This is a genomic window from Streptomyces sp. NPDC005820, from assembly GCF_040630255.1.
In the GTDB taxonomy this organism is placed as follows: domain Bacteria; phylum Actinomycetota; class Actinomycetes; order Streptomycetales; family Streptomycetaceae; genus Streptomyces.
Window position 1 is genome coordinate 115,344 of record NZ_JBEXXE010000003.1, and the last position, 54,978, is coordinate 170,321.

Here is a 54,978-nt window from a genome sequence, read left to right on the forward strand (position 1 = left end):
ATCGGTGTGGGAGACGGTTCCGCAGCCGACCTGCGACGCCTTCAAGTACGGCGGCACGAACGGGTATCTGGACCTGTTCACCGGCGACTCGTCCTACGCCAAGCAGTGGAAGTACACCGACGCTCCGGACGCCGACGCGCGGGCGGTGCAGGCAGCGTACTGGGCGGATGTGTGGGCGACGGCGCAGGGCAAGGGCAGTGACGTTTCGGCGACCGTCGGCAAGGCCGCGAAGATGGGCGACTATCTGCGGTATGCGATGTACGACAAGTACTTCAAGAAGATCGGCAACTGTGTCGGTCCGACCGCGTGCGCGGCCGGCACCGGCAAGGACGCCTCGCACTACCTGCTGTCCTGGTACTACGCCTGGGGCGGCGCCACGGACACCAGCGCCGGCTGGGCCTGGCGCATCGGCTCCAGCCACACCCACGGCGGCTACCAGAACCCCCTGGCCGCGTACGCGCTGAGCAGTTACGCCGACCTCAAGCCCAAGTCGGCGACTGGGCAGGCCGACTGGGCCAAGTCCCTCACCCGGCAGCTGGAGTTCTACCGCTGGCTGCAGTCGAGCGAGGGCGCCATCGCGGGCGGCGCGACCAACAGCTGGGCCGGCCGGTACGCCACTCCCCCGTCCGGCACGTCGACCTTCTACGGCATGTACTACGACCAGCAGCCCGTCTACCACGACCCGCCGTCCAACCAGTGGTTCGGGTTCCAGGCCTGGTCGATGGAGCGGGTCGCCGAGTACTACCAGCAGACGGGGAACGCCGCCGCCAAGACGGTCCTCGACAAGTGGGTCGACTGGGCGCTGTCCAAGACCACGATCAACCCGGACGGCACCTTCCTGATCCCCTCCACCCTCCAGTGGTCGGGCCAGCCCGACACCTGGAATGCCTCGAGTCCCGGTGCCAACACGGGACTTCACGTCACCGTCGCCGACTACACCAACGACGTGGGCGTGGCCGCCTCGTACGCCAAGACCCTGACGTACTACGCCGCCAGGTCCGGTGACACGGAGGCGAAGACGACCGCCAAGGCGCTCCTGGACGGCATGTGGACCAACTACCAGGACGCCCTCGGCATCGCGGTCCCCGAGACCCGCGCCGACTACAACCGCTTCGACGACGGCGTGTACGTCCCGAGCGGCTGGAGCGGGAAGATGCCGAACGGCGACACGATCAGCTCCTCCTCGACCTTCACCTCGCTGCGCTCCTTCTACAAGAACGACCCGGCCTGGTCGAAGATCGAGAGCTACCTCGCGGGCGGTGCCGCGCCCGTGTTCACGTACCACCGGTTCTGGGCCCAGGCGGACATCGCCCTGGCCATGGGCTCGTACGCGGAGCTTCTCGAATAAGTCCCCGCTAACGCTCCGCGTACCGCGCCGGGCGGCCCCTTCCCGCATGGGGGCCGCCCGGTAGTCGCACATCCCGCACCCGGCACGTCGTACTTCCCGCACCTCCCCCCGCACACATGGCTTCGCGAGGAAGGACCCCCACCGTGCGAAGAAAGCGCATTCCGACAGCTGTGCTGGCGCTCGCCGCCGGCCTGCTCGCCGGCGGCCCGCCCGCGCTGGCCGCCGACGCCGGCCCGACGGCGACGCCGGCCGCAGAGTCGTACACCTGGAAGAACGCCCGGATCGACGGCGGCGGCTTCGTCCCGGGCATCGTCTTCAACCGCAAGGAGAAGAACCTCGCCTACGCGCGCACCGACATCGGCGGCGCCTACCGCTGGCAGGAGTCGAGCAAGACCTGGACGCCGCTGCTGGACTCGGTCGGCTGGGCGGACTGGGGGCACACCGGCGTGGTGAGCCTGGCCTCCGACGCGGTCGATCCGAACAAGGTGTACGCGGCGGTCGGCACGTACACCAACAGCTGGGATCCGGGCAATGGCGCCGTCCTGCGGTCCGGCGACCGGGGCGCCAGCTGGCAGAAGACGGACCTGCCCTTCAAGCTGGGCGGGAACATGCCCGGCCGGGGCATGGGCGAGCGGCTCGCCGTCGACCCGAACAGGAACAGCGTCCTGTACCTCGGCGCGCCGAGCGGCAAGGGGCTGTGGCGGTCGACGGACTCGGGGGTCACCTGGTCGCAGGTGAGCAACTTCCCGAATGTCGGCAACTATGTACAGGATCCCAGCGACACCAGCGGGTATGCGAGCGACAACCAGGGGATCGTCTGGGTCACCTTCGACGAGTCGACGGGCACGTCCGGTACGGCGTCGAAGACGATCTACGTCGGGGTCGCGGACAAGGACAACGCGGTGTACCGGTCGACGGACGCCGGGGCGACCTGGTCGCGGCTGGCCGGGCAGCCGACGGGATATCTGGCGCACAAGGGTGTACTGGATACCGTCAACGGCTATCTGTACATCGCATACAGCGACAAGGGCGGTCCGTACGACGGTGGCAAGGGCCGGCTGATGCGGTACGCGACGGCGACCGGGACCTGGACGGACATCAGCCCCGTCGCGGAGGCCGACACCTACTACGGTTTCAGCGGGCTGACGGTCGACCGGCAGAAGCCCGGCACCGTGATGGCGACCGCATACAGTTCCTGGTGGCCCGATACCCAGATCTTCCGTTCCACGGACAGCGGCGGGACCTGGACGAAGGCGTGGGACTACACGTCGTATCCCAACCGTGCGAACCGCTTCACGATGGATGTCTCCTCCTCGCCCTGGCTGACCTGGGGCGCGAACCCGTCGCCGCCGGAGCAGACGCCCAAACTCGGCTGGATGACCGAGGCGTTGGAGATCGATCCGTTCAACTCCGCCCGCATGATGTACGGGACGGGCGCGACGGTCTACGGCACGGAGAACCTCACCAACTGGGACAGCGGCGGCCAGTTCACCGTCAAGCCGATGGTGCAGGGGCTGGAGGAAACGGCGGTCAACGACCTCGCCTCTCCCCCGACCGGTGCGCCGCTGCTCAGCGCGCTCGGTGATGTAGGCGGTTTCCGGCACACGGATCTGACGAAGGTCCCGCCGATGATGTTCACGTCCCCGAACTTCACGACCACGACCAGCCTGGACTACGCGGAGACCAACCCGAACACGGTGGTCCGGGTCGGCAATCTGGACTCGGGCCCGCATGTGGCGTTCTCGACGGACAACGGGGCCAACTGGTTCGCCGGGACGGACCCTTCGGGGGTGAGCGGCGGCGGGACGGTGGCCGCGGCGGCGGACGGCAGCCGGTTCGTGTGGAGTCCGGCGGGCGCCGGCGTGCAGTACACGACCGGTTTCGGTACGTCGTGGCAGGCGTCGAGCGGGATCCCCTCCGGTGCGATCGTCGAATCCGACCGGGTCGACCCCAAGACCTTCTACGGCTTCAAGTCCGGGAAGTTCTACGTCAGTTCGGACGGCGGGGCGAGCTTCACCGCGTCGTCGGCGACGGGGCTGCCCAGTGGTGACAGCGTGCGTTTCAAGGCGCTTCCCGGCACGAAGGGCGATGTGTGGCTGGCCGGCGGGGCGAGCGACGGGGCGTACGGGCTGTGGCACTCCACCGATGCCGGCGTGACGTTCACCAAGCTGTCGAGCGTCGAGCAGGCCGACACCATCGGCTTCGGGAAGGCGGCGACGGGTGCCTCGTACCAGACGCTCTACACCAGCGCGAAGATCGCCGGTGTGCGGGGCGTCTTCCGCTCGACCGACAAGGGCGCGACCTGGACGCGCATCAACGACGATGCGCACCAGTGGGGTTGGACGGGTGGCGCGATCACCGGTGACCCGCGCGTCTACGGACGGGTGTACGTGTCGACGAACGGCCGGGGCGTCATCTACGGCGACACCTCCGACACCAGCGGGGGCGGCAGCGGGGGCGGCGGCGGTACGGATCCCGCCCCGGCCGGGGCCTGCGCGGTGACGTACACGATCACCAACCAGTGGTCCGGCGGCTTCCAGGCGGACGTGAAACTCGCCAACACGGGCACGAGCGCCTGGTCCGGCTGGAGCCTCAACTGGTCCTTCCCCAACGGTCAGACGGTCTCCCAGCTCTGGAACGCCGACTACACCCAGTCCGGTGCGGCGGTCACCGCGAAGAACGTCACCTGGAACGCCAATGTGGCGGCCGGGTCCTCGGTGAGCTTCGGCTTCACGGGCAGCTGGACGGGCTCGAACGGCAAACCGACGGCGTTCAAGCTGGGTGATCAGAGCTGCACGGTGGTGTGAGCCGGGGAGGGGCCAACCGGATGATTTCGTTCTGCGCCACGGCCCGGGTTTCGCTCATACGATCGATCCCGCCTTCATTCCGGGGGCAGGAGAGTGGGGAGGGGAACATGGGAGTGTCCAGACGTGCCCTGCTGGTCTCATCGGGCTCGGCGGCGGCGGGCGCGGTCCTCGCGTCCGCCGGCTCGGCCCAGGCCGAGGAGACCGAAGCCGCCGAGCAGGCGGACGAGTCGACCCCGGCGTGGGGCTACAACGTCCCGTTCCACGGGGTCACCGAGCCGGGCCCGGAGGACGGTTACATCAGCATGAGCTTCACCATCGACTTGATGCCCGGGCCGCCGGAGAAGGACGTCACCGCGCTGGAGGTGGCCAACGCCATCAACGAGCTGCTCACCTCTCGTGGATGGCCCGCCATCCGGTTCTACGGGAACGTGCCCAAGGCCCTGAACTGAACCACCGCACGACCGCGAACGCACGACCGTGAAGAGGCCCCGTCCGACCTCGGGCGGGGCCTCTTCACGCGTCGGTCAGGGGGTGTACACCGTCGGCCGGGGGGCCGTCGCCATGCCGTTGCCGATGAAGAAGCTCGGGTGCGGCGGCTGATTGTATGCAGTGTTCTGCCAGGCCAGGCCCGTGCGGTACATCGTGTCGTGGAGGAGGGTCGTGATGCGGGTCGTCGTCTCGTACGGGGTCGAGTAGATCCTGAGGGCCGTGTTGTCGGTGGTGGGCCAGACGACCTCCTCGCGCCAGTCGCCGAGGATGTCCCCGGACAGGGACGGGGTCGCCTTGGTGCTGTTGTTGGAGTGGACGCCGGAACCGGTCAGCAGGCGGGTGTCGGAGGATGTGCCGTACTTGTCGATGTGGGTGCCGTCGAGGAGTTCTCGGGTGGTGTCGGCGTCCCACCATGACAGGAAGTTGACGGAGGACGGTTCGCGGCCCTTCGTCGCGCCCGCCTCGTCGCGGACGGAGGAGTCGGAGGCCGACCAGACCTCGGCGCCGTCGTTGCCGGCCCAGATGTCGCCGGCGACGCCGCGGCCGTTGTCGCAGCAGGCGGCCAACTGCCAGTTGACCGTGCCGTTGGCCGGGTTGATGTACAGCTCGGCGGGCTGGCTGCTCGACTCCGAGACCTTGAAGTACTCCAGGCCCGCGTGGGACGGGTCGAGGTCGCCGAGGTGCTGGGCGTCGCCGTGGCCCGTCTTCGTGGTCCACAGGCCGTTGCCGTTGTCGTCGACAGCCATCGCGCCGTAGACGATCTCGTCCCTGCCGTCGCCGTCGACGTCCCCGACGGAGAGACTGTGCGAGCCCTGGCCGTCGTACCCCTTGCCGCTGTTGGTGGAGGAGTTGGTGTCGAAGGTCCAGCGGCGGGTGAAGGCGCCGCCGCGCCAGTCCCAGGCGGCGATCACCGTGCGGGTGTAGTAGCCGCGCGCCATGATCAGGGAGGGGCGGGAGCCGTCGAGGTAGGCCGTCCCCGCGAGGAAGCGGTCGACGCGGTTGCCGTACGAGTCGCCCCAGGACGAGACCGTGCCGCGGGCCGGGACGTAGTCGACGCTCTGCATCGCCCTGCCCGTCTGCCCGTTGAACATGGTCAGGTACTCGGGGCCGGACAGGACGTAGCCGCTGGAGTTGCGGTAGTCGGCGGAGGCGGTGCCGATCACCGTGCCGGTGCCGTCGACCGTGCCGTCGGCGGTCTTCATCGCGACCTCGGCCTTGCCGTCGCCGTCGTAGTCGTACACCTGGAACTGCGTGTAGTGGGCGCCGGAGCGGATGTTGCGGCCCAGGTCGACCCGCCACAGCCGGGTGCCGTCCAGCCGTATACCGTCGACGATCGTGTTGCCGGTGTATCCCGACTGGGAGTTGTCCTTGGCGTTGGTCGGCTGCCACTTGAGGACGAAGTCCAGCGCGCCGTCGCCGTCGAGGTCGCCCACGGAGGCGTCGTTGGCCTCGTAGGTGTAGGCGACGCCGTCGGGGGTGGTGCCGCCGGCCGGCGGGGTGATCGGGACGTCCTTGTAGCCGGTGCGGAACTGGATCGCGTGGACCGAGTCGGCCTGTTCGACGCCGCCCACGATCGCGCGGACCGTGTAGTCGGCCTGAGCGGGGGCGCCGGCGTGGAAGTAGTTGGTGGAGCCGGTGACCGGGGTCGCGTTGACCTTCGTGCCGGCCCGGTAGACGTTGAAGGAGACGCTGTCGGGGTCGGTGCCCAGCCACCGCCAGGTGACCAGGTTGCCGCTGTCGGTGTGGACGCTGACCACACCCCGGTCGAGGGCCTCGACCTGGCGGGCGGTGGCGGCCGACGCGGTGCCGGTGCCGAGCGCGGTCAGACCGGCGGCGACCAGGGCCGCGGCGGCTGTCGTCGCCGACAGGAGGGCTCGGCGTCTGCGGTGCTTGCGCGGGTGCTGCACGGGAAGAACCTCCAGAGAGGACGGACGGGTTCCGCACTCTCAGTCGCCGTGGGGTTCGGCCGCGTTGCCGTGTGTTTCGGCCAGTTCGGTGGCCGGATCGAGGGCCGGTTCGACGGCCGTCGGGTCATCGGGCGGGCGGCGGCGGCGAGTTCACCGGTTCGACGTCGGCTCCGGTGACCCCTGTGGTGGTTTGCGGAACGCGCGCAGGGTGAACTCCGGCTCCGGGCGCGGCCGTTCCTGGTCGGGCAGGGCCGCGAGGCGGGCGGCGAACTCGTCGGCCAGGGGGGCGCCGGGCGGCAGGGTGACGAACCAGCCACGCCTGAGGTCGGCGATCGCCCGGCGCGGACTGCGCCCCTGCCCCCGGCCGGCGAAACGGGCCTGCCCGGCGGGGACCAGGCCGGATGCGGCGGCGTACGACTCGACGAGCACGGCGGCGTCGGAGGCGGGGCGGCGCGGGCGGGAGGCGAGGACGCCGTCGATGTCACTGCCCACGTTGTGCGAGGCACCCTTGTCGACCGTGGTGACGTACACCCCGCCCGGCCGCAGCACCCGGGCACACTCGGCGACGATCCTGCGTACGTCCCCGGCGTCCTCGACCAGATGCAGCAGCCACACACTGCTCACCGCGTCGAACTGCCCGGTGCGAAAGGGAAGTCGGCGGCTGTCCGCGCGGACGATCGCGCCGGGCAGCCGGGCGGCGGCATGCCGGGCCATCTCGGGCGACAGGTCGACGCCCGTCACCTGCGGGGCGCCGGGACCGGACGCGAGCCGGCGGGTGACGATGCCCGTGCCGCAGGCGACGTCCAGCAGACGGCGGACCCCGGTCGGCAGCAGACCGAGGACGGCGTCCGCGGCGGCGGCCGCCCGGGGTTCACCGCCGCGTGAGGCGTCGTAGCGTTCGGCTTCCTTGTCGTAGTCCAGCACGCGCGCTCCCCGGTCCGCCCGTCGCCCGTATGCAATGTGCGCCACACTGTATGCCGCGAACCGCATGCGGCGTACCATATGTCGCCCATCGAATCCTGTACACCGTATGCGGCATACGGGCATCCTGCTCCCGTATGCCGGATTTCGCAGACTGTATACCGTCGCCCGGCGTCACTCCGCCCCGTGCCCGCCCGCCGCCGCCTCCACCCGCCGCGCCAGTTCGACGTCGAGTTCGGTGACGGCGCCGCCGACGCTGTGGGTGTTCACCGCGAGCGAGACGGTGTTGTAGCCGAGGGTGAGGTCGGAGTGGTGGTCGAGCTCTTCCTGGATCTGTGCGACATGGACGACGAGGGCGGTCGCGGCGAAGTGGGAGGCCAGGCGGTAGGAGCGGGTGAGGCGGTCGCCGTCCAGGGCCCAGCCGGGCAGGTCGGACAGGCGGTGTTCGATCTCCTGCCGGGAAAGCGGTTCCACGGCCATGGTGTGACTCCCTTCGTGGGTGTCGCGTACCCGTCCAGCCTGCCACAGGAGTGCCACGGCGGCCCTGGTCAAGAGGGTCCCGGCGGACGCCGTGCGGCGAGGTCAGGCCCGGGCCGCCTCGTCGGCGAGGTCGTCGGCGACGGCGGCGATGCGGGCACGGCCCTCCAGTTGGCGCAGCCAGGTGTGCGGCAGGCCGTGGTCGCCGTGCCGGGCGCCGAGGAGGTTGCCGCAGATCGAGCCCGTGGAGTCGCTGTCGCCCGAGTGGTTGACGGCGAGCAGCAGGGCGCGTTCGACGTCGGTGTGGGCCAGGGCGGCGTAGACGCCGAGGGCGAGGGCCTCCTCGGCGATCCAGCCGGCGCCGAGCCGTTCCGCCTTCTCGGCGGTGGGGTCGCCGTCCGCCGCCAGGTCCAGGGCCTGCAGCAGGGCGGTGCTCGTCTCCTCGTGGCCGGGGTGCCGGGCCAGCAGGCGCAGGGTGCGCAGGACGGCGCCCTCGAGGGACTCGCCGTCGACGAGGTGCCGGACGATCGCGGCGAGGGCGCCGGCCGCGTAGTAGCCGGTGGGGTGGCCGTGGGTCGTCTGGGCGCAGACGGCGGCGAGCCGGAAGGCGGACTCGGCGGGGGCGCCGGTGAGGCCGAAGGGTGCCGCCCGCATGACGGCGCCGCAGCCCTTGGAGTCCGGGTTGACGGGTCCGGGCGGGCCGAGTTCGGCCCAGGGTTCGGGGACGAAGTCCTGCTGGAGGCCGCTCAGGCAGGCGTTGCCCGGGGCGCGGCGGGCGTACAGCCAGGGTTCGGTGACGAGTCCGTCGGTGGGTCCGGCGTAGCCGTGGGCGGTGGGTCCGCCGTCGGGTGCGGGGACGCGCTGGGTGTGCAGCCAGCGTTCGTAGGCCCAGCGCACCAGTCGGGGACCGCCGCCGCCGATGCCCTTTCCGCGTTCGCGGCGCAGGGCCTGTTCGACGCCCTCCGCTGTGAACAGGGTCATCTGGGTGTCGTCGCTGATGCGGCCGACGACGCCCGCCGCGTCGGGGACGGGCCGGGTGACGCCGCGTTCGCCGTGTGCGGCGCGGATCCGGGCGAGGGAGTCGAACTCCACGGGGTAGCCCAGCGCGTCGCCGAGTGCCCCGCCGAGCAGACAGCCGCGCACTCGCGCCCGGTACACCGCCTCGGCCTCGAACGCGTTCCTCCGCGCGATCCACGGCACGGTCGTCCACCACCTCTCGCCCACGCCCCGGCGCGGGCTCTGTCGACTACGGTCGTACGTATGGCCATTGTCGCGACCGGTACGAACGCCGCGCCCGCCGACCCCGCCGAGCCGGGCGTGGGCCCCTTGCTGCGGGCCTGGCGCGAGCGCCGGCGGGTCAGTCAGCTGGAGCTGGCGCTGCGGGCGGGTTCCTCGGCCCGGCACATCAGTTTCGTCGAGACGGGCCGCTCCCGGCCCAGCGAGGAGATGGTGCTGCGGCTGGCCGAGCATCTGGAGGTGCCGGTGCGGGAGCGCAACGCGCTGCTGCTCGCGGCGGGTTACGCCCCGCGCTATCCGGAGACCCCGCTGGACGACCCGGCGCTGGACGCGCTGCGCGCCGGTCTGGAGCGGCTCATCCAGGGCTACGAGCCGTATCCGGCGCTGGTGGTGGACGCGAGGTACGACGTCGTGGCGGCCAACCGGGGGATCACGATGCTGCTGGAGGGGATCCCGGAGTCGCTGCTCGCGCCGCCGTTGAACGCGATGCGGCTCACGCTGCATCCGCGGGGACTGGCGCCGCGCATCCGCAATCTGCCCGAGTGGCGGGGCCATCTCCTGGCCCAGATGGAGCGTCAGATCGCGCTGCACCGCTCGGCTCCGCTGCGGGCGTTGTACGAGGAGGTCGCCGCCTACCCGGTGCCGGAGGAGGGTGTCCGTCTCGTCGAACCCGCGGAGCCCGTACCGTACTTCGCGTTGCCGATGCGGATCGAGCACGAGGGGCGGACGCTGTCGTTCATCTCGTCGATCTCCACGTTCAACACGCCCATGGACGTGACCGTCGCCGAGCTGGCCGTGGAGACGCTGCTCCCGGCCGATCCGGCGACGGTCAAGTACCTGCATTCACTGATGAGTTGATGCCTTCAGGGCGAAGTGTTGGAGTACGGCGAAGCCGGCCACCGTCAGGGCTTGGAGCACCGTCCACACCGTGCCCGCCGCGGTCGGCGACAGCCAGAGGGCGAGGGCGAGGCAACTGAGCACCGTCCAGGCGAGGTTGGCCTCCACCACCGCCCGCACCGGCAGGGCCGCCGGGCGGGTGCGGGAGGCCAGTGCGCCGACGGCGACCGCATACACGGTGAGGAACGCGCCGAGGGCGAGCAGCAGGGTGCCGTCGACGCCGAGGAGGCGGCCGAGCGGGCCGGACGCGGCGAGGTAGGCGAGTCCGTTCACGCCGGTGACGACGGCGTCCACGGCCAGGAAGCGGCGCAGTGCGGCGTACGGATCGGCGGTGCGGGCGAGTGCGGTGAGCGGGGCGGGCTGGGCTGCGGACATGGCGAATCACCCTCCGTCGAGGTCAGGGGCGGGGTCGGGATCGGGTTCGGAATCAGGTCCGGATCGGGTCCGGATCGGGTCCGGATCGGGATCGAGGTCGGGTCCGGATCGGGATCGAGGTCGGGTCCGGATCGGGATCGAGGTCGGGATCGAGGTCGGGATCGAGGTCGGGATCGGGATCGGGTCCGGATCGGGATCGAGGTCGGGATCGAGGTCGGGATCGGGATCGGGTTCCGGGTCGGAGTGCGACGGCCCGGAACCCGGTGACTCCACGATCCCGTCCGGAAGGGGACGAGTCGATTACCCCTGACGTCATGGACCGTTGACGTGTACCCCTGACGTCGCGTACCACTGACGTCACGCGTGGCGAGGACCTCATCGCCGTACCCGTGAGACTGCGGCCGGAACATGACACACTGACCCGCGTGCCCGACACGTAGGGGAGACGTGGCGTGAGTGAACGGCGGCCCGCGCCTACGGTGGGCCAGGTGGTGCTCGGCAGACGACTCCAGGAGCTGCGCGAGGCGGCCGGTCTCGGCCGCGAGGAGGCGGCCCGCGCGTTGCGGGTGGCTCCGGCGACCGTACGGCGCATGGAGACGGCCGAGGTCGCGCTGAAGATCCCGTACGTGCAGGTGCTGCTGGAGGCGTACGGCGTCCCCGAGGGCGAGGCGGAGTCGTTCGTCCGGCTGGCCGAGGACGCGAACCTGCCCGGCTGGTGGCAGCGTTTCCACGACGTGCTGCCGGAGTGGTTCAGTCTCTACGTCAGCCTGGAGGGTGCGGCCCGGCTGATCCGCAGCTACGAACCGCACTTCGTGCCGGGGCTGTTGCAGACGGAGCGGTACGCCCGCGCCGTGCTGGAGGCCGGCACGGTGGGGCGGACCACGCCGGACACGATCGAGCGGCATGTGTCGCTGCGGATGGCCCGGCAGCGGCTGCTGGACGGGCCGAACCCGCCGCATCTGTGGGCGGTGCTGGACGAGACGGTGCTGCTGCGCCCGGTGTGCGAGGACCCCTCGGTGATGCGTGAACAGCTCGACAGGCTGCTGGAGTTGACCGAGCGGGACCGGATCACCCTGCAGATCGCCGAGTTCGCCGACGGCCCCCATCCGGGGACGGCCGCGCCCTTCTCGCTGTTCCGTTTCGCCGAGCCCGAGCTGCCCGACATGGTCGTCACCGAGTATCTGACGGGCGCCCTGTATCTCGACTCGCGCACGGAGGTCTCCGCGCATCTGGAGGTCCTCGACCATCTGACGACGCACGCCGCGTCCGCCCAGGAGACCCGCGGGCTCCTGGAGGACCTCCGCGAGACCCTCTGAGCACCCACCGACCGTCACGTCCGCCCCACGCGCGAGGAGAAGAGCCCGTATGACCGGATCCGAGGATCGGCAGGCCCCCGTCCGTATCGACACCAGCAGGCCGCATCCGGCGCGTGTCTACGACTGGTGGCTGGGCGGCAAGGACAACTACCCGGTGGACGAGGAGCTGGCCCGCAAGATCCTCGCCGTGGACGGCACGGTGCTGCGCGGGGCGCGCGGCAACCGGCGTTTCATGCAGCGTGCCGTCCGCGCCGCCGCCGAGGCGGGGATCCGGCAGTTCCTGGACATCGGCACGGGCATCCCGACCGAGCCGAATCTGCACCAGGTCGCCCAGGGCGTGGCGCCGGAGGCGAGGGTGGTGTACGCGGACAACGACCCGATCGTGCTGCGGCACGCCGAGGCGCTGCTGCACGGCACCGCCGAGGGCTCCACGGAGTATGTGCACGCCGACGTCCGTGACCTCGCGGCGCTGCTGGAGCGGGCCGCCGAGTCACTCGACCTCGACCGGCCGGTGGCGCTGTCGCTGGTGGCGTTGACGCACTACCTCGACGACGGGGCCTACGACCTCGTACGGGAGTACGTCGCGCGGCTCGCGCCGGGCAGCTGGCTGATCCTCTCGCAGGTGACGCCGGATCTCAGCCCCGAGGCCATCGAGAACGCGGCGAACCACTTCCGGCGCAGCGGCACCCCGTTCTTCCCGCGCTCGCTGACCGAGTTCGCCCGTTTCTTCGAGGGTCTGGAACTGCTCGGCCCCGGTCTGATCCCGGTCTCGGGCTGGCGGCCGGAGCCGGAGGACGTGGCGGCGCAGGCGGAGGGCATCGTTCCGGTGTATGCGGGGGTGGCCCGCAAGGTCTGAGGGGCGGCGGCACGCTTCCTCGTCAGGCTCCCTCGGCCTGATCGGGGTCAGGCTCCCCCGGCCTGATCGGGTCAGGCTCCCTTCGCCTGGTCGGGTTCGTCGTCGACGATCTCCGCGTCCACGACCGTCTCGTCGTCGTCCGCCGCCCGGCCGGTGTCGCGGTCGGTGGTGGGGCCGGTGTCGTGGGCGGCGGTCGGCGGCTGCTGGGCCTGGGCGTACATCGCCTGGCCCATCTTCTGGCTGACGCCGGCCAGTTCGTCGACGCCGGTCCGCAGGGCGCCGGTGTCGGCCTGCTGGTTCAGCAGGCCCTTGAGTTCGGTGATCGCCGAGGACACCTCCTCCCTGGTCTCGGCGGGCACCCGTTCCTCGTTCTCACGGAGGAACTTCTCGGTCTGGTAGACGAGTTGCTCGGCCTGGTTGCGGGTCTCGGCGGCCTCGCGGCGGGCGCGGTCCTCGTCGGCGTACTGCTCGGCCTCGCGCATCATGCGGTCGATGTCGTCCTTCGGGAGCGCCGAGCCGCCGGTGACGGTCATCTTCTGTTCGCGGCCCGTGGCGAGGTCCTTCGCGAAGACGTGCATGATCCCGTTGGCGTCGATGTCGAAGGCGACCTCGATCTGCGGGACGCCGCGCGGGGCCGGCGGGAGGCCGGTCAGGTCGAAGACGCCGAGCTTCTTGTTGTAGGCGGCGATCTCGCGTTCGCCCTGGTAGACCTGGATGCCGACGGAGGGCTGGTTGTCGGCGGCGGTGGTGAAGATCTCCGAACGGCGGGTGGGGATCGTGGTGTTGCGTTCGATGAGCTTGGTCATGATGCCGCCCTTGGTCTCGATGCCGAGGGACAGCGGGGTGACGTCGAGGAGGAGGACGTCCTTGACGTCGCCGCGGATCACACCCGCCTGGAGTGCGGCGCCGACGGCGACGACCTCGTCGGGGTTGACGCCCTTGTGCGGGTCCTTGCCGGTCAACTCCCGGACCAGATCGGTGACCGCGGGCATCCGGGTGGAGCCGCCGACGAGGATGACGTGGTCGATCACGGACAGCTTGACCTTGGCGTCCTTGACGGCCTGGTGGAAGGGGGTGCGGCAGCGGTCCAGCAAGTCGGCGGTGAGCTCCTGGAACTGAGCGCGCGTCAGTTTCTCGTCGAGGTGCAGGGGGCCTTCGGCGGAGGCGGTGATGTAGGGGAGGTTGATGGTGGTCTCGGAGGACGAGGACAGTTCGATCTTCGCCTTCTCGGCTCCCTCGCGCAGCCGTTGCACCGCCATCCGGTCGGCGCCGAGGTCGATGCCGTACTGGCCCTTGAACTTCTTCACGAGGTGCTCGACGACCCGCTGGTCCCAGTCGTCTCCGCCGAGCAGGGTGTCACCGTTGGTGGCCTTGACCTCGATGACGCCGTCGCCGATCTCCAGGAGCGAGACGTCGAAGGTGCCGCCGCCCAGGTCGAAGACGAGGACCGTCTGTTCCTGGCTGCGGTCGAGGCCGTAGGCGAGGGCGGCGGCGGTCGGCTCGTTGATGATCCGCAGCACCTTCAGGCCGGCGATCTCCCCGGCCTCCTTGGTGGCCTGCCGCTGGGAGTCGTCGAAGTAGGCGGGCACGGTGATCACCGCGTCGGTGACGTCCTCGCCGAGATAGGCCTCGGCGTCCCGCTTCAGTTTCTGCAGGACGCGGGCGGAGAGTTCCTGGGCGCGGTAGCGGGTGCCGTCGACGTCGCCCTGTTCGGGGAAGCGCCAGTGCGCGTCGCCCATGTGCCGCTTGACCGAGCGGGCGGTGCGGTCGACGTTGGTGACCGCCTGCCGTTTGGCGACCTCGCCGACGAGTACCTCGCCGTTCTTGGCGAAGGCCACGACGGACGGGGTGGTCCGTGCGCCCTCCGCGTTGGCGATGACCGTGGGGTCGCCGCCCTCCAGGACGGCCACCACCGAGTTCGTGGTCCCGAGATCGATGCCGACCGGACGTCCCATCGCCGTCCCCTTCCGCCAGGGAGCCTCCCGTGCCACCGGACTTCCAGCACAAATCGTGCGCGGGCTTCTGTCAATGGGGCATCGGGGGCGTACACCCGGGGTGGGTGCCCGCTCAGGGGGCCGGGTGCCCCTCGGGGAGGGTTCGATGCGTCTCGCCGCGCAGTTCCACCGCCCGGCGGGGCCGGTCGGTGACCACGACGTCGACCCGGGTGTCGGTGAGGAAGCGGCGCAGTCCGGCGTCGTCGTTGACCGTCCACACCAGGGTGAACAGGCCGTGGCGGGCCGCTCGGCGCAGCACGGTGGCGCGGGCGAGCAGTCGGTGCACGGCCACGCCGTGCGCGCCGCAGGCGCGCAGCCGGCGCAGCGGGAACAGCTCGCCGGCCCGGGTCGCGGCGAGCCGGGCGAATCCGACCTCGTGCCGGTCGCGGCCCAGTGACAGGGCGGTGCGCACGCCGGGGAAGGCCCGGGTGATCGTGGCGACGGAGCGGTCCTCCAGGCTGGTGGCGACGAAGCCGTCCCGGCCCAGCAGGGCCACCGCCCGGTCGACGACCTCGTGCTCGTAGCCGGTCTCCTTCAGGTCCAGGTGCCCGGCCAGCCGCCCGCCGACCAGGGCCATCACGTCGTCCACGGCGGGAACGTCGTATCCGGCGCGGCCGCACAGCTCGGCGTACGTGATCCGGCCGACCGGCGGTCCGGTGGGGCCGCCGGCCCGGGCGTCGTGATGGACGACGAGGACGCCGTCGGCGGTACGGCGGACATCGAACTCGACGTACTCCGCTCCCGAGGCGAGCGCGTCCTCGTACGCCTGGAGGGTGGCGGCGGCGCACAGCTCGGAACCGCCGCGGTGGGCGGAGACGGCGGGGGTTCCCTGCGGGGGCCGGGGCGGCGACGGGGTGGTGAGGAGGCGGGGGGTCAGGGAGGGCGGCGGAGGGTCCGGGGGTGGCGAGGTCCCGGAGGGGTACGTGGTGCCGGGCGGCGGCACGGGCCTGGAGGGCCGGGGAGTGTCAGGAAGTGGCGGGGGACCGGAGCGGTGGGGGGTGTCCGGAGACGGCGGGGTCTGGGAGGGCCGCGGGGTGACCGGAGGAGGCGGGGTCTCGGAGGGCCGCGGGGTAACCGGAGGCGGCGGGGAGCCGGAGGGCCGCGGGGTAACCGGAGGAGGCGGGGAGCCGGAGGGCCGCAGGGTGACCGGAGGAGGCGGGGAGCCGGAGGGCCATGGGCTGTCCGGGAGCGCTGGGGTCACAGTGGGCCGCGGGGTGTCCCGGGGTGGCGGGGGTTCGGGGGGCTCTGGGCGGCTGGTCACCGCTTCATGATCGGTGATTCCGGGCACCGGCGCCCTCCCTCCGTCGCCCGGCGGGGCCGTCGTACGGGCGACCCGGGCGGGTACACCCGCAGCCCGAGCACGCCGAACCCGCCGGTGCGCGGGGCGGCCGGACCCATCGTGGACTGGGCGGGGCGAACGCGACGGGGACGCGGGCGGGCCGAACGCACTGATGCCCGGGGGCGTAATGCGCACGGTCGACCGGGTCGCGGGGCGGGCCGAGCGGGCCGCCGACACACACCACCGATCCTCCCCACCCGCCACGCGCCACCGACCCACCCCACCCGACACGCACCACCGGCTCACTGGCCCACCGGGACCACCGGATCACCGGACCCGACACGCGCCACCGGCCGGTACGCAGAGTGCGTTCCGGCCGGTGGGGTGGGGGCGGGGCGTCAGGCCAGTTTGGCCGACAGGGTGATCGTGGTGCCGGTGAGGGCCTGGCTGACGGGGCAGTTCTTCTTGGCGTCCTCGGCGGCGGCGACGAACGCGTCGTTGTCGATGCCGGGGACCGTGCCCTCGACGGTGAGGTGGATGCCGGTGATGCCCTCACCGGGCTGGAAGGTGACGTCGGCGGAGGTGACGAGCTTGGTGGGCGGGGTGCCCGCGCCTGCCAGCCCGTGCGACAGGGCCATGGAGAAGCAGCTGGAGTGGGCGGCGGCGATCAGCTCCTCGGGGCTGGTCTTCCCGTTCGCCTTCTCGGCGCGCGACGGCCACGACACCGGCTGCTGACCGATGCCGGAGGAGTCGAAGGTGACGACGCCGTTGCCCTCGAGCAGGTTGCCTTCCCAGACGGTGTGAGCGGAGCGCGTGGTGGCCACGGTTGTTCCTTTCGCGTGGGTTTCCCGTCGGACGGGTTTCCGTGAGCCCCATCCGATCACATTCCGGCTCACCGCACCCGGAACACCGGCCCCTGAGCCGTGAACGGCAGCCGGGCGCCCTGCGGGATCAGGTAGGCGTGTTCGCGCCGGACGCGCAGGGTGTCGCACCAGCCGTCGGTGATGACCAGCACGGGAGCGTCGCGCGGGAAGTCGTCGGCGCGGTGCAACAGGTCGATGCCGGGCTGCAGGACCGTACCGCCGCGGCCGCGCACCCGGATCCGGTCGGCGATCTCGGTGACGGGGAGATAGCCGGCGTCGTGCGGGGCGGCGTCGCAGAACACGACGCGGGCGGCGGGTACGTCGCGGGCCTCGGCGTAGGAGGCGATGGCGCCGAGGGCCTTGCCGAGGAGGGCGGTGTTCATGGAGCCGGAGGTGTCCAGGACGACGCCGAAGGTGCAGCGGGGTGTCTCCTCGGGCGGGAAGTACCGTCCGGCGCGCGGGATGTCGGGGGTGGAGGCCTGGCGGCGTGCGGGGCGGGCGTACGACCGTAGGGGCTCCGGGCGGGGGACGAACTCGTCGAACCAGCGGGCGAGGCGGGCGTCCCAGGGCAGCGGAGGGTGGCTGAGGGCGCGGATCTCCTCGACCAGCCCGCCGGGGAGCATGCCGCGTTCCTCGCGTTGGTGCAGGTCGAGGCCGTGGGCGAGGCCGCGCCGGTAGAAGCCGTCGAGGTCGACGCAGTCGCGGGGCGGGCCGAGGGGGCCGCCGAGGACGTCGCCGACGCCCTTGCCGCGCAGGGTGGACAGTCGGCGAAGGCGGCGCAGGTCGCCGGCGATGCGGTCGTAGACCTCCTCGGCGGACAGGCCGGCGAGCTGTGGGTCGTACAGCAGTCCGTCGGGCATGGTGCCGATCTGCATCTCGCGCAGCCAGCCGTTGATGACGTAGTCGCAGGCGACGTTGAAGAGGTAGGGGTCGCGGGTGCCGCAGCGGTCGCCGTGGCGCAGGGCGGCGTGCAGCATCTCGTGGGCGAGGACGAACCGCCATTCGTCGTCCTGGAGCCGGTACAGCGGGTTGAGGTAGATCTCGCCGGCCTCGGCGTCGACGGCGGCGATCTGGATGCCGTGGGCGCGGGCCAGCTCGGCGTCGGGGACGAGCTTGATGCCGGCCGCGATGCCGCCGAGCAGCGGGTAGGAGGAGACGAACCAGCTCAGGGCCCGCTCCCAGGGGCGCTGGGGGTCCAGGTCGTCGTCGAGGGAGGCACGTCGGCCGCCGGCCATGTCCATGGCGGCGGACACGGTCCGGGTGAGGGCGGTCGCGAAGGCGAGCTGACGGTCCGGCGGCCGGCCTCCGCGCCAGGTGTCCCAGGGCAGCAGCAGCTGGTCGGGGTCCGGGCCCGCGGTGCCGCAGTGCTGGTAGGCGGTGGGGAGGCCGTCGCGGCGCCAGCGGGCGGCGAGCTGTTCCTCGTCGCCGTCCGGGTAGGTGAGCGGCAGGTCCTCGGGGGGTCTGCCGACGGGGAAGGTGAGCAGGAAGCGGTTGACGACGGTGCAGCGGGCGGCGATGTCGTACCGGTCGGGCTGGACGCGGACGCCCGCGGCCGCCGGGACGTGGCCGAAGCCGAGGTGGAGGGCGGCGTGGGCGAGCGACCAGGCCCACACGGCGGGGTCGGCGATCCGGGCCGGGTGGGCGTGGACCGTGCCGTCGGAGTCGACCCGGACCAGGCCGCCGCGGGGCGCCAGCGCGCACTCCTCCCTGCGGCACACGCCGAAGTCGACGGCGTCGAGGGCCGGGTTCGCGTGCATCAGCCGCAGCCCCTCGCCGAAAGCCTCCGCCGCCAGATCCCGCTTCTTCTTCCCCCGCCCGCCCCGGCTCACCGCCCCGCCTCCGCCCGCTTCATCGCCGCACCCCGCCCCCGGCTCGTCCCGCTCACCGGCGTGCCTCCCTCCGCTTCATCGCCACGCCCTGCCCCGGCTCGTCCCGCTCACCGCCCCGCCTCCGCCCGCTTCATCGCCGCACCCCGCCCCCGGCTCGTCCCGCTCACCGGCGTGCCTCCACCAGCCGGGGCATGTCGCGGGCCGCCTCGACCAGGAACCAGGAGGGGAGGACGGGGTTGCCGTCGGGGTCGGCGGCGATGACGGTCTGGGCGACCTCGACGGAGATCTCGGCGAGCTGCACGAGGAGCGACTTGGCGCGGTACGCGGTCTGCCGGCCGTTCGCCGACATGTGTTCCTTGACGGCGGGGAGTTCCTTGACGAGCCGGCCGCGGAAGGAGTCGGCGAGGTAGTAGAGCAGGTCGCGGTCCTCGACGCGGTGGGGCCAGGGCGCGTCGCCGCGCAGGACGGCCTCGATGCCGTACCGGCTGCGGACGATCTTGACGTAGCCGCAGAAGGCGGTGGCGTGCGCGGGGGTGAGCGTGCCGTGTGCGAGGACGGTGAGGGTGTCCTCGTCGAGGCCCTGGCCGAAGGAGTGCAGGGCGTCGGAGAGCATGTGCCAGGAGCGGGGCGTGGAGAAGGGTTCCTCGGTCTTCGGCGGCTTGGACCACAGGTGGTCGGGCCGGTCGGTGAGGTGGTCGAGGATCCAGGGGTGGATGCCGTGCGCAGCCGCCCAGGCGAGCCAGTCCCTCGGGGAGGCCTCCAGGTGGACGTGGGTGAGGCGGTTGACGAGCGCGGAGGCGATGGGGCGGGCGAGGGCGTTGTCGGTGGCGCGGTTGCCGGCGCCGATGACGATGGAGCCCTCGGGGAGTTCGTAGCTGCCGATACGGCGGTCCAGGATCAGCGAGTAGAACGCCTTCTGCACGTCGGGGGTGGCCGCGTTGAGCTCGTCCAGGAACAGGCAGTACGGCTCGTCGCGGGCGATCGCCTCCGGCGGGCAGAACACCGACCGTCCGTCGCGGATCTGCGGCACGCCGATCAGGTCCTCCGGGGCGAGCTGCGTGCCGAGCAGGCTCACGCACTCCAGGCCCAGGGACTCGGCGAACTCCCTGACCAGGGAGGACTTCCCGATGCCGGGGGCGCCCCAGAGGAAGACCGGCCGCACGGTGGCGAGGCCGAGGAGGAGTTCGGGGATGCGGGAGGGCGTGACGGTGACGGCAGCCTGCAACGCTGCTGCTCCTTGGGGCGGGGGCGAGATCGACACGGCCAGTGTGGGTGTACGGCCGTGGCGGCGCAGCCTATTTTCAGGCGGCCCGTTCCTCCGGGGCCGGTTCCAGCGGCACCTGGGGTCCGTCGGTTTCGCGGAGCCAGCGGCGCAGGACGCGGTGGACGTGCTCGGCGCCGGTCAGGATCCCGCCCTCGTCGACGGGGGCGGACAGGGCGAGCGGAGAGAGCAGGAAGGGGCGGGCCTGGGCGCCGCCGAGGCCGCCGTGGGAGCCGATCTGCTCCTCGAAGGCGAGGACCTCGCCGTCGGCCGGGTCGTGGAAGGAGTTGACCATGATGTCGGCGGTGTGCGGGAAGGAGTGCGTGCGGCGCACGGCGTCGGCGGCGCCGGGCCCGAAGGCGGCCAGCGGACCGGGGTCCTCGTCCAGCCGGTCCAGGGGTATCTCCGCGCCGTACGCGCCGAGGACGACCCCGCCGTGCTCCTCGCTGCGGACCAGGAGGAAGCCGATGCCGGGGTGGTTGGCGAGGGTGGTCAGCAGGGCGGGGTGACGGGCGTCGATCTCCTCCTTGGTCATCCGGTGCGGGACGTCCGGGAAGGAGATCAGGCCGAGGTTCCCGGAGGCGAGCACGATCGGCTCGGAGCGGCGTCCGGCGGGGCGGTGCCGTTCCCCGCTCTCCTCGACGGGCCGGCGCAGTGCGGCCCGGACGGCGGCGCGGGCCTCGGCGCCGCTGTGGGTGCGTTCGGCGCGGCGCGGCACCGGCAGGCCGCAGCCGGCCCGTACCAGGTCGCCGAGGGTGAGGCCGTAGCGGGCGCGGAAGGTCTCGCCGGGGCTCTGTCCGTGGTCGGACAGGACGACGATCCGGTAGGGGCGGGGGGCGTGCTCGGCGGCCTTCTCGATCAGGGCGAGGGCGCGGTCGAGGCGGCCGAGGACCTGTGCGGTGTCCCGGCCGAGCGGCCCGGAGTGGTGGGCGACCTCGTCGTAGGCGACGAGGTCGGCGTAGACGGCGGTGCGGCCGGCGAGCAGGTCGCCCATGACGGCGGCCACGACGACGTCGCGTTCGACGACGGTGGCGAAGGCGCGGACGAACGGGTACAGGCCGCCGCGGCTCACACGGGGGCGCTCTCCCCGCAGGCGGGCGCGGGTGGACTGGGCGATCTCGCGGACCACCTCGGCGACGAAGGACAGGGCGGTGCGCACGGCGTTGGCCGGGTCGGAGAAGTAGGCGAAGTAGCCGGCGCGGGAGCGGGTGTCGCGGCCCCGGCGGCGGGTGGCGATGGACAGCACGAGGGCCTGTTCGTCGGCGCCGCCGCCGAAGAGGTTGCCGCGGCTGGCGCCGTCGAGGGTGAGCAGTCCGCCGTCGCCGGTGCGCCCGACGGCGCGGCGCTGGAGTTCGGCGGCACTGGTGGGGCGGTTGCAGACCATCACCTCCCGGCTGTCCTTCTCGTACCAGCGGAAGGCGGGCACGTCGTGGTTGCTGCCGTGGAGGATGCCGAGCTGGCTGGCGCCGGTCTGGCTGGACCAGTCGGTGTGCCAGGGGGTGAGCCGGTGGGTGGGGCGGGGCACCGGGCCGGGGGCGGCGCCGGGCCGGCCGGCCGCACCGTCCGCACCGGGGGCCGGGCCGGTGCCCGGGTGCCGGCCGAGCCAGGTGGCGACCGTCGGCATCAGGCCCTTGCGGACGGCGGTGGACAGGACGTCGTGGCCGACGCCGTCGAGCTGGAGGAAGACGGTGCCGGGGGTGGCGGCGCAGGGCGGGCCGCCCCGGCGGCGGCGGTCGGCGAGGCGGTAGAGCCGGCGGCGGTAGGCGTCGTCGTCGCGGACGGCGAGGGCGCCGCCGGTCGCGGAGGCGACGGCGGACATCACGGCGGCGACGATGACGGCGGTCTCGGGTGCGGCCTCGGTCTGTCCGGAGGGTGTCAGCCGCAGCGCTATCAGCAGCAGCGAGCCGTTGAGGAAGAACACCAGCAGGCCGAGGACGAGGGCCGGCACCAGCAGCAGGAGGCGGACGAGGAGGGGCCAGACCAGGGCGGAGAGGAGGCCGAAGACGCCGGCGCCGACGGCCGCGGTGACGGCGATGACGGTGGCGCTGTCGCCGTCGGCTGACTGCAGGCGGAAGTCCGGCAGGATCCCCGCGAGGACCAGCATCGTCAGGGTGGAGACGGCCCACACCGCGAGACTCCGCCCCGCCTGGCTGACGGCCCGCCGCCACCGCACCCCACGCACGCCCCGTTCACCTCGTCTTCCGGCCCCGACGCCGAGAGGAGGGGCCGTCGTCCACCCTGTCACACGGGACTGACAACCGGCCCGGACACCGCCCTCGTCGCCCTCGCCGGCCCCGACACCGCCCCCGTCTCCCCCCCCGGCCTCGCGTCCTACCGACCGTCGTACCCGGCCGTCGGCATCGACAGCCGCCGGTGGACGTGGGCCTTCATCTGGGCGTCGTAGGCGGGTTCGGGGGAGCCGACGGTCTCCACGCGGACCCCGCGGCGGGCGCACTCCTCGGTGAACTCCTCGACGTCCGACAGGGCGCTCTCGAGGACGCGGCGGCTGGGGGCGACGAACAGGTCGACGCCGGGCCGTACCCCGTCCCACAGCACGCAGTGGTCGGCGCGCAGTCCGCGCACCAGGAGCTCGCGGCTGACGGTGTAGCCACGCTGGGCGGCCCAGCGCGCGCACATGGCGTGCTGGCTGCGGGAGTCCACCAGGAAGGGATCGGCGTCCAGTTCCTCGAGCGGCGTCAGACTCGCGATCGCCGTGACCCGCACCGGTCCCATGGCGTCCCCCTCACCTCCGGGTTTCGCCGCCGACCCTACTCCTGCCCGTAGGCTTCGGGGGAGTCGCGCGAGGGAGGCAAAGGGGTGCCGGTGGAGATCACCTGGTGGGGTCACGCGACCTGCACGGTCGAGGATGCGAACGTGCGCGTGCTGACCGACCCTCTGTTCGCACGCCGGCTCGCGCATCTGCGGCGCCGCCGGGGCGCGCCGCCCCCGCCGGCCGCGTGGCGGGCGGATGTCGCGGTCGTCTCCCATCTGCACGCCGACCATCTCCATGTGCCGTCGCTGGCGCGCCTCGCGCCGGGCACGCGCCTGCTGGTGCCCCGGGGCGCGCCGCGCGCCGTGCCCGGTCTGCGACGGCTGGCGCATCTGCAGGTCAGCGAGGTGGAGCCGGGGGACGAGACGGTGGTGGACGGGGTGCGGATACGGGCGGTGCCCGCGCGGCACGACGGGCGGCGGCTGCCGGTGGGCCCGCACCGCTCCCCCGCGCTCGGGTACGTCGTCGAGGGCGAGGCGCGCACCTACTTCGCCGGGGACACCGGGCTGTTCGAGGACATGGCGCGTGCGGTCGGGCCGGTCGACGTGGCGCTGCTGCCGGTGGGCGGCTGGGGCCCGTACCTGGGCGAGGGGCATCTGGACGCGGGCCGGGCGGCCGAGGCGCTGGCCCGGCTGGCGCCGGGGAGCGCGGTGCCGGTGCACTACGGCACGTACTGGCCGATCGGGATGGACGCCGTGCGCCCCCATGAGTTCCATGCGCCGGGTGAGGAGTTCGTGCGCCTTGCGGCGCGGCGTGCGCCGGGCGTGACGGTGCACCGGCTGGGGCACGGCGAGAGCGTGCGCCCGGAGGTCGTACGGTGAGGTGGTGGCTCGCCGCGGCCGCCACGACGGCGGTGCCGGCGGAGTCCACCCAGCAGGCGCTCGGCTATCCGTCGCTGTTCCTGCTGGTGCTGATCGGGGCGCTGGTGCCGGTGGTGCCGACGGGGGCGCTGGTGAGTTCGGCGGCGGTGGTGGCGTTTCATCAGACGGCGCCGTTCTCGCTGGCGCTGGTGTTCGTGACGGCGTCGCTGGCGGCGTTCCTCGGGGACGCGGCCCTGTACGGGCTGGGGCGGCGCGGGATGGGGTCGAGGAACGGCTCGCGCTGGCTGGAGGCGATCCGGGCGCGGGCGCCGGAGCAGCGACTGGAGCAGGCGCAGGCGCGGCTCGCCGAGCACGATGTGGCGGTGCTGGTGCTGTCCCGGCTGGTGCCGGCGGGCCGGATCCCGGTGATGCTGGCGTGTCTGATGGCCGACTGGCCGCTGCGCCGGTTCGTGCGGGGGAATCTGCCGGCCTGTCTGGCGTGGGCGCTGACGTATCAGTTGATCGGGATCCTCGGTGGTTCGCTGTTCCCGGAGCCGTGGCAGGGGGTGGTGACGGCGGTCGCGCTGACCGTGGTGATCGGCGCGGCGCCGAGCGTGTGGCGCCGGATCAGGAAACCCGGATCCGCCTAGGGGGCCCTCCGACCGAGTGTGCGTGAGCCTCCGATGGGGAGGTCCCAGAGGTCTTCGGCGGCCAGGCCCGCTTTCTCCCAGGCCTTGCGCACCCGCTCCAGGGGCTCCAGGACCGGCTCGGCCGAGAGGACGAAGGTCGCCCAGTGCATGGGGGCCATACGGCGGGCGCCGAGGTCGAGGGTGGCTCTGACGGCCTCCTCGGGGTCGCAGTGGACGTCGCTGAGCCACCAGCGGGGGTCGTAGGCGCCGATGGGCAGCAGGGCGAGGTCGATGCCGGGGTGGCGGCGGCCGATGCGGGAGAACCAGTGGCCGTAGCCGGTGTCGCCGGCGAAGTACAGGCGCTGTCCGTCGGGGGCGGTGAGCACCCAGCCGCCCCACAGGGAGCGGCAGGTGTCGAGGAGGGTGCGCTTGGACCAGTGGTGGGCCGGGACGAAGTCGAAGCGGACGCCGGACAGTTCGGCCGCCTCCCACCAGTCCAGCTCGGTCACGGCCGTGAACCGGCGTCGCCGGAACCAGCGTCCGAGTCCGGCGGGGGCGAACACGGGTGTGTCGCGCGGGAGTCGGCGCAGTGTCGGCGCGTCCAGGTGGTCGTAGTGGTTGTGGCTGACGACGACCGCGTCGACGGGCGGCAGGTCCTCCCAGGGCACGCCCACGGGGGTGATGCGGGCGGGGGTGCCGAGGATGCGGCGGGACCAGACCGGGTCGGTGAGGACGGTGAGTCCGCCGATGCGCAGCACCCAACTGGCGTGTCCCGCCCAGGTGACGGCGAGGGTGGCGGCGTCCGCAGGGGGCAGCGGGGCGGGTGCGAAGGGCAGCCGGGGGACGTCGGCGAGGCCTTCCCTGCCGGGGCGTACGGAGCCCTCGCGGGCGAAGCGGGCGAGGGCCTTGAGGCCGGGCAGCGGGGCGGTCAGCCGGTCGTGGAAGGTACGGGGCCACACCCGCCGCTCCCCCAGCGGGCGGGGCTCGGCGAGCGGCGGGAAAGGGGGCGGGACGAGAGCGTCGGCGTCCTGCGGCGGCACGGGTTCGGCGGCGGTGGTGGTCGACTCGGACTGCTGCGTCATCGAGGAGGCTCCCATCACTGGGCGTCGTCACGGAGATCGTCGAGGACCGACCTCAGAAGCATCAACGCGCGTTGCACGTGGGGCAGTTCCCACGGCGTGGGCGAGGTGAGGCATTCCGCGCGTTCGGCGTCCGTGCCACCCAGCAGGGGGCCGGTGGACAGCCGGACGCGCAGCGCGCCGAGGTCGTCGCCGAAGCGGTGGCCGCCGGGCGCGGGCATGCCGAGCCGGGCGGTGAGGTAGTCCTCCAGATCCTGTGCGTCGCCGACGCCGCGCGCGGCGAGCGCCTCCCGCAGGGGGCCGAGGTCGGCGTACAGGTGGCGTCCGGCCTGCGGCGGCAGGGCGAGGGCGCCCGCGGCCACCACGGTGGCGTGCAGGGCGTGGGCCACGCGCGCGTGCAGCGCCACGGTGGCGGCCAGGCGCGCGGTGACCGGCTCGGGTTCGGCGAGGGCGTAGGCGGCGGCCGCGGCGACGGGTGCGGCCACGCGCGCGTCGAGCGCGGTGAGGACGTCGAGCACGCGCGCGTGGAGGTCGTCGCCGGCGGCCGAGGCGGGCAGCCGGGCGACGGCGGCGGGCCAGCCGCTGGGCAGCAGCGCGCCGGCCAGGTCGGTGACGACGGTGACCTGCTCCGGCAGCATCTCGGCGGGGCCGACCAGCACGGTGTCGTGCGGGGTGTGCAGGGTGTCGCGCCAGGTCTCGTCGCTGACCAGGTGCAGGCCTTCCCCGGCGGCGGCCTCGACGGCCTCGTGGAGCACCTCGGGCGGGGCGACGGTGGCGGTGGGGTCGTCGGCGAGGGACAGCACCAGCAGCCGCGGCTCCCCGCCCTCGGCGCGCACCCGGCGCACGGTCTCCAGCAGGGCGTACGGGTCCGGTACGCCGCCGCACTCGGCGGGGGTCGCCACGTGGAAGACGGGCCGGCCGAGCAGCCGGGCGTACGGCGCCCACCAGGCCGCGCAGGGCCGGGGCACCAGGACGTCACCGCCGAGCGCGGCGGTCAGCGCGACCAGCAGCGCGGGTGCCCCGGGCGCGGCGACGGTCCGGCCGGGCCCGGCGGGGGCGCCGTGCCGTTGCGCGTGGCCCCGGGCGGCGTCCAGGAGGTCGGGGCCGCCGCCGACGGGTTCGCCGTACGCGCGCGTGGCGGCCCGGGCGAGGACCTCGGCGAGTTCGGGGAGGACGGGCAGTCCGTCGGGCGGGAGGGGCGGGCCGTAGCGGACGGGCCCGTGGTCTTCCGGTTCCGTGCGCCGCATGGGGTCCTCCGCGCAGTCCGTCCCGGGTGCCGGGTGCCGGCGGCCCGCGGGGGCCGCGTGGGTGCGGTGCCCGGGGTGCCGGTGGTGTGTGACGTCTCGTACGGGGCGGGTCGTGCCCCCGCGCTCTGCGTACCCCGTGGGCGCCGGGTCATGGCCGTCCGCCCGCGTCGCGCCGGTCACAGCGGGGGCCGGTCCGGCCGTCGGACGGGGTCAGGCGTCCGCCGGGGTCCTGCGGCGGCGCAGCAGCCGATGAGCCGCGGCGCCGAACGCGCCGGCGATCAGCAGTCCGCCGGCGACGAGGGCGGGCACGGAGTCGCCGAACGTACCGCCCGTGCCGGCCCGTACGCCGTGCTCGACGGTGGCCGGCGTGGTGGGCCGCTCCGTGGGGCGGGCGGTGGCGCAGGGCTTGTCGTGGGGGCAGGGGTGGCCGCCGTCGCAGGAGGGGGCGCTCTGGCCGGGGGTCAGGGGGCAGGGCGGGATGCCGGCCCCGCCGACGCCCCCGCCGAAGCCTCCGCTCCCGCTCCCGCTCCCGCTCTCGCTCTCGCCGACGCCCCCGCCCCCGCCCCCGCCGATGTCCTCGGTGCCGCCTCCGCTGCCGCCCTCGCTTCCGCCTCCGCCGACGCCCCCGCTCTCGCCCCCGCCGAGGCCCCCGCTGACGCCCTCGTTCCCGCCCACGCTGCCGCTTCCGCTTCCGCTCTCGCTGTTGCCCCCACTGCCGATCCCGGAATCGCTCCCGATATCGCCGGTAGTGGGCCGGTTGACGTCGAAGGTGGCGCTCCAGGCGCTGCCCTGGCCGCCGGGGGGTGCCGGGCAGGTGCCGTCGACGGTCCAGGCGGTGTCCGGGCCGAGCCCGCCGTCGTTCTCGCCGAGGTCGGGGGCGACGTGGGCGCTGCCCTGGTAGGCGGGCCCGGCTGTCGCGTCGCCGTCGCCGTCGCCCTCGCCGGGGACCTTGTCCAGTTTGACGGTGCCCTCGGTGAACGCCTGCGAGACGGCGTCCAGGGTCTGCGGGGCGGTGCCGCCGAGGGGGTCGCAGGAGACCGACACGGTGACGCTGCCCCCGGGGTCGACGCTGCCGGGGCCGACCTCGGCCGCCGGATCGGCGACCGCGACCGGCCCGGCGGCGGCCAGGAGGGCGGCGGCGAGGAGGAAGGGGGCGGTGCGGCGCATGGGACGGCTCCTTCGGCCGACGAGGGCGGGGCACGGCGTTCACGCCCCGCCCCCATCACAGCCGCAGACCCGGGCGACCGCGCGCGGCCACGGTCCATTGGCGGGACGGGGACCCGCCACACGGGTGACGCCCGGGAGCGCGGGGAACGGCGCGACCGGCCACACCGGACCCGCACCCGGCCCACACCTCAAGCCACTGCCCCACCCCGCCCCGCCCCGCGCGCAGGTTTTCCGGGGGCACCCGGGGTCACCCGGCACCCGTCTCGCCGTACGACCCGATCAACCCGGAGTACGTGGCCCGGGCGCTGGACCCTCCCCCAGAGGGGGTACCCCCAGCTGCCGCCGGACGCGATCGTCACCTCCGACTCCGGCTCGGTGGCCAACTGGTACGCCCGGCATCCGACCCTGCGCCCCGGCATGCCCGCCTCCCTCTCCGGCACGCTGGCGACGGTGGGCTGCGGGGTGCCGTACGCGATCGGGGCGAAGTTCGCCCACCCGGACCGGCCGGCGATCGCGCTGGTCGGGGACGGGGCGACGCAGATGAACGGCCTGGCCGAGCTGATCACGGCCGCCAGGTACCGCGACCGCTGGCAGGACCCGCGGCTGGTGGTCGGGGTGTGGAACAACCACGATCTGAACCAGGTGACGTGGGAGATGCGCGCCATGGAGGGCGCCCCCTCGTTCCTGCCCTCGCAGCAGCTGCCCGATGTGCGGAACGCGGCGTTCGCCCGCTCGCTGGGGCTGACCGCGGTGCGGGTGGAGAAGCCCGAGGACGTCGAGGCGGGCCGGCGTACGGCCCTGGAGGCGGACGGCCCCGCGGTCGTCGAATTCCTCACCGACCCGGCGGTACCGCCGATGCCGCCGCACGCGACCTGGGAGCAGATGGAGGCGACGGCGGAGTCGATCGTGAAGGGCGACGCCGACCGGGGCTCCATGGTCAGGCAGGGGTTCAAGGCGAAGGTGCAGGAGTTCCTGCCGGGGAAGAGGTGACGGCCGTGTGTCGTCCCCCTCCCTTCGGGTACGCGGTGGGCCGACCCCGAAGATCTGGAGGGAGACATGCAGCGAGGCAGCGACCGGCTGAGCGTGCACCGGGACGAGGAGATGAAGCACGAATTGCAGGGTCTGCTCCGCTCCGGGCACCCCACGCGGTCCGAGGAATGGCACGATCCGGAACCGTCCGCCGAGGACGATCCGCAGATCTGGGGCGGTCCGGTGGTGCCGGGCTCCTCCCGGGTGTCACTGGCGACGGTCCGCCAGGAGCTGGGCCGGATCCTGGGGCGCGGGTCCTTCCCCGCGGGTCCGCGTGAGCTGTCCCTGGCCCTGCGGCGCAGGAACGCGCCCGACGCGCTCGTGGACGCCGTGCACCGGCTGTCGCACAAAGAGCGCTACGCCAACGCGACCGAGCTGGCCGAGGCGCTGATCGAGCGCGGCCGGTGACCCGGGCGGGCAAGGACGAGCGGCGCGCCGGCGGCGACCAGGCCGGCCGGCGTGCCGCGGAAGGGCGTGGAACGATCATGCGCATCGCGTTTCTGACGGCGCCCGAGGGCGTCGAACAGGTCGAACCGACCGACCCCTGGCAGGCCGCGGCGGAGGCGGGGCACGAACCGGTGCTGGTGTCGACCCGATCCGGCGAGATCCAGGCCTTCGACCATCTCGACAGGGCGGACACGTTCCGGGTGGACGAGGTCGTCGGCGAGGCCGCCGCGGACTCCTTCGGCGGGCTGGTGCTGCCGGGCGGCGTGACGAACCCGGACTTCCTGCGAACGGATCCGCGGGCCGCGGCGTTCGTTCGGGCCTTCTTCGAGCAGGACAGGCCGGTCGCGGCGATCTGCCATGCCCCGTGGACGCTCGTGGAGGCGGACGTCGTACGCGGCCGGGAACTGACATCGTGGCCGAGTCTGCGCACGGACGTCCGCAACGCGGGCGGCACCTGGGTCGACGAGCAGGTGAAGATCTGCGACCACGGCCCGAACAAGCTGGTGACCAGCCGTAGGCCGGACGACCTGAAGGCGTTCTGCGCGGCGTTCCTGGACGTGTTCACCGAGGAGGCGGGCTGAGGGGCGGGTTGTCGGAGGGGCTGTCCGGTATCCCCCGAGTGGCATGCCAGTGGTTGCGGCTGACGGGTCGGCGTGTTGGGGTGCAAAAGGTGCAATCGTAACATACCGTGCACACTCGTAACGTTCCGTTACATCAAGAAACGCGCCACTACACAGCAAAGGGGATGTAATGCTCAAGCTTCGCAAGGCCGGCCTCGTGGCCGCCATGATCGGCAGCCTGACCCTGGCCGGGGCGGGCGTCGCCTCCGCCACCGAGGCCGGCACGGGTGGAGACGGGGACTTCAACCAGTGCATCCAGCAGGGCGACGTCAACGTCGGTCTGATCAACCTGTCGGACCTGAACCTCGCCCTCGGACTCCTCGGCGGCGGGTCGGTCAAGGACCCGTCCAACACCCAGCAGAGCTGCAGCACCGGGGACAACAGCCCCAACACCTCCGTCGCGGCCAACGTGGACGGGAGCACCTTCGGCCAGGGCGGCTGACGCACCGGCTCTGAGCCATCGGCATCGGACGGCTCCGGGATCCCGAGGTTCGGATCCCGGAGCCGTTCCGTGTCATGCCGTCGACGGTGTGCGGTCGCCCGAAGATTGCATACCGTCGCCCGCAGACCGAAGACGGTCGCTCGCAGACCGCATACCGTCGCCCGCAGACTGCAGACCGCAGACGGTCGACCGACTCAGCCCCCGCCCCCCGTCGCCCCCGGCCCCCACTTCCCCGCCGGGGTCCCGGCCGGGGCCGGGCCGGCGGGGGTGCGGGTGGCCCGGCCGCCGTTCAGCGCGGTCGCCCGGTCCCTGGCTCCCTCGCGGGTGCGGCCGGGGGCGACGAAGCGGCGCGGGTTGCGGCGCAGGTACTCGCCCTCCAGCTGGGCCATGCGGTCGTTGTGGGCGCGCAGGGCGTCGTTCGAGCCGTACAGCAGGGTGTCGTGGCGCGTGCGGTGGATCGTCTCCAGCTCTTTCATGAGCTGCTGGTCGTCCAGCCGGTCAGGGTCGACTCCGGTCATGGTGGTGCCCCGCTCGTCGTTCCGCCTACTGCGTCCACTCCACTGTACGAACATTCGGGTCCCCGGGCCCCCGGACGTCGCCTACCGGACGCGTTCCACCCGCCGTTCGTCCCACACCGGCTCCGGCGTCTCGCGGACCCGGCCGTCACTGCCGAAGACGAGGTAGCGGTCGAAGGAGCGGGCGAACCAGCGGTCGTGGGTGACGGCGAGGACCGTGCCCTCGAAGGCCTCCAGGCCCTCCTGGAGCGCCTCGGCCGACTCCAGGTCGAGGTTGTCGGTGGGCTCGTCGAGCAGGAGCGCGGTCACGCCCTCCAGTTCCAGGAGCAGGATCTGGAAGCGGGCCTGCTGGCCGCCGGAGAGCTTGTCGAAGCTCTGCTCGGCCTGCTGCGTGAGCTCGTAGCGGCGCAGCCGGGACATGGCCGCGCCCCGGTCCTGGGAGTGCTCCTTCCACAGGATGTCGAGCAGGGTGCGGCCCTGGAGCTCGGGGTGGGCGTGGGTCTGGGCGAAGTGCCCGGCCACGACCCGCGCGCCGAGTTTCCACTCACCGGTGTGCGTCACGCCGTCGCCGGCGAGGAGGCGCAGGAAGTGGGACTTGCCGGAGCCGTTGGAGCCGAGGACGGCGACCCGCTCGCCGTAGAAGACCTCCAGGTCGAACGGTTTCATCAGGCCCGTGAGCTCGAGTCCCTTGCAGGTGACGGCCCGGACGCCGGTGCGGCCGCCCTTGAGCCGCATGGTGATGTCCTGCTCGCGCGGCGGCTCGGGCGGCGGGCCGGCCTCCTCGAACTTGCGCAGCCTGGTCTGGGCGGCCTGGTAGCGGGAGGCCAGCTCATGGCTGACGGAGGCCGCCTGACGGAGGTTCAGGACGAGTTTCTTCAGCTGGGCGTGCTTCTCGTCCCAGCGGCGGCGCAGCTCCTCGAAGCGGGCGAAGCGTTCGCGGCGGGCCTCGTGGTAGGTGGCGAAGCCGCCGCCGTGCACCCAGGCGTCGGCGCCGGTGGGCGAGGGCTCCACGGAGACGATCTTCTCGGCCGCGCGGGAGAGGAGTTCGCGGTCGTGGGAGACGAAGAGGACCGTCTTGCGGGTCTCCTTCAGCCGCTCCTCCAGCCAGCGCTTGCCGGGGACGTCTAGGTAGTTGTCGGGCTCGTCGAGGAGGAGCACCTCGTCGGTGCCGCGCAGCAGGGCCTCCAGCACCAGCCGTTTCTGCTCGCCGCCGGAGAGGGTCCGTACGAGCCGGAACTGCGCCGTGTCGTAGGGCACGCCGAGCGCGGCCGTCGTGCACATGTCCCACAGGGTCTCGGCCTCGTAGCCGCGGGCCTCGGCCCAGTCGGAGAGGGCCTGCGCGTACTGGAGCTGGGCGGCCTCGTCGTCGACGGTCATGATCGCGTGCTCGGCCTTGTCGACGGCCTTCGCGACGTCCTGGATACGGGGCGAGGACACCGACACGAGCAGGTCGCGCACGGTCGTCTCGTCGCGGACGGAGCCGACGAACTGGCGCATGACACCGAGGCCGCCGCCGACGGTGACGGTGCCGCCGTGGGGCTTCAGCTCGCCGGAGATCAGGCGCAGCAGGGTGGTCTTGCCGGCGCCGTTGGGGCCGACCAGGGCCATCACGGCCCCTTCGCCCACCCGGAAGGACACGTCGCCGAGCAACGCCCTCCCGTCGGGGAGGTAGTACTCGAGGTGCGCGGCTTCCAGGTGTCCCATGAGGAGGCATTCTGCGGGCCGCCCCCACCGCGCGGCAAACCCTTAAGGCCGCCGGTCGCCGGTCGCGGGCTCGCCGGCCGGGCCGCCCTGGCCCGCGGGCCGTACGGTGGCGCCCGGCCAGGTCAGAACCCGCCAGCCGGACGCGGGGTCGCCCTCCAGGATCACGGTGCCGGTGTTGGCGAGGCGGTGGGCGGCGGCGAAGGGGACGTCGACGTTGCGGGCGCGGGCTGCGGTCCAGGTGCGGATGGCGGCGCCGTGGCTGACGAGGGCGACGGCGGACGCGTCGTCGGCGGCGGCCTCGGCGACCACGGCGTCGTAGCGGGCGAGGAACTCGGCGCCGCTCTCGCCGCCCGGCATGCGCAGGTCCAGGTCGCCGGCGGCCCAGGCGAACACCGTGCGCATGTAGAGCGCGGCCTGTTCGGACTCGCCGGGCTGCATCTCCAGGTCGCCGGCGGAGACCTCGCGGATGCCGTCGCGGACCTGGACGTCGAGGCCGCGGGCGGCGGCCAGGGGGGCGGCGGTGAGCTGGGTGCGGACGAGGGTGGAGGCGTACACCGCGTCGAGGGCCTCTGCGGCGAGGGCGTCGACCAGGGCGGCCGCCTGCTGGGTGCCGAGTTCGGTGAGGCCGGGGCCGGGGACGGCGGTGTCGAGGAGGTAGGTGACGTTCGTGGGCGTCTGGCCGTGGCGGACGAGCAGCAGGCGCATGCGGGGACCCTCCCGGTCGCGGACGCCGCCCGCGCGGGAGACGGCGGCTTCAGGTTACCCGGCGGGATCCCGGGGAATCCTGACGTACCGTCAGTCCACATGCCGAAATGGATGGTCTCAAGATGCGGTCGCCGGGCGTACGGTGATGAGCATCGCCCCGGACTCCCGGAGCCCGGGGGCCGGTACGTCGAGAAGAGGGGCTGAGCCATGCCGAAGGCACAGGAGACCGCCGTCTACACGCACGGGCACCACGAGTCGGTGCTGCGTTCCCACACCTGGCGCACCGCCGCCAACTCCGCGGCCTACCTGCTCGGTTCGCTGAAGCCGCACATGCGGATCCTGGACATCGGCTGCGGGCCGGGCACGATCACCGCCGACCTGGCGGCCCTGGTCCCCGACGGGCATGTCACCGGCGTCGACCGCGCCGAGGGCGTCCTGGAGCAGGCGCGGGCCACGGCCGCCGACCGGGGCCTGACCAACGTCGACTTCGCCGTCGCGGACGTCCACGCCCTGGACCATGCGGACGACTCGTTCTGCGTGGTCCACGCCCACCAGGTGCTCCAGCACGTCGGCGATCCGGTGCAGGCGCTGCGCGAGATGCGGCGGGTGACGAAGCCGGGCGGGTACGTCGCGGTGCGCGACTCGGACTACTCGGCGATGACCTGGTACCCCGCCTCGCCCGGTATGGACGACTGGCAGGACCTGTACCGGCGGGTGGCGCGGGCCAACGGCGGTGAGCCGGACGCCGGGCGGCGGCTGAAGTCCTGGGCGCTGGCGGCCGGTTTCACCGACATCACGGCGACGTCCGCCACCTGGACGTTCAGCAGCGCTCAGGAGCGGGCGTGGTGGAGCGGGCTGTGGGCCGACCGGACGCTGGCGTCGGCGTACGCGGAACGCGCCACCGAGGGCGGGCATGCCACGCCGGAGCAACTGCGGGCCGTGTCGCAGGCCTGGCGGGAATGGGGCAGGCAGGAGGACGGCTGGTTCGCGGTGCTGCACGGAGAGATTCTGTGCCGAAAGGACGCCTGAGCCGCGGATGATTCGCGGATTCCGGGAAACCCGGAACACAGGAGGTTCACAATATGGTTCCCATTCTGTTGGTCCTGCTGCTGGTGCTGATTCTTTTCGGCGCCGGATTCGCGGTGAAGTTGCTGTGGTGGATCGCACTGGTGGTTCTCGTCGTCTGGCTGCTCGGATTCCTTTTCCGCGGGACGTCCGCGGCGGGAGGCAGGGGCCGTTGGTACAGGTGGTGAATTAAGAATCCCTCAGGGAAGCACCCTCAGGAAAGCATGAGGAAGAATTCCCACTCATTCCCTGGGGAGCAGCGGTCCGAGCGGCCCGAGGTCCAGATTCAGGTCCTCGGGCCGCAGTCCGTAGCGCTCGCGCAGTTCGGTCATGCGGTCGTCGAGCAGCATCAGGGTGAGCCCGATGCGCTCCTCCTGCTCCTCGCTGAGGTCTCCCTGGTCGACCCGGCGCAGCGCCTGCCGTTCCATCAGCTGACGCACCAGTTCCACCACCGTGAGGACCAGTTTGACCAGGTCGCGTTCGACGGTGTCGGGTTCGAGGTCCATACGGTTGCGGCGGCTGGTCACCGTGCATCCCCCCAGGGCGACGGCACGTTCTCGTTGACGGAGCTGATCAGCGCGTTCAGGTCGATCCGGACGAGGTCGACGTCCGCGATGCGCAGGGTGACGTCCCCGGTGATGACGACTCCGCCGGCCAGCAGCCGGTCGAGGAGGTCCACCAGGGCGACCTCTCGGCGTTCCACGACCGTCATGCCCCCTCCTCCCCCGGTCCACCGGACCCTCGGACCGCCCCGGATTCCTCGTCGCCCTGCTGGACGCCCTGCTCGACGAACGAATAGGCGGCCCACGGTCCGGTGAGTTCCACGCGGATTCCGGGTTCCTCGCCCTTCGTCCGGTCCACGATCTCCACGAATTCCTCGGACTGGGCGCGCGGGACGAGATAGGCGGCGTTCAGTACGTTCTGTCCCGCGCCGGCCGCGGAAAGGGCGGAATGCTGCGGCGGGTGCAGCCGGGCGTCCTCGGCGTGCGCGCGGAGCGTGGAATGCAGCCGGGCGGCGAAACGTTCGGTGCGCTGCCAGATGTCCTCCTGCGCCCTGGCCCGCCGGCGGCGCTGCTGCAGATAGTCCCGCCCGGAGGCGGGTTTCGCGGCGGGTTTCGCGGCGGGGGGCGCGGTCCCGGCGGGCTCGGGCTCCGGTTCGACGTACACCTTGACCCCCCACTCGACGCGCCCGGACAGCCGGTCCAGGGTGCGCCGGAAATGGTCCTCCTGCTCCTCCATCATCACGCGTACGCCGCTGTCGTCGCGGAAGACGGTGGCGAGCCGCAGCGGCAGTGGGGTGGTGACGGCGGTGAGCGCGTCGACGACCTGTTGATGCGCGCGGGCGGTGGCGGCCAGCCAGTCCAGGTCCTCCAGATGGCGGCGCAGCGCCTCCTCGGCGAAGTCCCGCTCCGGTACATGGCTGACCACGGCGATCAGACCGTGGTGGGTGAGCAGCCGGGGCGGATCGCCCGCGACCCCCGTCAGATCGGCCTGCAGGGGTGCGCCGAGCGGCCGGCACACGGCGTAGACGTAACGCAGTCCGGTCATGGAGACTCCTCACGGACGTCCTGGGGAACACGCCCCGGCGCCAGTTCCTCCATCCGGGCCAGCCGCTCACGCAACTCGGCGTTCTCCCGCGCGAGTTCGTCACGGCGGGCCCGGGTGGACAGGGCCGGGTCGTCCTCCCACCAGTCGATGCCCATCTCCTTGGCCTTGTCGACGGACGCGACGACGAGCCGGAGCTTGACGGTGAGCAGCTCGATGTCGAGCAGGTTGATCCGGATGTCGCCGGCGATGACGATCCCCTTGTCGAGGACGCGTTCCAGGATGTCGGCGAGGTTCGAGCCGCCGCCCTGGGCGTACGGATCCGGAAGCCGGCCCGGCATGCTCATCGCCGACCTCCGCCCTCGTCGTCCTCGGTGTCCTCGGCGTATGCGGTCTCCTCGCCGTCCTCGGCGTCCTCGGCGTTCTCGTCGTCGTACGCGTCCTCCGGTTCCTGCTCGTACTCGCCCTCGGGCTCCTCCTCGTCGTCGTACTCGTCCTCGTCGTACTCGTCCTCGGCCTCTCGGTCCTCGGCCTCCTCCTCGCCCTCCGGGTTCCCCTCATCGTCCTCCCGGCCGTCCTCCTCCGCGACCGCGTCCTCGTGGGAGCGGACGACCTCGCCGTCACGGATCTCGCCGCGCCAGCCCTCGGCCGCCTCTCCCTTCAGGGTGATGAAGCGGGCGAAGTTCTTCAGGTCGAGCCGGGCCCGGCGGCCCTGGGCGCGCCAGATGTTTCCGGTCTTCTCGAAGAGGCCCGAGGGGTAGTACTCGACGACCAGCAGGACACGGGTGAGGTGGTCGGCGAGGCGGTGGAAGGAGACGACACCCTTCGTGGTGCCCTTGGCGCCCTCCGAGCTCCAGGAGATCCGCTGGTCCGGCACCTGCTCGGTGGTCTTCGCCTTCCAGCTGCGGCTGGACCAGAAGACCTTCGCCTGCCAGTCGCTGCCGGTGTCGTCGGCGCGGGAGGCGCTCTTGACGCCCTTGGCGAAGGTGCTGAAGTCCTGGTAGCGGGTCCACTGGTCGTAGGCCGTGCGCAGCGACACGCCCACGTCGACCTGCTCCATGATGACGGTCGGCTTGTGGCCCGCGCCGCCCTTGCCCTTGCCGCCCTTGCCGCCGCCGAGTTTCTTCAGGGCGCCGGTCACGGTGTCCTTGGCGTGCGAGGCGCCGAGCTCCAGTGCGGTGCGCAGCGGGCCCTTGCCGCCGACGAGCTTGCGCCCGCCGTCCAGGGCCAGCCTGGCGAAGCCGGGGCTGTTGCCCTCGGCGATGTCGTCGAGCTTGCCGGTGGTCTCGCCCAGCTTGCGGCCGACCCCCACCAGCAGGCGTTCGGCCTGGGCGGAGAGGTATTCCTGGACCTCCTCCTTCAACCGGTCGGCGGCCTCGCTGTGGGCCACCCCGGCCAGCGGGTTGCCGTTCGTGGCCCCGCCGGCCGCGCCACCCGCGGCCTTGGAGGTCGCGGAGGTCGCGGAGGTCGCAGATCCGAGAGTCCCGGTCATCGCTCACCGCCTCCCTTCCGTCCCCCACCACCACGGCTGCCGCTCGCGCCGCCGCGGGAGGCCGTCCGCGCCCCGGTCCTGCGGGCGCCCGCGGTCTTCTTCGCGGCCGGCTTGCGGTCCGCGGCCTTCTTGGCCGGTGCCTTCTTCGCGGGGGCCTTCTTGGCCGTCTGCTTCGCCGGCGCCTTCCTGGCGGCCCGCCTGCTCGACCCCTCCCCGCCGCGCTCGTCCGGCTCCCCTTCCTCCCCTTCCTCCCCTTCCTCCTCGTCCTCGGCTTCCTCTGCTTCCTCGGCTTCCTCGGCTTCCTCGGCTTCCTCACGGTCCTCGGGCTCCTCGCCCTCACCCGTGTCCTCGGCGTCCGGCTGCTCCTCGTAGTCCTCGGCGTCCTCGGCCTCGGAATCGGCCTCGGAGTCGTCCTCCTCGCCCCCGGGCACCACGCCCTCCAGCTGGTCGCGCACCTCGGCGGTGCGGCCGTGCAGCCGGTCGGCGAGGGCCTCCATCTGGCGTTCGACCAGGGCGCCGGAGGCGGCCTTGCCGACCCCGCGCAGGTCCTGGCGGATCTCGTCACCGATCTCCTTGAACTGCGGGTTGTCCTTCAGCTGCTGCGACAGCAGGTCCGCGACGGCCCGCGGGCTCAGGTTCAGCCGCTTGCCGGCCGCGAGCGTACCGAGCGCGAACGCCAGTTTCAGCTTCTTCGTCCGCCCCAGGAGATATCCGGCCCCGACCGCGAGGCCCAGTCCCATACGGTTCATCGTGTCGTCCCGTCGTCCGTCGTCGCGCTCCTGCGCGTCGCGATCTCCAACCGGTCGAGGAGTTCGTCCTCCAGCCGGTCGAACTCGTCCTCCGTGATCTCACCGGCCTCCAACAGCTGCTCCAGCCTGGCGAGTTCGGCCCGCACGGCGGCCGGGTCGTAGTAGATCCGCTCCGCCTCCCGCACCACCTGTCCGATCACCCACCCGCTGCCGCGCACAGGCGCGAACGGCAGCAGGAGGACCTCAGAGATCAGTCCCATGGCTCACCTGCTCCCCAACGCCGCCCGCGGGTGCGGACGGTCCCGGTTCGACGAAGCTGTACGGCGGCAGCGGGCCGTTGACCCGTACGTCGAGGTGCGGGCGGGCCTTGCGCAGTTCCTCGGTGGCCTCCAGGAAGGCGGCGGCCGAGTCCCGTTCCACGAGGAAGGAGACGTTGGCCAGCCAGCCGGTGGACTCGGGGCCCGCACTGGCGGCGGCGGCCAGGGGCCGCAGGGTCTGCTGCACGTGGGCCGCGTCCTCGGCCTCGCGGGCCCGGACCGCGGCGGCGACCACCTCGCCGAGTTGCAGCCGCTGCTCGTAAGTGCCGCCCCCGGCCTGCCGGTTGGCCTCGGCGAGGGCCCGCAGTTCGGCGCTGTCGGCCATCACCTGGTGCAGGACCGCCTCCTCCACATGGGAGGCCTTGACGTTGTACTCGACCTTGCCGTCGAGCGCCGCCAGACGCTCCCGGTAGTGCTCGGCACGCTCGGCGAGGACGTCGGTGACCGTGTCGTCGTCGGGGGCCACGCTGCCGAACCGCATGGGCAGCACACAGCCCTGGGCGCCGGTCTCGGCCAGCACGTTCTGGTGGGCGAGGAGTTCCCTGCGCTTGGGGCGCAGTTCCTCGGGCGCGTCGCTGACGACCGCCGCCAGCTCGCCCTCCGTCAGCACGCGCAGCGGCCGGGGCGGGTCGCCGACGCCGCCGAGGCCCTCGGGGAGGGCGGGGTGCGAACGGGCGGCGATGCCGTAGACGTACGTGTTCACCCCTCTTCCTCCTTCCTGCGGGCCGCGGTGCTCTTGCGGGGCCGCGGCCTGGACTCCCGCTCGGGCTCCTTCGAGGAGCCCTCGTCACGGGCCTGGCGGAACGCGTCGGAGACGGTCTCGGCGGCGCCGGACAGCGCGCCCTTGGACTTGCCGCGCGCCCCGGACTCGGTGACCTCGCCGACCACGTCGGGCAGGCCGGGGGTCTTGTGCGGCCCGGCCTCGAGGTCGAGCCGGTTGCAGGCCTCGGCGAACCGCAGATAGGTGTCGACGCTGGCCACCACGACCCGTACGTCGATCTTGAGGATCTCGATACCGACGAGGGAGACGCGTATGAACGCGTCGATGACGAGACCCCTGTCGAGGACGAGTTCCAGAACGTCGTAGAGACTGCTTCCGCCGCCTCCACCGCCGGTCTGTTGTGCCGGGACAACGGTCATGTCGGCCGCGCCTCCTTGTCTGGGGATACTGGTTGCCGGTGGTCGGGAGCGGGTGCCGGGGCGTGCGGGCGGCCTAACGGCCGCCGCCTCGGTGTGCGTCGGAACGCCCTCGTTCGTAGCGGCTCACGCGCCGGTAGCCGGTGAGCCGGCCCTGCGGATCGAGATCGACGTGGTAGCTCGCCATCAGGCTCATGGTGTCGGGCACCCGGGCGAGTTCCAGGACCTCGATCTCCAAGGCCCAGCCGTCGTCGGTCCGTTCGAAGGACGAGACGGATTCGGCGGCCCGGCCGGTCAGCTCCGCGAGCTGGGCGCGCGCCTGGCGCAGCACCTCCATGGGGCTCTGCCCCTCGTCGTCGGCCATGCCGCCTTCCTTGCCCTTCGCATGCCGTACACCGCTCCGTGTATGCCGCACATCGCTTTCCGTATGCGATGTGTCGTTTTTCGTATGCGGTGCGTCGCGTGCAGTCCGTGTTCGCCGTGTGTTCTTCGTGTCGGACATGGCCACCTCCTCTCGGAATGGCCACCTCTTCCTCCGGGTGGCCTGAAGCCCCTTGGCCAAACCTTCACGAATCGCCGGAATGCCTCATACGCCACGCAGGGCGTCGAGCCTGCGCCGGGCGGGCCCGAGGGCACGGCCGCGGCGGGCCGCGCCGGACCAGGGGCGGGTGCGGGCGTGGTCGGCGGCGTCCGCGACGGTCCAGGGGGCGACGGCGGTCTGCGCGTAGGCGTTGCGGCCGACGTCGAGGTAGCGGCGCTGGCCGCGGTCCTTCTTGCGGGCGGCGGCGGTGAGCTGCTCGGGGTCGCGGGCGGCGAGCAGGTCGGCGGTGTCGCGGGCGAAGGCCTGCACCTCGTCGAAGTCGTGCTCCCCGTCGAGGGGGACGACCGCGTGCAGTCCGCGGGAGCCGGTGGTCATGAGGGTTGCGGGCAGCCCGAGTTCGCCGAGCAGTCCGCCCAGCCATCGGGCCGCCTCGCGCACCGCGCCGAAGCCGTCGTCGGCGGGGTCGAGGTCGAGTTCGAAGACCATCAGGTCCGGGCGGTCGGGCCGCCCGGTCCGGGACAGCCGGCGGTGCAGGGTGAGGCAGGCCTGGTCGGCGAGGAAGGCGAGGGTCGCGGAATCGTCGCACACGGTGTGACAGACCGTGCCGCCCCGGCATCAGGAGGTCCTCCTTGGCGTACTCCCCCGGGCCCCGGGCCCCCGGAGCCGCCACCGCCGCCGTCGGCCGGGAAGAGCACCTTGTCCGGGCGGTGGATCCCGACGGTCCGCCGGCCCACCCGCACGGTGCGTACCTCGTCGGCGGCGGCCCGGCTCACGGCACGACCGCCGTCTCCACCAGCAGCCGGACGGAGGCGGCGATCGACTCGGCGTCGATGCCCGCGGCGTGCAGCTGCTCGGCCGGTGATGCGGAACCCGGTGTCGTACGGACGGCGAGCCGCGCCAGGCGGGGCAGGGGGCGGCCGTCGAGGAACGCGTCGAGGACGGCGTCGCCGAGGCCGCCCTCCGGGTGGTGGTCCTCCACCGTCATCAGACAGCCGGTCTCCTCGGCCGCGCGACGCAGCGTGACCCGGTCGACGGGCTTGACCGAGTACAGGTCGACGACGCGTACCGCGATGCCCGTGCCCGCCAGCGCGTCGGCCGCCGCGAGGGCTTCGGGGACGGTGACGCCGGCGGCGACGATCGTCATCCGGTCGCGGTCGGAGGCGCGCAGCACCTTGCTGCCGCCGACCGGGAACTCCTCGTCGGGCCCGTACAGCGCCGGGCCGCCGCCGCGCGAGGTGCGCAGATAGCGGATGCCGTCGAGCCCGGCCATGGCGGTGACCAGGTGCGCGGTCTGGTTGGCGTCGCAGGGGTAGAGCACGGTCGAGCCCTGCACGGCCCGGAACATCGCGAGATCCTCCAGACCCATCTGCGAGGGCCCGTCCTGCCCGATGGCGACGCCCGCGTGCGAACCGACCAGGTTGACGCCGGCGCCGCTGACCGAGGCCATGCGGACGAAGTCGAAGGCGCGGGTCAGGAAGGCGGCGAACGTGGAGGCGTACGGCACCCAGCCGCGCGTCGCGAGACCGACCGCGGCGGCGACGAGCTGCTGTTCGGCGATGTAGCACTCGAAGAAGCGGTCGGGGTGTTCCTTGGCGAAGTACTCGGCGCGCGTGGAGTCGCCGACCTCGCCGTCCAGGGCGACGACGTCGGGGCGGGCGCTGCCGAGGGCGGCGAGGGCCTGCCCGTAGGCGTCCCGGGTGGCGACCTTCTCGCCGGAGCCCTTCTCCCAGCGGGGCAGGTCCGGATGTCCGGTGGGGACGGAGTGCAGCCTGCGGGCGGCGGGCGGCTCGTGGACCTCGACGCGCAGGTCGCGCAGGCCGCCCAGTTCCTCGATCGCCTCCTCGGGGTCGGGCAGCGGCTTGCCGTGCAGACCCTCGCGGTCCTGGACGCTCGCCACGCCCCTGCCCTTGAGGGTGCGGGCCAGGATCACGGTGGGCTGCCCCCGGGTGGAGAGCGCCTCGCCGTACGCCCGGTTGATCGCGTCCACGTCATGGCCGTCGATCTCCACGGTGTGCCAGCCGAAGGCCTGGAAGCGGCGGGCGTAGGCGGCGAGGTCGTGGCCGTGCCGGGTCGGGCCGCGCTGGCCGAGCCGGTTGACGTCGACGATCGCCACGAGATCGTCCAGATGCTCGTACGCCGCGTGCTCGGCGGCCTCCCACACCGAGCCCTCGGCGAGCTCGCTGTCCCCGCACAGCACCCACACCCGGTAGCCGGTGCGGTCCAGTCGCTTGCCGGCGAGGGCGATGCCGACGCCGACGGGCAGGCCCTGGCCGAGCGAGCCGGTGGCCGTCTCGACCCAGGGCAGCCGCCTGGGGGTGGGGTGCCCTTCGAGGCGGCTGCCGAGCGTGCGGAAGGTGAGCAGTTCGTCGTCGCCGATCGCGCCGGCCGCCTTGTAGGCGGAGTACAGGAGGGGGGAGGCGTGGCCCTTGGAGAGGACGAAGCGGTCGTTGGCGGGGTGGGCGGGCCGGTCGAAGTCGTAGCGCAGATGGTTGGCCAGCAGCACCGCCATCAGGTCGGCGGCCGACATCGAGGACGTCGGATGACCGGAGCCGGCGGCGGCTGCCGCGCGCACGCTGTCCACGCGCAACTGCTGTCCGAGTTCGGTGAGTTCGGCGGTGTCCATCGGGCTACTGGCCTCCTTGGGAAGGGGGGTGGGGACGGGTCGCGCGGGCACCGGGCCGGTCCTCGGCGATGTCCGGGGTCGGCGCCACCACGGGGGCGGAACCGCCGCCGTCCGGGTCCTGGTCCCCCGTTTCGGGGTCCCCCCGGTCGACGTCCTCCGGGTCGGATTCCTCCGGGTCGGATTCCTCCGGGTCGGACTCCTTCGCGTCCGACTCCGGCCGGTCCCGCGCGGTGTCGGGGGTCGGCGTCACGACCGCCGCGGTCTCGTCGGGGTCGTCCGCCCCGACGCCGGTTCCGCCTGCGTTCACGATGCGAGGTCGCGCCACGGTTCGCCTCCGGGTGCCGGGTCGGGTGCCGCTCGTGCGGGTTTCCGCGTCCCCCCGGCCGGGAGGGCCAAACGTGCGCGGGGCGGGCCCAGCGCCGTATCGGCCCGGTTTCCCACCCGGCCCCCGGGCACTCCGACGGCGTCCCGACCGGCCCGGCACCTGGGCCTCCCGCCGAGCGGTCCGCTGGGCGCGGCCCGCGAAGAGGTCCTGGTGCACGGCAGCGGCGGCTTCACGACGTACGGCGACGCACGGCTGACCGCGCAGCTGCACGGGGCAGCTGCACGACTGGGCGCACCCCGTGTCAGCCCTGTGACCTGCGGCGCAGCCCGGCGGCGAGGGCCGCCGTGCCCAGCCCGCCGGCCAGCAGGCCGACGCCGGCGCGGGCCCGGTTCCGCGAGATCCACGCCTGCGCGCTGCGGTCCGCCCGTGCGCCCCGTGGTCCCGCCCGTGCGGGCCGTCGGCGGGACTCCACAGGTTGCCAGGACCGCCGTCCTGCCCGCCGTCCTGCCCGCCCTCCTGCTGCTGCCGCCGCTGTCGTTGTTGCTGCTGCTGTGCGTCGAACCCGGTGCGGGCGAGATACCGGTCCAGGGGTCCCGGAACCACCGCGTTGGCGATCAGGGTCGCCGCGGTCGAGCCCCCCACCCAGTACTCGCGCGGGCGCGCGTGCCCGGCGGCGTGCACGATCGCCCGGGCCGCGACCTCGGGCTGGTACACCGGCGCCACCGGCCTGGCCCGGCCCGGCATCCGGTTCACCACCCAGTCGAACTGCGGGGTGTTCACGGCGGGCTGGATCGCGTGCTTGGCGCCGCAGTACGCCGACTGCAGCGGCACTCCGCGGTAGGCGAGCGCGGAGCCGACCTGGACGATCGTGCCGCGGTCGCGGGGCAGCATGTGAAGGGCGCGAAGACGCCGGCGAAGGCGTCGTTGACCCAGACGTCGATGCTTCCGAACGCGTCGGCGACCTGTTGGGCCGCGTCCTCGACGGCCCGGGCGTCGGCCAGGTCGACGCGCACGACGAGGGCCTCACCGCCGGCCTGCCGGACCTCGTCGGCGGCCGCCGCGAGCCCCGCGCTTCCCCGCGCGAGCAGGGCGACCCGGTCGCCGCGGGCGGCGAAGGCCAGGGCCGTGGCCCGGCCGACGCCCGCGCCGGCCCCGGTCACCACCACGCTCCGGCGCGGGCCCCAGGGGGTACGCATCCGGCGTCACGCCCGGTGGTGCGGGTTCTCGGGGTCGAGCTCGTCGGCGTCCGCACCGGGCGACCGGGCGCCGGGCGCGGCGGGCGCGACGTCCGCACCGGGCGGGGCGGGCGGCATCGGCGGGTACGGCGTGCCGAGACCGGCGGCCGGGCCGGCCGGCGGCATGGCGCCGGCGACGGGGCCGTGTCCCGCGCGCTGGGCGGCGTGGCTCAGTTCCGCCTTCCCCCCGGCCGTCGGCCGGGCGGCGCCACGCAGCGCGTACGCCACGGCGCCGAGGATCACGGCGGTGATCAGCGCGGCGGCCCAGCCGGGCAGCCCGAGGTCGAGGGCGAGGCCCAGGGCGAGGGCGAGGGCCGCGCCCGCGTAGAGGGCGACGGCGCCGGACGCCGCGTACAGCGTGGCCCTGCGGCGCTGCCTGCGGGTCTGCTCGCGCAGCTCGTCGCGGATCGTCTCGCGTGCCACCTGTGCGAGCTCGTCGACGAGGTGCTTGTCCAGATGCTCCAGATGATCCATGCGCTCCATGGCGGCCGGGTACCCGCCGTCACGGGGCCATAACGTCACGGGCCCACGGGCAGGACCGGGATGAAGGACGTCGACGAGGCCCACCGCACGCCGACCGAGCTGGGCGCGGACATCATCGCGGGCCCGGTGCCGACCCCGGTGGGCCGCAACCTGATCGTCCGCCACCCGGACGGCGCGGTGTACGAATACGTCGACCGCAGGGCCGTCGGCTAGGGCCCGTCCGGGGTGAGTGCGGACACCACCAGGTCGGTGAGCAGCGCGCCGGCCGTGCCGTCGGGGTCCAGATCGGGGTCGTAGATGGTGACGTTGAGGCCGACGCAGCGCGGGGAGGCGAGCAACGGCCATAGCAGGGCGAGGAGTTCGCCGGGAAGCAGTCCGTCGGGGTCGGGGCTGTCCACGGCCGGCATGACCGTCGGGTCGAGGACGTCGGCGTCCAAGTGGACCCAGAAGCCGTCCAGTTGAGGGCTCTCGAAGGCCAGGGCGGTGGCGTCGCCGAGTGCTCCGGCTCCCCGGTCGCGCAGTTCGGCGACGGTGACGACGGGCATCTTGAGGGCGCGGAGTTCGACGACCTCGGGGTCGTCGGCGTAGGCGTCGCGGACGCCGAGGAAGCGGATGTCCTCGTCGCGGAGGTAGGGGCCGAGGCCCTCCAGATTGGTGAGGTCGCGCTGGCCGCGGCCGGTCGCGAGGGCCGCCTCCTCGCCGCCCGCCGCGCCGATCCGGTCGGAGTTGCCGGGGTGCCGGAAGTCGGGCGAGGCGTCCACGGCGGCGAGCCCGTACCGGCCGAGGCGGCGCAGGGCGAGCGACGCGCCGAGCTGGATCGAGCAGTCCCCGCCGAGGACGACGGGAAAGCCGCCGGCGCGGACGTGCCGTTCGATGCGGTCGGCGAGCCGGCGGGTGTACGTGGCGAGGGCGGCCGCGTTGAAGACGCCGTCGCCCTCCCGCCAGTCGCCCCGGTCGTAGCGCGGCGGGACGACGACCCCGCCCTCGGCCGCGCCGAGCCGGCGCAGGATGCCCTGCTCGCGCAGGGCGCCGGCGAGCTTGTGGCAGCCGGGGACGGTACCGGGTGCGGGCGGCCGCAGACCCAGATTCGAGGGGGCGTCGACCACTACGAAATTCCGCATGCGCGGCATCCTCGCCGACGTACCCTCGGCCCTTCAACGAGTTGAGCGAGGAGCGAACATGAGCGAGCCGCACACCTACCGGGTGATCGTCCGGGGTACGTGGGACGGTCTCACCGAGGAGGCCCATGCCCGGCTGGTCGCCGAGGCCGCCGGCCACGGCCTGGACAGCATGCGGTTCACCGAGGAGGGCACGCTGTCGTACGAGCCGCGGCCGTTGAAGCACTTCTCGATGCGGTTCGTGGTGGTGTCGGACGCGGCGGACGGCGAGGAGATGGCGGGCGCGATCGCCGAGGACCGGGCGGAGACGGCGCTGGGCGCGCTCGGCTACGGGTTCACCGGGCTGCGGTCGACGGTGACGGACCTCGACACCATGAAGATCAACCGGAAGTCCGCATCTCGGCGGTGAGCGCCCACCGTTCGTGGTCGCGCCACTCGCCGTCGATGTGGATCATCTTCGGGGAGAATCCCTCCAGCCGGAACCCGCACGAACGGGCGAGGGCGATCGAGGCGGTGTTCCCCGGCTGCACGTTGATCTCCAGCCGGTGCAGTCGCATCGGCCCGAACGCGTACCCGACCACCAGGTCCAGCCCCTCGCGCATCAGCCCTCGGCCGGCCGCGTGCGCGAAGGCGCCGTAGCCGAGCGCACCGCACTGGAAGGCGCCCTGCACGATGTTGTTGATGTTGATGAACCCGGCGATCGCCCCGTCGCCCCGCGCTTCGCCGGATGTCTCGCACACCAGGAAACCGGCCTTCGTGGGGTCCTCGATCAGCCGTCCGGCGTAGGCGGTGTACGCGTCGGGGGTGGCCGGCGGGAACAGCCACGGCTGGTGCAGGTCCTTGCTCTCGCGGACCCGCGCGGTGAACTCGGCCCCGTCGGCGTAGGTGAAGTGACGTATCCCCACGCGGGGGCCCTCGGCCAGGTGGCGGGAGGCGGTGTGCGGCATCCCGCCAGCTTACGGCCGGTCAGCGGCGACGGCGGCCCATGCAGAAGTACGCCCCGCACAGCGCGCCGATCAGCCCGGTGGCGAGCAGCGCCGCCCACAGCGGCACGGTGACCTCGGGGATCAGCAGCCTGATCGTGGTCTCCTGGGTGTTCTCGAAGATGAAGACCAGGGTGAGCGCGGCGAGCACCAGCACGGCGATCCGGCCGGGTGTCAGCGACGCGCGCCAGCCGCCGGAGCCTCGGTGGGCCCCGGAGGTCTTCGCGGACTTCGGCGTCTTCGCGGCCTTCGCGGTCATATGTCCAGGGTGGGCCGCGAACCGCCGCCCCGCACGTCAGCGCAGGGCCGGCTCGTCCAGGGTGAGCGTGCCGGCGTCCGCGTCGAGCACGGCGGCCGCCCCGAAGGGCACGGTCAGCGCACCCTCGCAGTGCCCGAAGCCGAGCTCCTCGACGACCGGCACCCCGAGCCCGCCGAGCCGGTCGGCGAACACCGGCCGCAGCTCCTCGTACGGCCCGCAGCGGTCCCAGGAGCCGAGCGCGATGCCGGCGACGCCGTCCAGCCAGCCGGTGCGCAGCAGCTGGGTGAGGGCGCGGTCGACGGCGTACGGCCGCTCCCCCACGTCCTCGATCAGCAGCAGCCCGCCGCCCGCACCGGCGCGGGTGTGCGGGGTGCCGTATCCGGTGGCGAGGAGGGTGAGGCAGCCGCCGAGGGTGACGCCCCGCGCCCGGCCGGGGGCCAGGGCGCGGCCGGGGGTGGCGGAGGTGAGGGTGCGGACGGTCTCGGGGGCGAAGAGGGTGGCCCTGAGGTGGTCCTGGGCGCGGGCGTTCTTGACGAAGTCGATGCCCGCGGCGACCGGGCCGTAGAGCGTGACCAGGCCGAGGCGCACCGCGAACGCCTCGTGGAGCGTGGTGCTGTCGCTGAACCCGACGAACACCTTCGGCCCGGCCGCCCGCATCGCCTCCCAGTCCAGCAGGTCGACGACGCGCTGGGCGCCGTAGCCGCCGCGGGCGCACAGCACGGCGTCCACGGAGGGGTCGCACCAGGCCCGCTGGAGGTCGGCGGCCCGGTCGGCGTCCGTGCCGGCGAGATGCCCGAGGTCCGGGTGGCGGTCCAGGACGTGCGGCGCGGCCACCGGGTCGAGGTCCCAGCCGCGCAGCAGATCGAGCCCGGCCTGGAGCCGTTCCTCCGCCACGGGTCCGCTGGGGGCGACGACGGCCACCCGGGCGCCGGGGGCCAGCCGGGACGGCCGCACGAGGTCCTTCACTGCGTGAACTCCAGGGTGGGGATGCCGGGCGGACGCAGCCCGAACACCTGAGCGTACAGGGACAGCTCGGCCTGAAGCGCCCGCACGGTCGTCTCCGCCCGCCGGAACCCGTGCCCCTCCCCCTCGAACGCGAGATAGGCGTACGGCACCCGTCGCCCCGCCAGCCGGGCCAGGAACCGCTCGCACTGCACCGGCGGACAGATCACGTCGTCCAGGCCCTGCAACAGCAGGAACGGTACGGTGATCCGCTCGGCGTGCTCGACGGGCGAGCGCTCCGCGTACCGGGCGGGCACCTCGGCGAGCGGCCCGACCAGGCTGTCCGGGTAGTGGGACTCCAGGTCGTGGGTCCCGCCGGTCGCCCAGCCCACGAGATCGAGCACGGGATACCGGATGGTGGCACACGCATACACCTCGGTGCCGGTCAGTGAGGCGGCGGCGGTCCAGCCGCCCGCGCTGCCGCCCCGGATCGCCAGCCGGTCCCGGTCGGCGGTGCCCTCGTCGGCGAGGGCCCGGGCGACGGCGGCACAGTCCTCGACATCCACCACGCCCCACTGCTCCCGCAGCCGCTCCCGGTACTCCCGCCCGTATCCGGTCGACCCGCCGTAGTCGACCTCGGCGACCCCGATACCGCGGGAGGTGAAATAGGCGATCTCCAGATCCAGCACCAGCGGCGCCCGGTCGGTGGGCCCGCCGTGCGCCCACACCACGTACGGCGGCAGCTCGTGCCCGGGCGCCGCGCAGGCCGGGTGATGCGGTGGATAGACGTGCGCGTGCACCTCCCGCCCGTCGGGGCCGGCGAAGGTGCGGATCTGCGGCTCGGGGTAGTACACCGGATCCACCACGTCGGTGTGCGCGCCCCCGATCACCCGGGCCCGCCCGGTGCGCGCGTCCAGCTCCACCACCTCGTAGCCGGTCCGCGGGCTGGCCGCCACCGCGACCACGCGGTCGCCCCGCGCGGCGAGCGTGGGCGCGAACTCCGTCCAGGGCCCCGCCGCGTCGACCAGTTCCCCGGTCTCCGGGTCGAGGATGCCGAGAGCGGTGGCGCCCCGCCCGTGCACGACGGCGACGAGCCCGTTGTCCAGCGGGGCGAACCAGCGCAGGCCGAGCTTCCAGAGGGCGCCGCCGAACTCCTCCTCACGGGGGCAGAGCGGCTCGTGGTCCCGGTAGAGGTTCCACCAGCCGGTGCGGTCGCTCGCATACAGGAGGCGGTCGCCGGGAGGCTGTATGCGATCTTCGGCGGACTGTGTACGGTCACCCGCAGACCGTGGACGGTCGACCGTGGGCGGTGGACCGTCGACCGCGGACCGCAGACCACCGACTGTGGACCGCAGGCCGTCGACCGTGGACCGCAGGCCGTCGACCGAAGATTGCATACCGCCGCCCGTCGACCGTTGCCAGTCCACCTGGGCGATCGACTCCTCCGGGCCTCCCGCCACCACGCGTGCCTCGCCGAGGGTCCCGTCCGGGGTGATCCCGGCGACGAGCACCTCGGTGCCGTCCCAGGGCATCCGGGGATGGTCCCAGGCCAGCCAGGCGGCGTGCCGGCCGTCGGAGGAGAGGCGGGGGCCGGTGAGGAAGCGGTGGTGGTCGTCGGTGAGTTCACGGACGGCGGTGCGGTCGTCGGTGGCCGAGCCGTCGAGGGGGACGGCTGCCAGGAGGCGGCGGACGTCGGTGGGGGCGGGGCCGGTGAACTCCTCCAGGACGCACCAGACTTCGCCGCGATCGAGGAGCAACTGGGGTTCCGCCCAGCGCAGTCCGCCGCCCAGGGGGGAGAGCGGGGTCAACGGGTGGGGCTCGTGGCCCGGTTCGCGGACGTACAGGCGTTGGTCGGCGTGGTGGACGAAGAGCAGCAGCGGGCCGTCGGTGAGGTGGGCCGCCGCCCAGGGGTGGCCGCCGTACTCGTGGACGCGGCTGCGGACGTTCCAGGGCGGGGGCAGGAGGGATTCCTCCGTGCCGTCGGGGTGGCGGCGGACGAGGGTGCGGCGGCCGTCCTCGGTGGGGCGGGGCGCGGTCCACCACACCTCGTCGCCGACGAAGCCGACGTACTCGGGCCGGCCGTCGTGGGTGGCGGCGAGGTGGGCATCGAGGGGTGAGGGCCAGGAACCGTACGGCAGGATCTGCACGTTCTCCCCGCTCGTCTAGGCCGTGCGCAGGAACCGGTCGAGGACGTGGACGCCGAAGTGCAGGGCCTCGACGGGGACGCGTTCGTCGACGCCGTGGAAGAGGGCCTGGTAGTCGAAGCCCTCGGGCAGCCTCAGCGGTGCGAAGCCGTAGGCCGCGTCGATGCCGAGCCGGGAGAACTGCTTGGCGTCGGTGCCGCCGGACATGCAGTACGGCACGACGTGCCCTTCGGGGGCGAACTCCTCGACGGCGGCCCGCATCTTGGCGTAGAGGGGGGCGTCCACGGGGGCCTGGAGGGCGACGGAGCGGTGGCGGAACTCCCAGTCGACGTCGGGGCCGGTGAGTTCGTCGAGGGTGGCGGTGAACTCGTCCTCGGTGCCTGGGAGATAGCGTCCGTCGACGTGGGCGACGGCCTCGCCGGGGATGACGTTCAGCTTGTAACCGGCTTCCAGCATGGTCGGGTTGGCGCTGTTGCGGACCGTGGCCTCGACGAGGGAGGCGGCGGGGCCGAGCTTCTTCAGGAGGGTGTCGACGGCGTCGGGGTCGTCGAGGTCGCCCTCCAGGCCGTAGAGGGCGGCGAGTTCGGTGAGGGCGGCGCGGACGGTGGGGGTGAGGCGCAGCGGCCAGGCGTGCTCGCCGATGCGGGTGACGGCGGCGGCGAGGCGGGTGACGGCGTTCTCCCGGTTGACCTTGGAGCCGTGTCCGGCGCGGCCGCGCGCGGTGAGGCGGAGCCAGCCGGTGCCGCGCTCGCCCGCGGCGATGGGATAGATCTCGCGGCCGGCGCCGTCGTGGAAGGTGAACGCGCCGGACTCGCCGACGGCTTCGGTGCAGCCCTCGAACAGGGCCGCGTGCCGGTCTGCGAGGAATCCGGCGCCGTCCTCGGCGCTGGCCTCCTCGTCGGCGGTGAAGGCGAGGACGATGTCGCGGCGGGGGCGTACGCCCTGGCGGGCCCAGGCGCGCACCACGGCGAGGATCATCGCGTCCATGTTCTTCATGTCGACGGCGCCGCGGCCCCACACCACGCCGTCGCGGACCTCGCCGGAGAAGGGGTGCACGGTCCAGTCGGCGGCCTCGGCGGGGACCACGTCGAGGTGGCCGTGGAGGAGGAGGGCGTCGGCGGAGGGGTCGGTGCCCTCGATGCGGGCGACGACGTTGGTGCGTCCGGGGGTGCGTTCGAGGAGGGTGGGTTCGAGGCCGGCGTCGGCCAGTCGCGCGGCCGCGTACTCGGCGGCGGGCCGCTCCCGGCAGTCGCCGCCGCCCCGGTTGGTGGTGTCGATGCGGATGAGGTCGGAGGTGAACCGGACGACCTCGTCCCGTGCCTGCGCGTCAGCCATCCCGCTCCCGTTTCCGTTCCCGTGCCCGGCGTTCGGCTCCGCCGCTCAGCCGTACTGCTCCTCGATCGCGGCCGAGGCGAGGGTGGTGACCGCCTTGAAGGTGCGGATGCCCTCGTACATCGTGCCGCTGGTGTAGGCGATCCTACGTTCGCCGGTGCGGGTCACGCCGGGTACGACGGTGGCGGCCAGGGTGAGGTGTTCGGCGTCGAACTCCACGGCGACCGTATACGGTCCACCGTCGACGGGATCCCGTCGTACGGCGAGGGTCGCCGCCTCCTTGGCGGCGGCGCGGATGTCGGCGGCGGTGCGGGCCGGGGTCCGGCACACGGCGGCGTAGCGGGAGACATGGTCCTTGACGGCGACCTTCGGGGCCTCGGGGGCGTAGCCGAGGGCGTCCTCGCAGGCGACGTCGTCGCCGGTGACCAGGACGACGGGGACGCCGTACTCGGCGGCGACGTGGGCGTTGAGGAGGCCCTCGCTGGCGCGTACGTCGTTCAGCCAGACGCCGGTGATGGAGTTGGCGAGGTAGGTGTGGGCGAGGACGCCCTCCATGCCGGCGCCGGCGTGGTAGCCGACGAAGGCGATGCCGTCGACGTCTCCCTGCTGGACGCCTTCGACCATGGAGAGGGACTTGTGCCGGCCGGTGAGCATCTCGACCCGGTCGTCGAGGCGTTCGAGGAGGAGGTTGCGCATGGTCCAGTGGGCCTCGTTGACGACGACGTCGTCGGCGCCGCCGTCGAAGAAGCCGAGGGCGGCCGCGTTGACGTCGGAGGTGAACATCGACCGGCAGCGTTCCCACTGCGGGGTCCCCGGCAGCACGTCGGCCGGCCAGGTGACGCCGGTGGCGCCCTCCATGTCGGCGCTGATCAGGATCTTCACGTCCGGGCCCCTTCCACGGGAGGGTGCCGAGCCTAGTGGGCGGCCGGCCTGTCGCCCGGGGAGCGACTCCGATCGTAGGCGAGTTGCTTCACCTGACGGAGGGTCAGAAGGGTTTCGACGGACCGTACGCCCTCCAGGGCGCCGATGCGCTCGCTGAGGTAGGCGTAGAGGGCGGCGGGGCCGGTGTGCAGGGTGGCGGCGACGAGGTTGGCCTGCCCGGTGGTCGCGGCGGCGAAGCGGACCTCGGGGTGGTCGGCGAGGGCGCGGCCCACGCCCGCGAGGGCGGCGGGTTCCACGGTGAGCCAGAGCAGCGCCTCGATCTCCTGGCCGAGGGGTTCGACGTCGTGCTGGACGTCGAAGTAGAGCACGCCGGTCGCTAGCAGCCGCTCCAGGCGGCGGCCGACCACGGACTCGGTGAGGCCGGTGGCGGTCTGGAGTTCGGTGAGCGGGGCGCGGCCGTCCTCGCGGAGCAGGGCGAGCAGGCGTTCGTCGTGCGCGTCGACGCCCACCGGTCCGGCGGGCGCCTCGGGACGGGCCCGGCGCAGCGCGGCGGCCTCGTCGGGGGAGAGGGCGTCGATCTTGGTGAGCCAGCCGAGGGGGCCGGCGTAGAAGTAGTGCAGGAGGCAGTGGGCGCTGATCGAGGTGACGCGCGGGGTGCGGCGGAGGTGGCCGAGGAGGAGTTCGTCGCGTTCGCGGCGGTTGCGGGGCCGCATCGCGCACATCACCTCGGTGCCGCCGGAGATCAGGGCGACGTACATGGTGTCGGGGCGGCGGGCGAGCGCGGCGGCGAGCGCGTCGGCGACGTCCGGGGTGCAGGACAGCCGGACGATCCAGTTGCTGCGGCCGAGCCGGGCCTCGTCGGTCATGCCGAGGACGCGCAGCCCGGCGGTGGTGCGCAGCCGGCGGAAACGGCGGGCGACGGTCTGGTCGGACACCCCGAGGACCTGGGCGATACGGCTGAACGGCGCCCGGCCGTCGAGCTGCAGCGCCTGGAGCAGCTTCAGGTCGAGGGCGTCGAGGGTGGGTGGGTTCACCGGGTGGTTCTCCTGTGCCGGGAGGGCGGGTGTGCGGGCGTCCGGGGACACGGTGTCATCCGGGGCGGGCGAAGGCGCGGCGGCCTGCGGGCGGGAACACTCGCTGGAATACCCCCCGGGGTATCTCTGTTACCGTGATGGACGGATACCCCCGGGGGTAATTTTTCTGCGAGGGAGAGTGCCATGTTCTTTGCCGACGTCCTGGAGACCGAGGGGCTGGGCAACCGCAGCTATCTGGCGGGTGGTGCGCGGGCCGCGGTGGTCGTGGATCCGCCGCGGGACATCGACCGGGTGATCGCCGCGGCGGCCCGGCGCGGGGTGCGGATCGTGGCCGTCGCCGAGACCCACGTCCACAACGACTACGTGACCGGCGGCCTGGAGCTGGCCCGGCTGACCGGGGCCCGCTATCTGGTGCCGGCCGGGGCGGAGGTGGCGTACCCGCGCGTGCCGGTCGCCGACGGGGACCTGGAGCCGGTCGACGAGGACCTGGTGCTGCGCGCGGTGGCCACGCCCGGGCACACCCCGCACCACACGGCGTACGTCCTTCAGGAGTCCGGGCGGCCGGTGGCCGCGTTCACCGGCGGGTCGCTGCTGATCGGCAGTGTGGGCCGCCCCGATCTGGTGGAACCGCGGCTGACCGAGCGGCTGGCCCGGGCGCAGCACGCCTCCGCGCACCGGCTCGCGGCCGAGCTCGGCGACGAGGTGTCCGTGCTGCCGACGCACGGTTTCGGAAGTTTCTGTTCCGCCGCGCAGGCGGGCGGCGAGAGCAGCACGATCGGGGCGGAGAAGGCGACCAATCCGGTGCTGGCGCAGGACGTGGACACGTTCGTGAAGGAGCTGCTGGCCGGGCTGGACGACGTGCCCGCGTACTACGCGCACATGGGCCCGGCCAACGCGGGCGGGCCGGCGCCGGTGGATCTGACGCCGCCCCGGCGGGCCGACGCGGCCGAGCTCGCCCGGCGGCTCGCGGCCGGCGAGTGGGTGGTGGACCTGCGCGGCCGGGTGGCGTTCGCCGAGGGGCATGTGGCCGGCGCGTTCAACTTCGAGGTCGACGGGCAGCTGGCGACGTACCTCGCCTGGATGGTCCCGTGGGGCAAGCCCGTGACGCTGCTGGCGGCGACCGCCGAGGACGTCTCGCGGGCGCAGCGGGAGCTGATCCGGGTCGGCATCGACCGGCCCGCCGCGGCGGCCGTCGGCTCCCCGGCCGACTGGCTCCCCGAGGGGACGGCGCCCGCCTCCTTCCCCCGGTCCACGTTCGCCGGGCTCGCCGCGGCCCGGGCGCGCCGTGCGGACGTCGTCGTGCTCGACGTGCGCCGCGCCGGCGAGCGGGCCGCCGGCTGGATCGAGGGCAGCGTCCACATCCCGGTGCACCAGTTGCACCGGCGGCTCGAGGAGGTTCCGGCCGGCCCGGTGTGGGTGCACTGTGCGGGCGGGATGCGGGCGGCGATCGCCGCGTCCCTCCTCGACGCGGCGGGCCGTACGGTGGTGGCGGTCGACGACGGCTTCGCCGCGGCGTCCGGGGCCGGGCTGCCCCTCACCACGAGCCGTGTCACCCCCGCCGAGGCCCACCGGCTGCTGCAGGACGGTTCGGCCGTGCTGGTCGACGTCCGCGAGGCGGACGAGTTCGCCGCCGGGCACGCGCCGGGGGCCGTCCATCTGCCGCTGTCCGTGCTGGCGGACGGGTCGGCGGGGCTGCCGGAGGGACGGGACCCGGTGCTGATCTGCCGGTCCGGCAACCGCTCCCGGCAGGCGGCCGGCCTGCT

Annotated in this window: 52 protein-coding genes and 7 pseudogenes (2 of these 59 running past the window's edge); 18 read left to right on the plus strand and 41 right to left on the minus strand. The window is 73.2% G+C overall.

Annotated features, from left to right (window positions below):
- The 3 genes from ABZ464_RS04655 to ABZ464_RS04665 all read left to right on the plus strand — a co-directional run.
- Nucleotides 1-1,348: the final stretch of a glycoside hydrolase family 48 protein gene (locus ABZ464_RS04655; protein WP_359270883.1), read on the plus strand. The gene continues 1,568 nt to the left of window position 1, outside the view; 1,348 of the gene's 2,916 nt are visible here — the last part of the coding sequence; the start codon falls outside the window, past its left edge; the stop codon is at nt 1,346-1,348.
- Between the two features lie 143 nt (nt 1,349-1,491).
- Nucleotides 1,492-4,155, plus strand: coding sequence for a cellulose binding domain-containing protein (locus tag ABZ464_RS04660; protein WP_359270886.1), 2,664 nt, complete (start codon nt 1,492-1,494; stop codon nt 4,153-4,155).
- Nucleotides 4,156-4,262: 107 nt separating this feature from the next.
- A complete protein-coding gene (locus ABZ464_RS04665; RefSeq protein ID WP_359270889.1) occupies nt 4,263-4,604 on the plus strand; it encodes a hypothetical protein in 342 nt (113 codons plus the stop codon).
- A gap of 75 nt (nt 4,605-4,679) precedes the next feature.
- On the opposite strand, the gene ABZ464_RS04670 is transcribed toward ABZ464_RS04665, so the two are convergent.
- From ABZ464_RS04670 to ABZ464_RS04685, 4 genes are all read right to left on the minus strand, one after another.
- A complete protein-coding gene (locus tag ABZ464_RS04670; protein WP_359270892.1) occupies nt 4,680-6,551 on the minus strand; it encodes a rhamnogalacturonan lyase in 1,872 nt (623 codons plus the stop codon).
- Nucleotides 6,552-6,701: 150 nt separating this feature from the next.
- Nucleotides 6,702-7,475 (minus strand): class I SAM-dependent methyltransferase, encoded by a 774-nt coding sequence (locus ABZ464_RS04675; RefSeq protein WP_359270895.1) that lies wholly within the window; start codon nt 7,473-7,475, stop codon nt 6,702-6,704.
- Nucleotides 7,476-7,646: 171 nt separating this feature from the next.
- The gene (locus ABZ464_RS04680) at nt 7,647-7,952 is read right to left on the minus strand and encodes a 4a-hydroxytetrahydrobiopterin dehydratase (RefSeq protein WP_359270898.1); all 306 of its coding nucleotides are present in this window, start codon (nt 7,950-7,952) and stop codon (nt 7,647-7,649) included.
- A 102-nt stretch (nt 7,953-8,054) separates the two neighbouring features.
- Nucleotides 8,055-9,149, minus strand: coding sequence for an ADP-ribosylglycohydrolase family protein (locus tag ABZ464_RS04685; protein ID WP_359270901.1), 1,095 nt, complete (start codon nt 9,147-9,149; stop codon nt 8,055-8,057).
- A gap of 60 nt (nt 9,150-9,209) precedes the next feature.
- Between ABZ464_RS04685 and ABZ464_RS04690 the strand changes: the two genes are divergently transcribed.
- Nucleotides 9,210-10,043, plus strand: coding sequence for a helix-turn-helix transcriptional regulator (locus tag ABZ464_RS04690; protein ID WP_359270904.1), 834 nt, complete (start codon nt 9,210-9,212; stop codon nt 10,041-10,043).
- Here the strand turns inward: ABZ464_RS04690 and ABZ464_RS04695 are convergent.
- Nucleotides 10,029-10,457, minus strand: a complete 429-nt coding sequence (locus tag ABZ464_RS04695; RefSeq protein ID WP_359270907.1) for a hypothetical protein — start codon at nt 10,455-10,457, stop codon at nt 10,029-10,031. The genes ABZ464_RS04690 and ABZ464_RS04695 overlap by 15 nt on opposite strands.
- A 452-nt stretch (nt 10,458-10,909) precedes the next feature.
- On the opposite strand from ABZ464_RS04695, the gene ABZ464_RS04700 reads away from it, so the two are divergent.
- Nucleotides 10,910-11,773, plus strand: a complete 864-nt coding sequence (locus ABZ464_RS04700) for a helix-turn-helix transcriptional regulator (protein WP_359270909.1) — start codon at nt 10,910-10,912, stop codon at nt 11,771-11,773.
- Between the two features lie 49 nt (nt 11,774-11,822).
- Entirely contained in the window at nt 11,823-12,629 is an 807-nt protein-coding gene (locus tag ABZ464_RS04705) for an SAM-dependent methyltransferase (protein ID WP_359270912.1), read from the plus strand.
- A gap of 71 nt (nt 12,630-12,700) precedes the next feature.
- Here the strand turns inward: ABZ464_RS04705 and dnaK are convergent, their stop codons facing one another.
- From dnaK to ABZ464_RS04740, 7 genes are all read right to left on the minus strand, one after another.
- Nucleotides 12,701-14,584 (minus strand): molecular chaperone DnaK, encoded by a 1,884-nt coding sequence (gene dnaK / locus ABZ464_RS04710; RefSeq protein WP_359270915.1) that lies wholly within the window; start codon nt 14,582-14,584, stop codon nt 12,701-12,703.
- A 112-nt stretch (nt 14,585-14,696) separates the two neighbouring features.
- On the minus strand, nt 14,697-15,566 hold the full coding sequence (locus ABZ464_RS04715; protein WP_359270918.1) for a glycerophosphodiester phosphodiesterase family protein: 870 nt from the start codon (nt 15,564-15,566) through the stop codon (nt 14,697-14,699).
- A 734-nt stretch (nt 15,567-16,300) separates the two neighbouring features.
- Nucleotides 16,301-16,726 (minus strand): OsmC family protein, encoded by a 426-nt coding sequence (locus ABZ464_RS04720; RefSeq protein ID WP_359270921.1) that lies wholly within the window; start codon nt 16,724-16,726, stop codon nt 16,301-16,303.
- 68 nt (nt 16,727-16,794) lie between these two features.
- Nucleotides 16,795-18,594 carry a hypothetical protein gene (locus ABZ464_RS04725; RefSeq protein ID WP_359270924.1) on the minus strand — a complete coding sequence of 600 codons (1,800 nt, stop codon included), beginning with the start codon at nt 18,592-18,594 and terminating at the stop codon, nt 16,795-16,797.
- A gap of 163 nt (nt 18,595-18,757) precedes the next feature.
- On the minus strand, nt 18,758-19,819 hold the full coding sequence (locus ABZ464_RS04730) for a MoxR family ATPase (RefSeq protein WP_359270927.1): 1,062 nt from the start codon (nt 19,817-19,819) through the stop codon (nt 18,758-18,760).
- Between the two features lie 76 nt (nt 19,820-19,895).
- The gene (locus ABZ464_RS04735; protein WP_359270930.1) at nt 19,896-22,037 is read right to left on the minus strand and encodes a phage holin family protein; all 2,142 of its coding nucleotides are present in this window, start codon (nt 22,035-22,037) and stop codon (nt 19,896-19,898) included.
- 149 nt (nt 22,038-22,186) lie between these two features.
- Nucleotides 22,187-22,588 carry a hypothetical protein gene (locus ABZ464_RS04740; protein WP_359270932.1) on the minus strand — a complete coding sequence of 134 codons (402 nt, stop codon included), beginning with the start codon at nt 22,586-22,588 and terminating at the stop codon, nt 22,187-22,189.
- Between the two features lie 84 nt (nt 22,589-22,672).
- On the opposite strand from ABZ464_RS04740, the gene ABZ464_RS04745 reads away from it, so the two are divergent.
- Together ABZ464_RS04745 and ABZ464_RS04750 are read left to right on the plus strand one after the other, a co-directional pair.
- On the plus strand, nt 22,673-23,446 hold the full coding sequence (locus ABZ464_RS04745; RefSeq protein WP_359270935.1) for an MBL fold metallo-hydrolase: 774 nt from the start codon (nt 22,673-22,675) through the stop codon (nt 23,444-23,446).
- Nucleotides 23,443-24,075 (plus strand): VTT domain-containing protein, encoded by a 633-nt coding sequence (locus ABZ464_RS04750; protein WP_359270938.1) that lies wholly within the window; start codon nt 23,443-23,445, stop codon nt 24,073-24,075. The genes ABZ464_RS04745 and ABZ464_RS04750 overlap by 4 nt, the downstream gene beginning before the upstream one ends.
- Here ABZ464_RS04750 and ABZ464_RS04755 read toward each other — a convergent pair.
- The 3 genes from ABZ464_RS04755 to ABZ464_RS04765 all read right to left on the minus strand — a co-directional run bounded on the left by ABZ464_RS04755 (nt 24,072) and on the right by ABZ464_RS04765 (nt 27,547).
- Complete coding sequence (locus ABZ464_RS04755; protein WP_359270941.1) at nt 24,072-25,136, minus strand: MBL fold metallo-hydrolase; 1,065 nt, start codon at nt 25,134-25,136, stop codon at nt 24,072-24,074. The two genes, ABZ464_RS04750 and ABZ464_RS04755, sit on opposite strands and share 4 nt — an antisense overlap.
- A 14-nt stretch (nt 25,137-25,150) precedes the next feature.
- Nucleotides 25,151-26,380, minus strand: a complete 1,230-nt coding sequence (locus tag ABZ464_RS04760; protein ID WP_359270943.1) for an aminotransferase class I/II-fold pyridoxal phosphate-dependent enzyme — start codon at nt 26,378-26,380, stop codon at nt 25,151-25,153.
- 210 nt (nt 26,381-26,590) lie between these two features.
- Nucleotides 26,591-27,547 carry a hypothetical protein gene (locus tag ABZ464_RS04765; RefSeq protein WP_359270945.1) on the minus strand — a complete coding sequence of 319 codons (957 nt, stop codon included), beginning with the start codon at nt 27,545-27,547 and terminating at the stop codon, nt 26,591-26,593.
- A 272-nt stretch (nt 27,548-27,819) separates the two neighbouring features.
- Here ABZ464_RS04765 and ABZ464_RS04770 point away from each other — a divergent pair.
- The 4 genes and pseudogenes from ABZ464_RS04770 to ABZ464_RS04785 form a co-directional block, all read left to right on the plus strand.
- Nucleotides 27,820-28,537: pseudogene (locus ABZ464_RS04770) on the plus strand (thiamine pyrophosphate-dependent enzyme); the annotation flags it as partial.
- Nucleotides 28,538-28,603: 66 nt separating this feature from the next.
- Nucleotides 28,604-28,984 carry a DUF2795 domain-containing protein gene (locus tag ABZ464_RS04775; protein ID WP_359270947.1) on the plus strand — a complete coding sequence of 127 codons (381 nt, stop codon included), beginning with the start codon at nt 28,604-28,606 and terminating at the stop codon, nt 28,982-28,984.
- A gap of 77 nt (nt 28,985-29,061) precedes the next feature.
- Nucleotides 29,062-29,604: a type 1 glutamine amidotransferase domain-containing protein gene (locus ABZ464_RS04780; protein WP_359270949.1), complete on the plus strand. Its 543-nt coding sequence runs from the start codon at nt 29,062-29,064 to the stop codon at nt 29,602-29,604.
- A gap of 169 nt (nt 29,605-29,773) precedes the next feature.
- A complete protein-coding gene (locus ABZ464_RS04785; protein ID WP_359270951.1) occupies nt 29,774-30,085 on the plus strand; it encodes a hypothetical protein in 312 nt (103 codons plus the stop codon).
- Nucleotides 30,086-30,387: 302 nt separating this feature from the next.
- Here ABZ464_RS04785 and ABZ464_RS04790 read toward each other — a convergent pair.
- The 3 genes and pseudogenes from ABZ464_RS04790 to ABZ464_RS04800 form a co-directional block, all read right to left on the minus strand.
- Nucleotides 30,388-30,657: pseudogene (locus ABZ464_RS04790) on the minus strand (DUF6158 family protein); the annotation flags it as partial.
- Between the two features lie 27 nt (nt 30,658-30,684).
- The gene (locus ABZ464_RS04795) at nt 30,685-32,304 is read right to left on the minus strand and encodes an ATP-binding cassette domain-containing protein (protein WP_359270952.1); all 1,620 of its coding nucleotides are present in this window, start codon (nt 32,302-32,304) and stop codon (nt 30,685-30,687) included.
- 42 nt (nt 32,305-32,346) lie between these two features.
- Nucleotides 32,347-33,009, minus strand: a complete 663-nt coding sequence (locus ABZ464_RS04800; RefSeq protein ID WP_359270954.1) for a histidine phosphatase family protein — start codon at nt 33,007-33,009, stop codon at nt 32,347-32,349.
- A 207-nt stretch (nt 33,010-33,216) separates the two neighbouring features.
- Between ABZ464_RS04800 and ABZ464_RS04805 the strand changes: the two genes are divergently transcribed.
- On the plus strand, nt 33,217-34,038 hold the full coding sequence (locus ABZ464_RS04805; RefSeq protein WP_359270957.1) for a class I SAM-dependent methyltransferase: 822 nt from the start codon (nt 33,217-33,219) through the stop codon (nt 34,036-34,038).
- 53 nt (nt 34,039-34,091) lie between these two features.
- Nucleotides 34,092-34,262 carry a hydrophobic protein gene (locus ABZ464_RS04810; protein WP_359270960.1) on the plus strand — a complete coding sequence of 57 codons (171 nt, stop codon included), beginning with the start codon at nt 34,092-34,094 and terminating at the stop codon, nt 34,260-34,262.
- A gap of 54 nt (nt 34,263-34,316) precedes the next feature.
- Here ABZ464_RS04810 and ABZ464_RS04815 read toward each other — a convergent pair whose 3' ends face one another.
- The 15 genes and pseudogenes from ABZ464_RS04815 to ABZ464_RS04885 form a co-directional block, all read right to left on the minus strand.
- Entirely contained in the window at nt 34,317-34,601 is a 285-nt protein-coding gene (locus tag ABZ464_RS04815; protein WP_359270962.1) for a gas vesicle protein K, read from the minus strand.
- Nucleotides 34,598-34,786, minus strand: coding sequence for a gas vesicle protein (locus ABZ464_RS04820; protein ID WP_359270964.1), 189 nt, complete (start codon nt 34,784-34,786; stop codon nt 34,598-34,600). The genes ABZ464_RS04815 and ABZ464_RS04820 overlap by 4 nt, the downstream gene beginning before the upstream one ends.
- Nucleotides 34,783-35,622, minus strand: a complete 840-nt coding sequence (locus ABZ464_RS04825; protein ID WP_359270967.1) for a GvpL/GvpF family gas vesicle protein — start codon at nt 35,620-35,622, stop codon at nt 34,783-34,785. Before ABZ464_RS04825 ends, ABZ464_RS04820 begins: the two co-directional genes overlap by 4 nt.
- Nucleotides 35,619-35,966 (minus strand): gas vesicle protein, encoded by a 348-nt coding sequence (locus ABZ464_RS04830; RefSeq protein ID WP_359270970.1) that lies wholly within the window; start codon nt 35,964-35,966, stop codon nt 35,619-35,621. The genes ABZ464_RS04825 and ABZ464_RS04830 overlap by 4 nt, the downstream gene beginning before the upstream one ends.
- Entirely contained in the window at nt 35,963-37,111 is a 1,149-nt protein-coding gene (locus ABZ464_RS04835) for an SRPBCC family protein (RefSeq protein ID WP_359270972.1), read from the minus strand. Before ABZ464_RS04835 ends, ABZ464_RS04830 begins: the two co-directional genes overlap by 4 nt.
- Nucleotides 37,108-37,860 (minus strand): DNA primase, encoded by a 753-nt coding sequence (locus ABZ464_RS04840; protein WP_359270975.1) that lies wholly within the window; start codon nt 37,858-37,860, stop codon nt 37,108-37,110. Before ABZ464_RS04840 ends, ABZ464_RS04835 begins: the two co-directional genes overlap by 4 nt.
- The gene (locus ABZ464_RS04845; RefSeq protein WP_359270978.1) at nt 37,857-38,120 is read right to left on the minus strand and encodes a gas vesicle protein GvpG; all 264 of its coding nucleotides are present in this window, start codon (nt 38,118-38,120) and stop codon (nt 37,857-37,859) included. The genes ABZ464_RS04840 and ABZ464_RS04845 overlap by 4 nt, the downstream gene beginning before the upstream one ends.
- Nucleotides 38,104-38,880: a GvpL/GvpF family gas vesicle protein gene (locus tag ABZ464_RS04850; RefSeq protein WP_359270981.1), complete on the minus strand. Its 777-nt coding sequence runs from the start codon at nt 38,878-38,880 to the stop codon at nt 38,104-38,106. Before ABZ464_RS04850 ends, ABZ464_RS04845 begins: the two co-directional genes overlap by 17 nt.
- Nucleotides 38,877-39,317: a gas vesicle structural protein GvpA gene (locus tag ABZ464_RS04855; RefSeq protein ID WP_359270983.1), complete on the minus strand. Its 441-nt coding sequence runs from the start codon at nt 39,315-39,317 to the stop codon at nt 38,877-38,879. Before ABZ464_RS04855 ends, ABZ464_RS04850 begins: the two co-directional genes overlap by 4 nt.
- Nucleotides 39,318-39,390: 73 nt before the next feature.
- Complete coding sequence (locus ABZ464_RS04860; RefSeq protein ID WP_359270986.1) at nt 39,391-39,816, minus strand: gas vesicle protein; 426 nt, start codon at nt 39,814-39,816, stop codon at nt 39,391-39,393.
- 84 nt (nt 39,817-39,900) lie between these two features.
- Nucleotides 39,901-40,595, minus strand: a pseudogene (locus ABZ464_RS04865) (ATP-dependent DNA ligase).
- 29 nt (nt 40,596-40,624) lie between these two features.
- Entirely contained in the window at nt 40,625-42,478 is a 1,854-nt protein-coding gene (locus ABZ464_RS04870) for a transketolase (RefSeq protein WP_359270989.1), read from the minus strand.
- Between the two features lie 4 nt (nt 42,479-42,482).
- Nucleotides 42,483-42,785, minus strand: a complete 303-nt coding sequence (locus ABZ464_RS04875; protein WP_359270992.1) for a hypothetical protein — start codon at nt 42,783-42,785, stop codon at nt 42,483-42,485.
- 319 nt (nt 42,786-43,104) lie between these two features.
- Nucleotides 43,105-43,999: pseudogene (locus ABZ464_RS04880) on the minus strand (SDR family NAD(P)-dependent oxidoreductase).
- 6 nt (nt 44,000-44,005) lie between these two features.
- Entirely contained in the window at nt 44,006-44,521 is a 516-nt protein-coding gene (locus tag ABZ464_RS04885) for a phage holin family protein (RefSeq protein WP_359270995.1), read from the minus strand.
- A gap of 60 nt (nt 44,522-44,581) precedes the next feature.
- On the opposite strand from ABZ464_RS04885, the pseudogene ABZ464_RS04890 reads away from it, so the two are divergent.
- Nucleotides 44,582-44,734, plus strand: a pseudogene (locus tag ABZ464_RS04890) (VOC family protein); the annotation flags it as partial.
- Here the strand turns inward: ABZ464_RS04890 and ABZ464_RS04895 are convergent.
- A complete protein-coding gene (locus tag ABZ464_RS04895) occupies nt 44,731-45,642 on the minus strand; it encodes an arginase family protein (RefSeq protein ID WP_359270997.1) in 912 nt (303 codons plus the stop codon). The pseudogene ABZ464_RS04890 and the gene ABZ464_RS04895 sit on opposite strands and share 4 nt — an antisense overlap.
- A 58-nt stretch (nt 45,643-45,700) precedes the next feature.
- On the opposite strand from ABZ464_RS04895, the gene ABZ464_RS04900 reads away from it, so the two are divergent.
- Nucleotides 45,701-46,048, plus strand: a complete 348-nt coding sequence (locus ABZ464_RS04900; RefSeq protein WP_359271000.1) for a DUF6204 family protein — start codon at nt 45,701-45,703, stop codon at nt 46,046-46,048.
- Here the strand turns inward: ABZ464_RS04900 and ABZ464_RS04905 are convergent.
- From ABZ464_RS04905 to ABZ464_RS04935, 7 genes are read right to left on the minus strand one after another with little or no spacing between them, the layout of a single operon-like run.
- Complete coding sequence (locus ABZ464_RS04905) at nt 46,020-46,586, minus strand: GNAT family protein (RefSeq protein WP_359271003.1); 567 nt, start codon at nt 46,584-46,586, stop codon at nt 46,020-46,022. The genes ABZ464_RS04900 and ABZ464_RS04905 overlap by 29 nt on opposite strands.
- 19 nt (nt 46,587-46,605) lie before the next feature.
- Nucleotides 46,606-46,881, minus strand: coding sequence for a LapA family protein (locus ABZ464_RS04910; RefSeq protein WP_359271005.1), 276 nt, complete (start codon nt 46,879-46,881; stop codon nt 46,606-46,608).
- A 36-nt stretch (nt 46,882-46,917) separates the two neighbouring features.
- Nucleotides 46,918-47,847 carry an LD-carboxypeptidase gene (locus ABZ464_RS04915; protein WP_359271008.1) on the minus strand — a complete coding sequence of 310 codons (930 nt, stop codon included), beginning with the start codon at nt 47,845-47,847 and terminating at the stop codon, nt 46,918-46,920.
- Nucleotides 47,844-49,970, minus strand: a complete 2,127-nt coding sequence (locus tag ABZ464_RS04920) for a prolyl oligopeptidase family serine peptidase (RefSeq protein ID WP_359271011.1) — start codon at nt 49,968-49,970, stop codon at nt 47,844-47,846. The genes ABZ464_RS04915 and ABZ464_RS04920 overlap by 4 nt, the downstream gene beginning before the upstream one ends.
- Nucleotides 49,971-49,985: 15 nt before the next feature.
- Nucleotides 49,986-51,302 carry a M20/M25/M40 family metallo-hydrolase gene (locus ABZ464_RS04925; RefSeq protein ID WP_359271014.1) on the minus strand — a complete coding sequence of 439 codons (1,317 nt, stop codon included), beginning with the start codon at nt 51,300-51,302 and terminating at the stop codon, nt 49,986-49,988.
- 45 nt (nt 51,303-51,347) lie between these two features.
- Complete coding sequence (locus ABZ464_RS04930) at nt 51,348-52,181, minus strand: M55 family metallopeptidase (RefSeq protein ID WP_359271017.1); 834 nt, start codon at nt 52,179-52,181, stop codon at nt 51,348-51,350.
- Between the two features lie 32 nt (nt 52,182-52,213).
- Nucleotides 52,214-53,215: an Lrp/AsnC family transcriptional regulator gene (locus ABZ464_RS04935; protein ID WP_359271020.1), complete on the minus strand. Its 1,002-nt coding sequence runs from the start codon at nt 53,213-53,215 to the stop codon at nt 52,214-52,216.
- A gap of 183 nt (nt 53,216-53,398) precedes the next feature.
- Here ABZ464_RS04935 and ABZ464_RS04940 point away from each other — a divergent pair.
- Nucleotides 53,399-54,757 (plus strand): annotated as a pseudogene (locus ABZ464_RS04940) (MBL fold metallo-hydrolase); the annotation flags it as partial.
- Nucleotides 54,758-54,826: 69 nt separating this feature from the next.
- Nucleotides 54,827-54,978: pseudogene (locus tag ABZ464_RS04945) on the plus strand (rhodanese-like domain-containing protein); its annotated part runs 109 nt beyond the window's last position; the annotation flags it as partial.

Excerpts from the sequence above, each read along its gene's own strand:
- ABZ464_RS04665 (WP_359270889.1), top strand. The coding sequence starts at position 4,263 with ATGGGAGTGTCCAGACGTGCCCTGCTGGTCTCATCGGGCTCGGCGGCG.
- ABZ464_RS04680 (WP_359270898.1), bottom strand. The coding sequence starts at position 7,952 with ATGGCCGTGGAACCGCTTTCCCGGCAGGAGATCGAACACCGCCTGTCC.
- ABZ464_RS04690 (WP_359270904.1), top strand. The coding sequence starts at position 9,210 with ATGGCCATTGTCGCGACCGGTACGAACGCCGCGCCCGCCGACCCCGCC.
- ABZ464_RS04695 (WP_359270907.1), bottom strand. The coding sequence starts at position 10,457 with ATGTCCGCAGCCCAGCCCGCCCCGCTCACCGCACTCGCCCGCACCGCC.
- ABZ464_RS04705 (WP_359270912.1), top strand. The coding sequence starts at position 11,823 with ATGACCGGATCCGAGGATCGGCAGGCCCCCGTCCGTATCGACACCAGC.
- dnaK (WP_359270915.1), bottom strand. The coding sequence starts at position 14,584 with ATGGGACGTCCGGTCGGCATCGATCTCGGGACCACGAACTCGGTGGTG.
- ABZ464_RS04740 (WP_359270932.1), bottom strand. The coding sequence starts at position 22,588 with ATGGGACCGGTGCGGGTCACGGCGATCGCGAGTCTGACGCCGCTCGAG.
- ABZ464_RS04755 (WP_359270941.1), bottom strand. The coding sequence starts at position 25,136 with ATGACGCAGCAGTCCGAGTCGACCACCACCGCCGCCGAACCCGTGCCG.
- ABZ464_RS04760 (WP_359270943.1), bottom strand. The coding sequence starts at position 26,380 with ATGCGGCGCACGGAACCGGAAGACCACGGGCCCGTCCGCTACGGCCCG.
- ABZ464_RS04765 (WP_359270945.1), bottom strand. The coding sequence starts at position 27,547 with ATGCGCCGCACCGCCCCCTTCCTCCTCGCCGCCGCCCTCCTGGCCGCC.
- ABZ464_RS04775 (WP_359270947.1), top strand. The coding sequence starts at position 28,604 with ATGCAGCGAGGCAGCGACCGGCTGAGCGTGCACCGGGACGAGGAGATG.
- ABZ464_RS04780 (WP_359270949.1), top strand. The coding sequence starts at position 29,062 with ATGCGCATCGCGTTTCTGACGGCGCCCGAGGGCGTCGAACAGGTCGAA.
- ABZ464_RS04785 (WP_359270951.1), top strand. The coding sequence starts at position 29,774 with ATGCTCAAGCTTCGCAAGGCCGGCCTCGTGGCCGCCATGATCGGCAGC.
- ABZ464_RS04795 (WP_359270952.1), bottom strand. The coding sequence starts at position 32,304 with ATGGGACACCTGGAAGCCGCGCACCTCGAGTACTACCTCCCCGACGGG.
- ABZ464_RS04800 (WP_359270954.1), bottom strand. The coding sequence starts at position 33,009 with ATGCGCCTGCTGCTCGTCCGCCACGGCCAGACGCCCACGAACGTCACC.
- ABZ464_RS04805 (WP_359270957.1), top strand. The coding sequence starts at position 33,217 with ATGCCGAAGGCACAGGAGACCGCCGTCTACACGCACGGGCACCACGAG.
- ABZ464_RS04810 (WP_359270960.1), top strand. The coding sequence starts at position 34,092 with ATGGTTCCCATTCTGTTGGTCCTGCTGCTGGTGCTGATTCTTTTCGGC.
- ABZ464_RS04820 (WP_359270964.1), bottom strand. The coding sequence starts at position 34,786 with ATGACGGTCGTGGAACGCCGAGAGGTCGCCCTGGTGGACCTCCTCGAC.
- ABZ464_RS04825 (WP_359270967.1), bottom strand. The coding sequence starts at position 35,622 with ATGACCGGACTGCGTTACGTCTACGCCGTGTGCCGGCCGCTCGGCGCA.
- ABZ464_RS04830 (WP_359270970.1), bottom strand. The coding sequence starts at position 35,966 with ATGAGCATGCCGGGCCGGCTTCCGGATCCGTACGCCCAGGGCGGCGGC.
- ABZ464_RS04835 (WP_359270972.1), bottom strand. The coding sequence starts at position 37,111 with ATGACCGGGACTCTCGGATCTGCGACCTCCGCGACCTCCGCGACCTCC.
- ABZ464_RS04840 (WP_359270975.1), bottom strand. The coding sequence starts at position 37,860 with ATGAACCGTATGGGACTGGGCCTCGCGGTCGGGGCCGGATATCTCCTG.
- ABZ464_RS04845 (WP_359270978.1), bottom strand. The coding sequence starts at position 38,120 with ATGGGACTGATCTCTGAGGTCCTCCTGCTGCCGTTCGCGCCTGTGCGC.
- ABZ464_RS04855 (WP_359270983.1), bottom strand. The coding sequence starts at position 39,317 with ATGACCGTTGTCCCGGCACAACAGACCGGCGGTGGAGGCGGCGGAAGC.
- ABZ464_RS04860 (WP_359270986.1), bottom strand. The coding sequence starts at position 39,816 with ATGTCCGACACGAAGAACACACGGCGAACACGGACTGCACGCGACGCA.
- ABZ464_RS04870 (WP_359270989.1), bottom strand. The coding sequence starts at position 42,478 with ATGGACACCGCCGAACTCACCGAACTCGGACAGCAGTTGCGCGTGGAC.
- ABZ464_RS04885 (WP_359270995.1), bottom strand. The coding sequence starts at position 44,521 with ATGGAGCGCATGGATCATCTGGAGCATCTGGACAAGCACCTCGTCGAC.
- ABZ464_RS04895 (WP_359270997.1), bottom strand. The coding sequence starts at position 45,642 with ATGCGGAATTTCGTAGTGGTCGACGCCCCCTCGAATCTGGGTCTGCGG.
- ABZ464_RS04900 (WP_359271000.1), top strand. The coding sequence starts at position 45,701 with ATGAGCGAGCCGCACACCTACCGGGTGATCGTCCGGGGTACGTGGGAC.
- ABZ464_RS04905 (WP_359271003.1), bottom strand. The coding sequence starts at position 46,586 with ATGCCGCACACCGCCTCCCGCCACCTGGCCGAGGGCCCCCGCGTGGGG.
- ABZ464_RS04910 (WP_359271005.1), bottom strand. The coding sequence starts at position 46,881 with ATGACCGCGAAGGCCGCGAAGACGCCGAAGTCCGCGAAGACCTCCGGG.
- ABZ464_RS04925 (WP_359271014.1), bottom strand. The coding sequence starts at position 51,302 with ATGGCTGACGCGCAGGCACGGGACGAGGTCGTCCGGTTCACCTCCGAC.